The organism is Mucilaginibacter lutimaris (genome assembly GCF_042676625.1).
Taxonomy (GTDB): Bacteria; Bacteroidota; Bacteroidia; order Sphingobacteriales; family Sphingobacteriaceae; genus Mucilaginibacter; species Mucilaginibacter lutimaris.
Window position 1 is genome coordinate 1 of record NZ_JBHTIA010000007.1, and the last position, 55,307, is coordinate 55,307.

The 55,307-nt window shown below is 43.7% G+C and carries 62 protein-coding genes and 1 pseudogene (1 of these 63 running past the window's edge); 29 read left to right on the forward strand and 34 right to left on the reverse strand.

The window, feature by feature from the left end; all coding sequences use genetic code 11:
• Positions 1–227: 227 nt before the first annotated feature.
• On the forward strand, positions 228–824 hold the full coding sequence (locus tag ACFQZI_RS10450; protein ID WP_377142215.1) for a short chain dehydrogenase: 597 nt from the start codon (positions 228–230) through the stop codon (positions 822–824).
• 101 nt (positions 825–925) lie between these two features.
• Here the strand turns inward: ACFQZI_RS10450 and ACFQZI_RS10455 are convergent, their stop codons facing one another.
• From ACFQZI_RS10455 to ACFQZI_RS10465, 3 genes are all read right to left on the reverse strand, one after another.
• Positions 926–1,252: a HesB/IscA family protein gene (locus tag ACFQZI_RS10455; RefSeq protein WP_377142218.1), complete on the reverse strand. Its 327-nt coding sequence runs from the start codon at positions 1,250–1,252 to the stop codon at positions 926–928.
• 139 nt (positions 1,253–1,391) lie between these two features.
• Positions 1,392–1,805: a Fe-S cluster assembly scaffold IscU gene (iscU, locus tag ACFQZI_RS10460; RefSeq protein WP_067059246.1), complete on the reverse strand. Its 414-nt coding sequence runs from the start codon at positions 1,803–1,805 to the stop codon at positions 1,392–1,394.
• Between the two features lie 105 nt (positions 1,806–1,910).
• Entirely contained in the window at positions 1,911–3,122 is a 1,212-nt protein-coding gene (locus ACFQZI_RS10465) for an IscS subfamily cysteine desulfurase (protein ID WP_377142222.1), read from the reverse strand.
• Positions 3,123–3,347: 225 nt separating this feature from the next.
• Between ACFQZI_RS10465 and mce the strand changes: the two genes are divergently transcribed.
• From mce to prmA, 6 genes are all read left to right on the forward strand, one after another.
• Entirely contained in the window at positions 3,348–3,749 is a 402-nt protein-coding gene (gene mce / locus ACFQZI_RS10470) for a methylmalonyl-CoA epimerase (RefSeq protein WP_377142225.1), read from the forward strand.
• 271 nt (positions 3,750–4,020) lie between these two features.
• Positions 4,021–5,391 carry a choice-of-anchor Q domain-containing protein gene (locus ACFQZI_RS10475; RefSeq protein ID WP_377142228.1) on the forward strand — a complete coding sequence of 457 codons (1,371 nt, stop codon included), beginning with the start codon at positions 4,021–4,023 and terminating at the stop codon, positions 5,389–5,391.
• Positions 5,392–5,532: 141 nt separating this feature from the next.
• Positions 5,533–5,781, forward strand: coding sequence for a type B 50S ribosomal protein L31 (locus ACFQZI_RS10480; RefSeq protein ID WP_345209586.1), 249 nt, complete (start codon positions 5,533–5,535; stop codon positions 5,779–5,781).
• Between the two features lie 66 nt (positions 5,782–5,847).
• Entirely contained in the window at positions 5,848–7,032 is a 1,185-nt protein-coding gene (locus tag ACFQZI_RS10485; RefSeq protein ID WP_377142231.1) for a putative sugar nucleotidyl transferase, read from the forward strand.
• 58 nt (positions 7,033–7,090) lie between these two features.
• On the forward strand, positions 7,091–7,855 hold the full coding sequence (tpiA, locus tag ACFQZI_RS10490; protein WP_377142234.1) for a triose-phosphate isomerase: 765 nt from the start codon (positions 7,091–7,093) through the stop codon (positions 7,853–7,855).
• A gap of 103 nt (positions 7,856–7,958) precedes the next feature.
• Complete coding sequence (gene prmA / locus ACFQZI_RS10495; RefSeq protein WP_377142237.1) at positions 7,959–8,795, forward strand: 50S ribosomal protein L11 methyltransferase; 837 nt, start codon at positions 7,959–7,961, stop codon at positions 8,793–8,795.
• Positions 8,796–8,873: 78 nt separating this feature from the next.
• On the opposite strand, the gene ACFQZI_RS10500 is transcribed toward prmA, so the two are convergent.
• Entirely contained in the window at positions 8,874–9,512 is a 639-nt protein-coding gene (locus ACFQZI_RS10500) for an NAD(P)-dependent oxidoreductase (protein WP_377142240.1), read from the reverse strand.
• Positions 9,513–9,558: 46 nt separating this feature from the next.
• Complete coding sequence (locus ACFQZI_RS10505; protein WP_377142243.1) at positions 9,559–9,963, reverse strand: Rrf2 family transcriptional regulator; 405 nt, start codon at positions 9,961–9,963, stop codon at positions 9,559–9,561.
• Between the two features lie 175 nt (positions 9,964–10,138).
• On the opposite strand from ACFQZI_RS10505, the gene ACFQZI_RS10510 reads away from it, so the two are divergent.
• The 3 genes from ACFQZI_RS10510 (at position 10,139) to ACFQZI_RS10520 (ending at position 12,851) form a co-directional block, all read left to right on the forward strand.
• A complete protein-coding gene (locus tag ACFQZI_RS10510; RefSeq protein WP_377142246.1) occupies positions 10,139–10,993 on the forward strand; it encodes a universal stress protein in 855 nt (284 codons plus the stop codon).
• A gap of 78 nt (positions 10,994–11,071) precedes the next feature.
• Positions 11,072–12,427, forward strand: coding sequence for a UDP-N-acetylmuramate--L-alanine ligase (locus tag ACFQZI_RS10515; RefSeq protein ID WP_377142249.1), 1,356 nt, complete (start codon positions 11,072–11,074; stop codon positions 12,425–12,427).
• Positions 12,428–12,506: 79 nt separating this feature from the next.
• Positions 12,507–12,851: a helix-turn-helix domain-containing protein gene (locus ACFQZI_RS10520; RefSeq protein ID WP_377142252.1), complete on the forward strand. Its 345-nt coding sequence runs from the start codon at positions 12,507–12,509 to the stop codon at positions 12,849–12,851.
• 29 nt (positions 12,852–12,880) lie between these two features.
• On the opposite strand, the gene ACFQZI_RS10525 is transcribed toward ACFQZI_RS10520, so the two are convergent.
• The 4 genes from ACFQZI_RS10525 to mqnC form a co-directional block, all read right to left on the reverse strand.
• Positions 12,881–14,011, reverse strand: coding sequence for a GNAT family N-acetyltransferase (locus ACFQZI_RS10525; protein WP_377142254.1), 1,131 nt, complete (start codon positions 14,009–14,011; stop codon positions 12,881–12,883).
• Positions 14,012–14,097: 86 nt separating this feature from the next.
• Entirely contained in the window at positions 14,098–14,301 is a 204-nt protein-coding gene (locus tag ACFQZI_RS10530; protein ID WP_377142257.1) for a hypothetical protein, read from the reverse strand.
• Between the two features lie 133 nt (positions 14,302–14,434).
• Positions 14,435–14,995: an SMC-Scp complex subunit ScpB gene (gene scpB, locus ACFQZI_RS10535; protein WP_377142260.1), complete on the reverse strand. Its 561-nt coding sequence runs from the start codon at positions 14,993–14,995 to the stop codon at positions 14,435–14,437.
• 108 nt (positions 14,996–15,103) lie between these two features.
• Positions 15,104–16,228 carry a cyclic dehypoxanthinyl futalosine synthase gene (gene mqnC / locus ACFQZI_RS10540; RefSeq protein WP_377142263.1) on the reverse strand — a complete coding sequence of 375 codons (1,125 nt, stop codon included), beginning with the start codon at positions 16,226–16,228 and terminating at the stop codon, positions 15,104–15,106.
• 96 nt (positions 16,229–16,324) lie between these two features.
• Here mqnC and ACFQZI_RS10545 point away from each other — a divergent pair, with 96 nt between their 5' ends.
• Positions 16,325–16,963 (forward strand): hypothetical protein, encoded by a 639-nt coding sequence (locus tag ACFQZI_RS10545; protein WP_377142266.1) that lies wholly within the window; start codon positions 16,325–16,327, stop codon positions 16,961–16,963.
• Here ACFQZI_RS10545 and ACFQZI_RS10550 read toward each other — a convergent pair.
• Entirely contained in the window at positions 16,960–18,462 is a 1,503-nt protein-coding gene (locus ACFQZI_RS10550; RefSeq protein WP_377142269.1) for an ATP-binding cassette domain-containing protein, read from the reverse strand. The two genes, ACFQZI_RS10545 and ACFQZI_RS10550, sit on opposite strands and share 4 nt — an antisense overlap.
• 240 nt (positions 18,463–18,702) lie before the next feature.
• On the opposite strand from ACFQZI_RS10550, the gene ACFQZI_RS10555 reads away from it, so the two are divergent.
• Both ACFQZI_RS10555 and ACFQZI_RS10560 read left to right on the forward strand, forming a co-directional pair.
• The gene (locus ACFQZI_RS10555; protein WP_377142272.1) at positions 18,703–18,825 is read left to right on the forward strand and encodes a hypothetical protein; all 123 of its coding nucleotides are present in this window, start codon (positions 18,703–18,705) and stop codon (positions 18,823–18,825) included.
• A 69-nt stretch (positions 18,826–18,894) separates the two neighbouring features.
• The gene (locus ACFQZI_RS10560) at positions 18,895–19,062 is read left to right on the forward strand and encodes a hypothetical protein (RefSeq protein ID WP_377142275.1); all 168 of its coding nucleotides are present in this window, start codon (positions 18,895–18,897) and stop codon (positions 19,060–19,062) included.
• 75 nt (positions 19,063–19,137) lie between these two features.
• Here ACFQZI_RS10560 and ACFQZI_RS10565 read toward each other — a convergent pair whose 3' ends face one another.
• The 5 genes from ACFQZI_RS10565 to ACFQZI_RS10585 form a co-directional block, all read right to left on the reverse strand.
• Entirely contained in the window at positions 19,138–19,578 is a 441-nt protein-coding gene (locus ACFQZI_RS10565; RefSeq protein ID WP_377142278.1) for a hypothetical protein, read from the reverse strand.
• A 119-nt stretch (positions 19,579–19,697) separates the two neighbouring features.
• A complete protein-coding gene (locus ACFQZI_RS10570) occupies positions 19,698–19,907 on the reverse strand; it encodes a hypothetical protein (RefSeq protein WP_377142281.1) in 210 nt (69 codons plus the stop codon).
• Between the two features lie 161 nt (positions 19,908–20,068).
• Positions 20,069–20,263 (reverse strand): hypothetical protein, encoded by a 195-nt coding sequence (locus ACFQZI_RS10575; protein WP_377142284.1) that lies wholly within the window; start codon positions 20,261–20,263, stop codon positions 20,069–20,071.
• An 83-nt stretch (positions 20,264–20,346) separates the two neighbouring features.
• Positions 20,347–20,544 (reverse strand): hypothetical protein, encoded by a 198-nt coding sequence (locus ACFQZI_RS10580; protein ID WP_377142287.1) that lies wholly within the window; start codon positions 20,542–20,544, stop codon positions 20,347–20,349.
• Between the two features lie 106 nt (positions 20,545–20,650).
• On the reverse strand, positions 20,651–20,875 hold the full coding sequence (locus tag ACFQZI_RS10585) for a hypothetical protein (protein ID WP_377142290.1): 225 nt from the start codon (positions 20,873–20,875) through the stop codon (positions 20,651–20,653).
• A 173-nt stretch (positions 20,876–21,048) separates the two neighbouring features.
• Here ACFQZI_RS10585 and ACFQZI_RS10590 point away from each other — a divergent pair, with 173 nt between their 5' ends.
• On the forward strand, positions 21,049–21,615 hold the full coding sequence (locus tag ACFQZI_RS10590) for an RNA polymerase sigma factor (RefSeq protein ID WP_377142293.1): 567 nt from the start codon (positions 21,049–21,051) through the stop codon (positions 21,613–21,615).
• A 25-nt stretch (positions 21,616–21,640) separates the two neighbouring features.
• Complete coding sequence (locus ACFQZI_RS10595) at positions 21,641–22,744, forward strand: S1C family serine protease (protein WP_377142296.1); 1,104 nt, start codon at positions 21,641–21,643, stop codon at positions 22,742–22,744.
• A 178-nt stretch (positions 22,745–22,922) separates the two neighbouring features.
• Here the strand turns inward: ACFQZI_RS10595 and ACFQZI_RS10600 are convergent, their stop codons facing one another.
• The 3 genes and pseudogenes from ACFQZI_RS10600 to pdxH form a co-directional block, all read right to left on the reverse strand.
• Entirely contained in the window at positions 22,923–24,050 is a 1,128-nt protein-coding gene (locus ACFQZI_RS10600; RefSeq protein WP_377142652.1) for an NADH-quinone oxidoreductase subunit D, read from the reverse strand.
• 162 nt (positions 24,051–24,212) lie between these two features.
• Positions 24,213–24,671, reverse strand: a pseudogene (locus ACFQZI_RS10605) (NADH-quinone oxidoreductase subunit C); the annotation flags it as partial.
• A complete protein-coding gene (pdxH, locus tag ACFQZI_RS10610; protein WP_377142299.1) occupies positions 24,668–25,315 on the reverse strand; it encodes a pyridoxamine 5'-phosphate oxidase in 648 nt (215 codons plus the stop codon). The gene pdxH and the pseudogene ACFQZI_RS10605, both read right to left, overlap by 4 nt.
• A gap of 110 nt (positions 25,316–25,425) precedes the next feature.
• Between pdxH and ACFQZI_RS10615 the strand changes: the two genes are divergently transcribed.
• Positions 25,426–25,989, forward strand: coding sequence for a YqgE/AlgH family protein (locus ACFQZI_RS10615; RefSeq protein ID WP_377142301.1), 564 nt, complete (start codon positions 25,426–25,428; stop codon positions 25,987–25,989).
• 75 nt (positions 25,990–26,064) lie between these two features.
• Here ACFQZI_RS10615 and tatA read toward each other — a convergent pair whose 3' ends face one another.
• From tatA to ACFQZI_RS10630, 3 genes are all read right to left on the reverse strand, one after another.
• Entirely contained in the window at positions 26,065–26,220 is a 156-nt protein-coding gene (gene tatA / locus ACFQZI_RS10620; protein WP_377142303.1) for a twin-arginine translocase TatA/TatE family subunit, read from the reverse strand.
• 77 nt (positions 26,221–26,297) lie between these two features.
• The gene (purE, locus tag ACFQZI_RS10625; RefSeq protein WP_377142306.1) at positions 26,298–26,792 is read right to left on the reverse strand and encodes a 5-(carboxyamino)imidazole ribonucleotide mutase; all 495 of its coding nucleotides are present in this window, start codon (positions 26,790–26,792) and stop codon (positions 26,298–26,300) included.
• A gap of 141 nt (positions 26,793–26,933) precedes the next feature.
• Positions 26,934–28,073 (reverse strand): 5-(carboxyamino)imidazole ribonucleotide synthase, encoded by a 1,140-nt coding sequence (locus tag ACFQZI_RS10630; RefSeq protein WP_377142309.1) that lies wholly within the window; start codon positions 28,071–28,073, stop codon positions 26,934–26,936.
• Between the two features lie 247 nt (positions 28,074–28,320).
• On the opposite strand from ACFQZI_RS10630, the gene ACFQZI_RS10635 reads away from it, so the two are divergent.
• Positions 28,321–29,778 (forward strand): NADP-dependent isocitrate dehydrogenase, encoded by a 1,458-nt coding sequence (locus tag ACFQZI_RS10635; RefSeq protein ID WP_377142312.1) that lies wholly within the window; start codon positions 28,321–28,323, stop codon positions 29,776–29,778.
• 97 nt (positions 29,779–29,875) lie between these two features.
• On the opposite strand, the gene ACFQZI_RS10640 is transcribed toward ACFQZI_RS10635, so the two are convergent.
• The 4 genes from ACFQZI_RS10640 to ACFQZI_RS10655 all read right to left on the reverse strand — a co-directional run bounded on the left by ACFQZI_RS10640 (position 29,876) and on the right by ACFQZI_RS10655 (position 33,079).
• Positions 29,876–30,967 (reverse strand): AI-2E family transporter, encoded by a 1,092-nt coding sequence (locus tag ACFQZI_RS10640; RefSeq protein ID WP_377142315.1) that lies wholly within the window; start codon positions 30,965–30,967, stop codon positions 29,876–29,878.
• Positions 30,968–31,073: 106 nt separating this feature from the next.
• On the reverse strand, positions 31,074–31,784 hold the full coding sequence (locus ACFQZI_RS10645; RefSeq protein ID WP_377142318.1) for a hypothetical protein: 711 nt from the start codon (positions 31,782–31,784) through the stop codon (positions 31,074–31,076).
• Complete coding sequence (locus ACFQZI_RS10650) at positions 31,774–32,421, reverse strand: hypothetical protein (RefSeq protein ID WP_377142321.1); 648 nt, start codon at positions 32,419–32,421, stop codon at positions 31,774–31,776. The genes ACFQZI_RS10645 and ACFQZI_RS10650 overlap by 11 nt, the downstream gene beginning before the upstream one ends.
• A gap of 1 nt (position 32,422) precedes the next feature.
• On the reverse strand, positions 32,423–33,079 hold the full coding sequence (locus ACFQZI_RS10655) for a hypothetical protein (RefSeq protein ID WP_377142324.1): 657 nt from the start codon (positions 33,077–33,079) through the stop codon (positions 32,423–32,425).
• Positions 33,080–33,122: 43 nt separating this feature from the next.
• Between ACFQZI_RS10655 and ACFQZI_RS10660 the strand changes: the two genes are divergently transcribed.
• Complete coding sequence (locus tag ACFQZI_RS10660) at positions 33,123–34,136, forward strand: threonine aldolase family protein (RefSeq protein ID WP_377142327.1); 1,014 nt, start codon at positions 33,123–33,125, stop codon at positions 34,134–34,136.
• 112 nt (positions 34,137–34,248) lie between these two features.
• Positions 34,249–35,334, forward strand: coding sequence for a DNA topoisomerase IB (locus ACFQZI_RS10665; protein WP_377142330.1), 1,086 nt, complete (start codon positions 34,249–34,251; stop codon positions 35,332–35,334).
• Between the two features lie 183 nt (positions 35,335–35,517).
• Here the strand turns inward: ACFQZI_RS10665 and ACFQZI_RS10670 are convergent, their stop codons facing one another.
• Entirely contained in the window at positions 35,518–37,536 is a 2,019-nt protein-coding gene (locus ACFQZI_RS10670) for a M56 family metallopeptidase (protein WP_377142332.1), read from the reverse strand.
• A gap of 5 nt (positions 37,537–37,541) precedes the next feature.
• Entirely contained in the window at positions 37,542–37,904 is a 363-nt protein-coding gene (locus ACFQZI_RS10675; protein WP_377142335.1) for a BlaI/MecI/CopY family transcriptional regulator, read from the reverse strand.
• A gap of 223 nt (positions 37,905–38,127) precedes the next feature.
• On the opposite strand from ACFQZI_RS10675, the gene ACFQZI_RS10680 reads away from it, so the two are divergent.
• Both ACFQZI_RS10680 and ACFQZI_RS10685 read left to right on the forward strand, forming a co-directional pair.
• Positions 38,128–38,973, forward strand: coding sequence for an SDR family oxidoreductase (locus ACFQZI_RS10680; RefSeq protein ID WP_377142338.1), 846 nt, complete (start codon positions 38,128–38,130; stop codon positions 38,971–38,973).
• An 81-nt stretch (positions 38,974–39,054) separates the two neighbouring features.
• Positions 39,055–39,606, forward strand: a complete 552-nt coding sequence (locus tag ACFQZI_RS10685; RefSeq protein ID WP_377142340.1) for a c-type cytochrome — start codon at positions 39,055–39,057, stop codon at positions 39,604–39,606.
• Positions 39,607–40,292: 686 nt separating this feature from the next.
• Here ACFQZI_RS10685 and ACFQZI_RS10690 read toward each other — a convergent pair.
• On the reverse strand, positions 40,293–41,507 hold the full coding sequence (locus ACFQZI_RS10690; RefSeq protein ID WP_377142343.1) for a BaiN/RdsA family NAD(P)/FAD-dependent oxidoreductase: 1,215 nt from the start codon (positions 41,505–41,507) through the stop codon (positions 40,293–40,295).
• On the opposite strand from ACFQZI_RS10690, the gene ACFQZI_RS10695 reads away from it, so the two are divergent.
• The 3 genes from ACFQZI_RS10695 to accC all read left to right on the forward strand — a co-directional run bounded on the left by ACFQZI_RS10695 (position 41,506) and on the right by accC (position 44,432).
• On the forward strand, positions 41,506–42,126 hold the full coding sequence (locus tag ACFQZI_RS10695) for an NADH-quinone oxidoreductase subunit A (RefSeq protein WP_377142345.1): 621 nt from the start codon (positions 41,506–41,508) through the stop codon (positions 42,124–42,126). The two genes, ACFQZI_RS10690 and ACFQZI_RS10695, sit on opposite strands and share 2 nt — an antisense overlap.
• Positions 42,116–42,610, forward strand: a complete 495-nt coding sequence (locus ACFQZI_RS10700) for an NADH-quinone oxidoreductase subunit B (protein WP_377142348.1) — start codon at positions 42,116–42,118, stop codon at positions 42,608–42,610. The genes ACFQZI_RS10695 and ACFQZI_RS10700 overlap by 11 nt, the downstream gene beginning before the upstream one ends.
• A 346-nt stretch (positions 42,611–42,956) precedes the next feature.
• Positions 42,957–44,432, forward strand: coding sequence for an acetyl-CoA carboxylase biotin carboxylase subunit (gene accC, locus ACFQZI_RS10705; protein WP_377142350.1), 1,476 nt, complete (start codon positions 42,957–42,959; stop codon positions 44,430–44,432).
• A 76-nt stretch (positions 44,433–44,508) separates the two neighbouring features.
• On the opposite strand, the gene ACFQZI_RS10710 is transcribed toward accC, so the two are convergent.
• A complete protein-coding gene (locus ACFQZI_RS10710) occupies positions 44,509–44,964 on the reverse strand; it encodes an NUDIX domain-containing protein (RefSeq protein WP_377142352.1) in 456 nt (151 codons plus the stop codon).
• A gap of 90 nt (positions 44,965–45,054) precedes the next feature.
• Here ACFQZI_RS10710 and ACFQZI_RS10715 point away from each other — a divergent pair, with 90 nt between their 5' ends.
• The 3 genes from ACFQZI_RS10715 (at position 45,055) to ACFQZI_RS10725 (ending at position 47,147) form a co-directional block, all read left to right on the forward strand.
• Positions 45,055–45,552 (forward strand): SRPBCC family protein, encoded by a 498-nt coding sequence (locus ACFQZI_RS10715; RefSeq protein ID WP_377142354.1) that lies wholly within the window; start codon positions 45,055–45,057, stop codon positions 45,550–45,552.
• 153 nt (positions 45,553–45,705) lie between these two features.
• Complete coding sequence (locus ACFQZI_RS10720; protein WP_377142356.1) at positions 45,706–46,452, forward strand: hypothetical protein; 747 nt, start codon at positions 45,706–45,708, stop codon at positions 46,450–46,452.
• A 110-nt stretch (positions 46,453–46,562) separates the two neighbouring features.
• Positions 46,563–47,147 carry a riboflavin synthase gene (locus ACFQZI_RS10725; RefSeq protein ID WP_377142358.1) on the forward strand — a complete coding sequence of 195 codons (585 nt, stop codon included), beginning with the start codon at positions 46,563–46,565 and terminating at the stop codon, positions 47,145–47,147.
• Between the two features lie 119 nt (positions 47,148–47,266).
• On the opposite strand, the gene ACFQZI_RS10730 is transcribed toward ACFQZI_RS10725, so the two are convergent.
• Complete coding sequence (locus tag ACFQZI_RS10730; RefSeq protein WP_377142360.1) at positions 47,267–48,415, reverse strand: tetratricopeptide repeat protein; 1,149 nt, start codon at positions 48,413–48,415, stop codon at positions 47,267–47,269.
• A gap of 93 nt (positions 48,416–48,508) precedes the next feature.
• On the opposite strand from ACFQZI_RS10730, the gene ACFQZI_RS10735 reads away from it, so the two are divergent.
• Positions 48,509–48,799, forward strand: a complete 291-nt coding sequence (locus tag ACFQZI_RS10735) for a hypothetical protein (protein ID WP_377142361.1) — start codon at positions 48,509–48,511, stop codon at positions 48,797–48,799.
• A 59-nt stretch (positions 48,800–48,858) separates the two neighbouring features.
• Here ACFQZI_RS10735 and ACFQZI_RS10740 read toward each other — a convergent pair whose 3' ends face one another.
• The 4 genes from ACFQZI_RS10740 to hscA form a co-directional block, all read right to left on the reverse strand.
• On the reverse strand, positions 48,859–49,881 hold the full coding sequence (locus ACFQZI_RS10740; RefSeq protein WP_377142363.1) for an alpha/beta hydrolase family protein: 1,023 nt from the start codon (positions 49,879–49,881) through the stop codon (positions 48,859–48,861).
• A gap of 65 nt (positions 49,882–49,946) precedes the next feature.
• A complete protein-coding gene (locus ACFQZI_RS10745; protein ID WP_377142365.1) occupies positions 49,947–50,534 on the reverse strand; it encodes a Crp/Fnr family transcriptional regulator in 588 nt (195 codons plus the stop codon).
• 17 nt (positions 50,535–50,551) lie between these two features.
• The gene (locus ACFQZI_RS10750; protein WP_377142367.1) at positions 50,552–51,538 is read right to left on the reverse strand and encodes a hypothetical protein; all 987 of its coding nucleotides are present in this window, start codon (positions 51,536–51,538) and stop codon (positions 50,552–50,554) included.
• A 614-nt stretch (positions 51,539–52,152) separates the two neighbouring features.
• A complete protein-coding gene (gene hscA, locus ACFQZI_RS10755; protein WP_377142369.1) occupies positions 52,153–54,009 on the reverse strand; it encodes a Fe-S protein assembly chaperone HscA in 1,857 nt (618 codons plus the stop codon).
• A gap of 190 nt (positions 54,010–54,199) precedes the next feature.
• On the opposite strand from hscA, the gene ACFQZI_RS10760 reads away from it, so the two are divergent.
• On the forward strand, positions 54,200–55,307 hold the 5' end (the start) of the coding sequence (locus ACFQZI_RS10760; protein WP_377142371.1) for a TolB family protein. Its footprint extends 1,709 nt past the window's final position; the window shows 1,108 of its 2,817 coding nt (coding positions 1–1,108); it begins with the start codon at positions 54,200–54,202; the stop codon falls past the right edge of the window.

Genomic DNA, 55,307 nt, shown 5'->3' on the forward strand with positions numbered 1-55,307 from the left:
GCCATACTTTAACGCTAAGCTACGAAAACTTATCCCCTGGATAAGATGGTCATTGATGATCTTTTCTTCTTTTAGCTTGTTCATCTTTTACACTATTTAAGTGTAAACTTATTTTAGGACAAGTCAATTAGTGTAAATATATACCAGGATTATTGGAAGAAAACGTAAATGCCTGCCATCAATTCGCCTCTTTTGTTGTTATCTTGGATATCTAAATATCTGCAACCATGAAAATTATTATTATAGGTGCCAGTGGTACACTTGGCCAAAAAGTAACTGCCGCTTTAAAGGAAAAGCACGAAATTATAACCGCGGGTTCTAAAAGCGGCGACTTGCAGGTAGATATTACTTCTACAGAATCTATCTTAGCTTTTTACAAAAAGGCAGGCGGTTTTGACGCCCTGGTAAGTGTTACCGGCAGCGGCCACTTCGGCCCTCTAAGTACCATGACACCCACCGATTTTAAAAAAGGCATCGACAGCAAACTAATGGGGCAGGTGAATTTGGTGTTGATTGGCCAGCATTACATCAACCCCAAAGGTTCGTTTACGCTTACTTCGGGCATATTATCGTCCGATCCGGTACTCTATGGCGCTAACCTTAGCACAGTGAACGGCGCTATCAATTCATTCGTTATTGCGGCAGCCATAGGGCTTGAAAATGGGGTTAGGATAAACGCGGTTAGCCCGGGAGTGGTAGAAGATTCGCCGGAGTACTTTGATGCTTTCCCGGGGCATATACCTGTTGCTATGGCTAGGGTGGTGGCAGGTTATGAGCGTAGCGTTTTAGGGAGTGGTACCGGGCAGGTTATTGAGATCTTTTAAGTTGCTCAATAGTAAATGGTGTTACCATTTTTATAGCCTAAAAACAAAAAAGGTTGATTACTTAATTGTAATTAACCTTTTAAATATCCTTTAAAAATATTTTATACCGAGAAGCTTTCGCCGCAACCGCATGTGCGTGTGGCATTTGGGTTATGGAAGTTAAAGCCTTTGCCGTTTAGTCCGTCGCTAAAATCAAGCTCGGTGCCGGCCAGGTATAAAAACGATTTCATATCCAGCGCGAAGCGTACGCCGCGGTCTTCAAAGAACTGGTCGCCTTTTTTTTCCTCATTATCAAAATCGAGGTTGTAAGATAAACCCGAGCAGCCGCCGCCTTGTACAGATACACGCAGAAAGTACGAGGCATCAAGCCCGCTGTCTTTCATCAGTGTGTCTATCTTCGCTTTTGCTTTATCAGTTACAGTTACCATTGTTATTAGTTGATTAGTTAACCGGAGATTAAAGATTAGTTAAATCAAAATTCCAATTATTTTTATCAATAGTCAGTTAATAAAGGTTAAAGCCTCAAGGCTAATCTCTAATTAACAAATCTCCAATCACTATCACCAATTAGTGATGTGATTTTTCAAGAGCTATTGGCTCCATACCGTTTTTAACACGGAAATCGTTGATGGCTGCTTTAATAGCGTCTTCTGCTAAAACCGAGCAGTGGATCTTAACGGGCGGAAGAGCAAGCTCTTCTACAATATCCATGTTGTCGATCTTCATGGCATCGTCAACGCTTTTGCCCTTTAACCACTCAGTAGCTAAAGATGAAGAAGCGATTGCCGAACCGCAACCAAAGGTTTTAAATTTAGCATCGGTAATGATGTTGTTATCATCTACCTGTATTTGCAAACGCATAACGTCGCCACACTCAGGGGCGCCTACAAGGCCGGTACCAACCTTGTGGCTGCTTTTATCTAACGTGCCCACATTGCGGGGGTTAGTATAATGGTCAATTACTTTATCTGAATAAGCCATGTTTTTAAGTATTAAGTCAAAAGTAAAAAGTCAAAAGCCTTTATACTTTTTTGGTTTTTAAATTTTTATAAATCCGAAATCGAAAATCGTAAATCCGAAATCAAATTAGTGTTCTGCCCACTCAATTGAGTCAAGGTCGATGCCTTCTTTAAACATTTCCCAAAGCGGCGATAGTTCGCGCAGGTGGGTAACCGCTTTTTTGGTTACCTCAATGGCGTAATCAACTTCCTCTTCGGTAGTAAAACGGCCAAGCCCAAAACGAATGGACGAGTGTGCAAGGTCATCAGATAATCCTAAGCTTTTTAACACGTAAGATGGCTCTAATGATGCCGATGTACATGCCGAACCTGATGATACCGCCAGGTCTTTCATAGCCATCATCAAACCTTCGCCCTCAACATATTTAAAAGAGATGTTGGCAACATGTGGAAGGCGGTAATTAACGTTTCCGTTAACATAGCTTTCTTCCAATACGGTTAAAGCGCCTTCCAGTTTGTTACGCAGGGTAGATAAACGGATAGCTTCGCTTTCCATTTCCGCACCTGCAATTTCGCAGGCTTTACCCAGGCCAACAATACCCGGTACGTTAAGGGTGCCAGAACGCATACCGCGCTCGTGGCCGCCACCATCCATTTGTGCTGTTACTTTAACACGCGGGCCTTTACGGCGTACATATAAAGCGCCAACACCTTTGGGGCCGTACATTTTATGTGCCGATAGGGCCAACAGGTCAATGCCGTCGCGGTTAACATCAACCGGTATTTTACCTACAGCTTGTGTAGCATCGGTCATAAACAATGCGCCGTATTTATGGGCTATAGCAGCAATTTCTTTAACGGGTTGTATCACACCAATTTCGTTGTTACCATACATGATAGATACCAGGATGGTTTCGTTGGTCATGGCTGATTCTAAAACGGCAAGGTCTACAAGGCCGTCTTCTTTAACAGGCAGGTAAGTTACCCTGCCGCCAAGTTTTTCAACGTGTTTGCAGGCGTCTAAAACTGCCTTATGCTCGGTAACCGCGGTAATAATGTGGTTGCCTTTTTCTTTATACATTTCAAACACACCCTTAATAGCAAGGTTGTCAGACTCGGTTGCGCCCGATGTAAAGATGATCTCTTTTTCAGTAGCACCAATAAGTTTTGCAACCTGCTCGCGTGCATAATCAACGCCTTCTTCAGCTACCCAGCCAAACGGATGGTTACGGCTTGCCGCGTTACCAAACTTTTCGTTAAAGTAGGGCAGCATAGCCTCAAGCACCCTTGGGTCCATAGGTGTTGTAGCGTTATTATCTAAATAAATTGGGATATTCATGTATTAAAAATTAACAAGACAAATATACGCAAAGTTTTACTTTTACATCTGTATCCCGCTATATATTGCATTTTGATGGTATTAATTTACAATATTTGGACACGGGAGTGGCAGGTAAAAGGGTAAAGCTAAAAGGCGAAAGGGATTCCATTACGGCGAGGGAGCTAAAATCCGGAAACCACTAATTCACTAAATCGATAATTCACTAATTGGTTACATCACTAAATGAATAAGATAGAGCATATAGGCATTGCGGTTAAGAGTGTTGCGCAAGCGGGAAATATTTATGAGAAGTTGCTGCACTCTAAAGTTTATAAAACCGAAGAGGTTGGCAGTGAAGGTGTTTTGACCGCGTTTTTACAAGCAGGCCCTAATAAAATAGAACTGCTTGAGGCTACCAATCGCGATAGCCCCATAGCTAAATTCATAGAAAAACGCGGGGAGGGTATGCACCACATCGCTTTTGATGTAACTGATATTGTTGCCGAGATGTCCCGACTGAAGGCTGAGGGGTTTGTGTTATTGAATGATGAACCTAAACAAGGTGCGGATAATAAACTGGTTTGCTTTGTGCACCCAAAGGGGACGAATGGGGTTTTGATTGAGTTGTGCCAGGAGAGAGGATAGTTGGCAGATTTTAGTTTGCAGTAAGCGGATAAAATTCGCATCTGCCTTTGTTGGTGTTGTCACCAACAAACGTCATGCAGGGCATTGTATGTATGGCGTAAAGTTATTGGTAACAATACCAACAACGGCGTGAAAAAAACACAACCAAAAGGCGTAACCACAGTTCCTTAAGTAACGTATAAATAATTGTTTTAACAAACAGGAAAGTTGGCTGCTATTATTGAGGCGGTTTATTAATCCGTAATAAAGTTTATCCCCTACTTAATTAATTATGAAAAATCCCACTTTAAATTGCTTTGCGGCTGTTATAGTCATGTCGGCCTTTACAATGTGCACCAAAAGCGAATTTAAAACACCGAAGAAAACTTCGAGCGTGGTACAAACAAATGACACCAACCTCAGTTCGCAAACCTTAGCTGTAAATTCTATTACTGTGCAGCCTTCTCAATGGTATGTTGATGGTACCAACCTACCCGCAGGTACAGTTATTTATATACCTGCTGGTACACGCAGTTCGTTATTGCTAAAAAATATTACAGGTACGGCTGCAAGCCCCATCATCATCATTAACAAAGGCGGTAAGGTTACGTTTTCTACCTCTGTAACCGCATCTTATGGCTTTAAAACACAAAATTGCCGTTACTTTAAAATTTTAGGCAATGGCGATCCTTCTGTGGAGTATGGGTTTAATGTAAATGGGGGCAACATAGGCATGACCATGGACGACCTGAGCTCAGATTTCGAGATCTCGAACGTAGAGGTGCGCAATAGCGGCTTTGCAGGCATTATGGCCAAAACCGATCCAACCTGTGATGTGGCCACTCAACGCGGCCATTTTACCATGCAAAATGTTATTCTTCATAATAATTACGTACATAAAACAGGTGGCGAAGGATTTTATGTAGGTAACTCATTTTATGCGGACGGGAGGTCGCTTTCGTGCGGTACAGTTTTGCCGCATGATGTGATCAATGTTAAGATCTATAATAACCGTATCGACTCGGCCGGTTGCGAGGGTATCCAGGTAGGGGCAGCGATTTTGGGTTGCGAGGTTTATAACAACACGGTTACCTCACCGGGCTTGTCGCCGTTTGCCAGCGGGCAAAATAATGGCATCCAGATAGGAGAGGGTACCGGTGGTAAATGCTATAATAACCTGGTTAAAAATGCGCCGGGCAATGGTATTATTGTGCTTGGCCTGGGCGATAATCAAGTGTACAACAACTTTATTCTTAACTCGGGCGCCAACGGCATTTTCGCCGATTCTCGTTATACTCCGGGACCAAACTTCCAGTTCGTTAATAACACAATTATTTCTTCGGCAGCTGATGGGATAAAAATGAATTCGACAACCATCCCCATGAATACGGTTATCAATAACATTATTGTGCAATCGGGCTCGGGCACAGCTATCCGTAAAATAAATAGTGGTGTTAAGCTTACTGCATCAAATAATTACATAGGTAATGATACTAACGCTTTAAATTTTGCCAATTATGCCGCGGATGATTTTCATTTGCTGTCAACATCGCCGCTTATAAACGCGGGGGCAAATACATCAGTATACGGTGTTACGCTTGATTATTACGGTAAAGCGCGCCCATCGGGCACCGCGTATGATATTGGCGCAACCGAATATTGAGATTGCCCTTGTGTGGATGCCAAATTACCAAACAGAAGCTCTCAACATCGTGTTAAAAACTTTTTATTTACCCATTTCTAATTTTAAAAAGTATTTGTATATTTGCACCTCTTTTATAAGAAAGAAAAGTATACAATAGCAATGAAAAAAGATCTGCATCCATCAAACTATAGGTTAGTTGTTTTCAAAGACATGTCAAACGACTACTCTTTCATAACCAAATCATGTATCGAAAGCCGCGAAACCGTTAAATGGGAAGATGGCAACGAGTATCCATTGATAAAATTAGAGATCTCTCACACTTCTCACCCGTTCTATACAGGTAAAATGAAGTTGGTAGATACAGCGGGCCGTATCGATAAATTCCGTACCCGTTACAACAAAAAATAATTGTTTTTTCAATAAAATATTGAAGGAGTTCCCCGCAAAACGGGGGACTTTTTTTATTTTTGGCCCATGGCAATCATCCTTTTCGACGACGACGCTCGCAATACCCTTCTGCCTTTAACATACACCCGCCCGGTTGCCGATCTGCGAATAGGTATCCTTACCATCGCCGAAAAATGGGCGAAATATTTAGATTCGGATTTTTCATTCCATACCCAACCGTACCTTCAGGCTAAGTTTCCGCTAAATATCCAGAGCGATAATATTTTTATTAACGGCGCTGTTTGCCCTGATGAAGATATTGTTGCAGCAATACAAAACCTGGGGAATGGCCGTGCATTAAGATATAAGGATACCCTAATAGCGGTGAGGCTAAGCGGCACTCATGCCGGGGAATTTAACCCAAATGGCGCTTATACCTTTGAGATGGTTTATGATAAGGAATTGGTTATCATTAAACATCCCGAAGATATTTTTAAGAAGAATGATACCGAACTTCGTAAAGACTTTAAGCTGCTTACCAACGGCCGCCAAAGCGCCAGCATAAGCAGTACCAATACCATCATAGGTAACGATTTTTTTGCCGAAGAAGGCGCGCAAGCCGAATGCTGTACATTCAGCACTATAAACGGCCCTATATATTTAGCTGCCGATACCGAGGTTTGGGAAGGTACAAATATTCGCGGCCCGTTTGCTTTATGCGACCACTCGCAGATAAAGATGGGCACTAAAATTTACGGTGCTACCACCATTGGCCCATATTGCCGTATAGGCGGCGAAGTAAATAACGCCGTTGTTTGGGGCTATGCCAACAAAGGCCACGAAGGCTACCTGGGTAATGCCGTAGTAGGCGAGTGGTGCAACCTGGGGGCCGATACTAATAACTCCAACCTTAAAAATAACTACAGCGATGTAAAGTTGTGGGATTACCCGACGCAAAGCATGCGCAAAACAGGCCTGCAATTTTGCGGCCTTATTATGGCCGACCATGCAAAATGTGGCATTAACACCATGTTTAATACCGGTACGGTGGTAGGTGTAGGCGCCAACGTTTTTGGCGGCGGATACCCGCCAAATTACATCCCCGATTTTTCGTGGGGCGGGGCGGATGGATTTGTGGAGTACGGTTTCGATAAAATGATGGAAACCACCGATCGGGTAATTGCACGCCGCCAACACCGCAAGTTTAATGATGCGGAGAAAAAGATCCTTACCGAGGTGTTCAAACTAACACAACCTTACAGAGAGAAATAATATAACGGATCAATACGATCTGTGTAATCTTATCAATCTAAAAATCAATAAACATAAAATGAGAAAAAAAATTGTAGCCGGAAACTGGAAAATGAACCTTGATTACAGCGAAGGTTTAGCGCTGTTCTCTGAAGTTACCAACATGGTTAAAGACGAAGCTACCGGCAACCAACAGGTAGTAGTTTGCAGTCCGTTTATTCACCTGCACAGTTTGGCACAGTTAACCAAGGGCTATACCAATGTAGCTGTTGGCGCGCAAAACGCGCACCAGGCCGAAAGCGGTGCTTACACAGGCGAGGTTTCTGCAAAGCAGGTAAAGTCTACCGGTGCCGAGTACGTTATTTTAGGCCACTCGGAGCGCCGCCAGTATTTTGGCGAAAGCAACGAACTTTTGGCTAAAAAAACCGATACTGCTTTAGCCAACGGTTTAAAACCTATCTTTTGTATCGGCGAAACCTTGCAGGAGCGCGAAGCAGGCCAACATTTTGATGTAATTAAAAGCCAGTTGGTTGAAGGTGTTTTTCATTTAGAAGCCGATAAATTTGGCCAAATAGTACTGGCTTACGAGCCGGTTTGGGCAATTGGTACGGGCGTTACCGCAACGTCGGACCAGGCGCAGGAGATCCACGCGTTCATCCGTGCCGAGTTAGCCGCGAAATACAGCCAGCAGGTTGCCGACGATACTACTATACTTTACGGCGGTAGCTGTAACCCTAAAAACGCTGCCGAGCTGTTTGCCTGCCCTGATATTGATGGCGGCCTTATAGGCGGTGCATCCCTAAAATCGCGCGACTTTACAGATATTGTTAAAGCGTTTAATTAAATAAGTTAATTAGAGATTTGTGATCAGAGATTAGTTTTTAGCGGCTATATCTGATCACTTTTTTTTACTAATCTCTAATCACAAGTCTCTAATCTCTAACCCCATGAACTACTACGAATTACTCTTCACTACTATCACCGACGAGGATTACCAGCAGGACCTGTTGATTGGCGCTTTGGGCGAGATAGGTTTTGATACGTTCGAGGAGGTCGACCTTGGCTTTAAGGCCTATATCCCGGTGGATGATTTTGACCAGGAGCTGCTGGATAATACGCTGGAGATTTACCGCGAGTCGTTCACCTTTAGTTACGAGATTACACTCATCCCGCAAAAAAACTGGAACGAGGTATGGGAAAGTAATTTCGAGCCGATACAGATAGGCGACCAGGTTTTTGTGCGTGCCACGTTTCACGAGCCTAAACCAGAGTTCCCTTACGAGATAGTTATAGATCCTAAAATGGCATTTGGCACGGGCCATCACCAAACCACCGCCATGATGATGGGCCTGATGCTGGAGAATGATTTTGCCGATAAAAAAGTTTTGGACATGGGATGCGGTACTGGTATACTGGCTATACTAGCCGCCAAACTTGGCGCAACAGATATCACCGCTATTGATTATGATGAGGTGTGTTACGAAAGCACCATCGAAAATTCAGCGCTAAACAATATCGACAACATTACGGCCCTTTGCGGTTCAAAAGAGGTTATCCCAAACGAGCAGTATGATATTATACTGGCCAATATAAACCGCAATATATTGCTCGATCAAATGGCAAGGTACGCGGAAGCTTTAAAGCCGGGTGGCGAGATCTATTTCAGCGGTTTCTATGAATCGCCCGATCTGGATATCATTACCGAAGAGGCCCGCAAATACAACCTCAAATACATTACCCATAAAAAAGATAAAGATTGGGTAGCAGCTAAATTTACTCTTTAGGATACCACCGATCATCGGATGATTACACCGATTGACTTTGATCGGTGTAATCATATTTATCGTTAAAATCACAAAGAGTTAGTAGCCTACCGTAAACCTCGCTTTTATGTGTTGGTTGTTCTCCAATTCATCAAATATAGCTACGGCCAGGTCCGCGGTAGAGATATCGCTTTTGCCTTCCGAGTCAAACACCGGGCTTTCGGTACCCAAGCGGAAATTGCCTGTGCGCTCGCCGGGGTGCAGGTTAATAGCAGGGCTCAGGAATGTCCAGTCCAGTTCGTCCTCTTTACGCAATTCGTTAAGGTAATCGCGCGCGGCAGATGCACCCGGGTAGTACTCTTTAGGGAACTGGGGCGAATCTACCAGTTGTTTCCCGTCAATAAATAAACTGCCGGCGCCACCAATGGTAATAAAGCGTTTTACCCCCGCCTTTTTAACTGCTTCCTGTATGTTTTTAGATCCTCTTAAAAAATCATTATAAAGATTAGGGTTAGTCCAGCCCGCGTTAAATGAATTAATAACCGCGTCGTGGCCGGATAATGCCGACGCCAGTACGTCTTCATCATAAACATCTGCTGCAACGGCTGTAACGCCTGCTGCTTTTTCTACCTTATCGGTATTACGGGCAATCGCGGTAATCTCGTACCCTCGCGATACACCTTCTTTTACTAATTCGGGCCCTACAAAGCCCGTTGCGCCAATAATTGCTATTTTCATAATGTTGATTGTTTTTGTAATTGATCTTGTTACAGTATATAAGTTTTTACGCGAACTTTTTGCAAAACTCAGCCAGTGTGGTATCGCCTAATTTGTTCAACATGGTTTGTTCTATCTGGGTATTCAGCTCTTTTAAATGCCTGTTAATCTGTCTGCCTATAGGGCAGGCGGGGTTTGGCTCGTTCCTGGCCTGGCCTAAAATAGCTTCGGGCTTTACAGCCTGGTAAATGCTTGCCAGGCTTATGTGCTTAGCATCTTTACCTAATTTATAGCCACCTTTTTTACCCTGTTGACTAATGATTAACCGGTGCCTGATAAGGTTACTAAGTTCTTTACGCACCAAAACCGGGTTTACGTTAATGCTGCCGGCCATATAGTCTGATGACATTACCTCGTCCGATGCGCAAAGCAGGGTCATGATGTGTATAGCGATGGGGAAGCGTCCGTTCATTTTAATTGTAATATTTATTATTGCATTACAAATGTATGCTTATATTTCAAAACAAGGTAACTATTAATATTATTGATATATTTATGAAACGATGGTGACAAAGCGCCAACGTTTGCCAGCTAAATTTGCTTCATACACTTTACACCATCCGGTTAAGGAATTTAAATTCGTCAATATGAAAACCTATCTCGTACCTGTCGATTTTTCTGACACTGCTTTTAACGCCGCTGATCTTGCCGCCCGGGTATCTCATCAAAGTGATGTAAATACCATTATACTAATGAACGCCTATTATATATCGCCTTACGAAACTATGCTGCCCAACCCAGATATGGTAATGCTGCGCCAGGAAGAGATAGAGGAAGAAGCCAAAGACCGTTTACAGCAGTTAAATACGCTAAAGGAAAAGCTAACCCATATGGTACGCCAAGGCGTTAAAATTGTAACCCGTTTAAACAGGTCGCACTTATTACGCGCGGTGGTAGATGTGGTAGAAGAATACAATGTTGACCTGGTTATATTAGGCAGCATTGGTAATAGCACCGTACGTAAGGATAGTACAGGTATTGGCGACCATGTTATAAAAATATCTAAACTAAGCCCGGTGCCTGTAATGGTTGTACCGCCAGGCTTTAGCAGGGAAACAATACATGAAGCGGTTATTGCCTGCGATTTTAAGAAGGTTAAAGAGAATATACCAATGGCATTTTTGCACAAGCTGTTGGGTAACCAAAATATTAAACTGCGTGTGTTAAATGTTGATACAGAAGGTAAACATATTGGTAAAGACCCCGAACAACTTGCCGAAGAAAGCGCCCTGCACGATATGCTGGAAAGCTTTAACCCTAAGTACTATTATGAAAACCACGCCGATATACTAACCGGCATACTCGATTTTACCAAAGAACATAAGGCGCAACTGCTTATAGCCCTGCCGCATAAGTATAGTTTTTTACAGTCGTTACTGCATAATAGCATATCACAACGGTTAGCTAAAAATTCAACCGTGCCCGTATTATTGTTGAAATGACACAATGAGCAAATTTATTTGCTGCAACAGGTGTTTTTATGTTAATTTGTCCTATAATTGCCGCACTAACATTTACTAATGAAAGTACATTTTATAGCGATAGGTGGTAGCGCCATGCACAACCTTGCCATCGCTTTACATAAAAAAGGTTTTAACGTTACCGGTTCTGATGATGTACTGTTCGAACCATCGGCTTCACGCCTCGGCAAGTATGGCATTTTGCCTGCCCGGGAGGGTTGGTTTCCCGAAAAGATCACTCAAGATACTGATGCCGTTATACTTGGCATGCATGCCCGTATCGATAACCCCGAGCTGTTAAAAGCGCAGGAACTTGGCATCAAAATTTATTCGTACCCCGATTATATTTACGAACAATCTAAGGATAAAACCCGCGTAGTTATTGGCGGCAGCCACGGCAAAACCACTATAACCAGCATGATACTGCACGTGTTGCAGCAGGCCGGTAAAAAGTTCGACTACCTGGTAGGCGCGCAGTTAGAGGGCTTTGAAACCATGGTTGGCCTTACAAACGATGCGCCGGTTATGATCATTGAAGGCGACGAGTATTTAGCATCGCCTATAGATAGGAGGCCCAAGTTTCATATTTATAAAGCAGATATTGGTGTAATAAGCGGTATAGCGTGGGACCATATCAACGTGTTCCCAACGTTTGATAACTACATCGATCAGTTCAGGATCTTTGCCGAAACCATACAGCCCAACGGTAAGCTTATTTACAGCGAAACCGATGAGGTTTTGAATAAGATGGTTAAAAGCCTTGATGTAGCTGTAGATAAAATACCGTATAACCTACCACAGTACACTATAGATAACGGTGTAACCAGCATAGTTGACAATGGCGAAACTTACCCGCTTGAAGTTTTTGGCCAGCACAATTTGTTAAACATGCAAGCCGCTCGTTTGGTATGCAATGCATTGGGCATTAACAGCGCCGATTTTTACCGGCACATAACCACCTTTAAAGGCGCCGCACGCAGGCTGGAGGTTGTTGGCAAGAATGATAACGCTACCATCTTTAAAGATTTTGCCCATTCACCATCTAAATTAACCGCTACAATTGATGCTGTTAAGGCGCAATTCCCGGGCAGGCAGCTGATAGCATGTATAGAACTGCATACTTTTAGCAGTTTAAATAAAGATTTTTTGAACGAATATGCCGGCACTATGGACAAGGCCGATAAGGCGATTGTTTTTATAGACCGCAAAACATTCGAACAAAAAAAAATTGAACCATACCCTGCAGAGGCTGTAAAAAGTGCTTTTGCAAACGATAGGCTGCTGTTCTTTAACCAACCGGCAGCATTGTTAGAGTATCTTGAAAGCCTCGATATTGCCAACAGTAACTTGCTAATGATGAGTTCTGGCAATTTTGGAGGTATTAATTTAATGGATATTAAAAATAGTTTACTATAAATTTGTTGATTGTTAGTTTGTTATTGATTTTTTTTATAACTTTATTAACTATTGAGAAACCTTACCTAATTGACCCCATATGAAGACACTTGGAAAAAAGATCCGGTTATTACGCCACCAAAAAGGGTGGAGCCAGGAAGAAGTTGCTAAACGTTTAGACATCTCTATCCCTGCATTCTCTAAAATTGAAACCGGTATCACCGACATTAATCTTTCTCGCCTTGAGCAGATCGCTGTTTTGTTCGAAATGTCTGTAGTACAGTTGCTTACCTATAACGAGGTAGAGCAAGATCAAAAAATTGCCAGCGAGCTTGAAAATGTAAACAAGAAGTTAATGGACCGCGAAACTGAGGTGATAGACCTGCAGAAAAAGGTTATTGAGCTTTTTGAAGAGTTGCGCCATAAAAAGGTGGCAACAGCCTAATATAATTTATTTGATAAGCCTGGATGTTGCTATTCGGGCTTATTAAATATGTAGCGCATTGTTAAATGTTTTTTGCCAAATGTAGCACCCACAGCGGTGTGTATGGCAATCATTTTATCATTAAAATCGCCCACCCACGATAACTCCAGCTCGTCATACTGTTTAAGGGGCAATACATATTCCTTAAGTTTAATGAACAGGCACGACTCCAGGCCATGTTTCTGGTACTTTTGTTTGGTGCCCATTACTATCGCGCGCATCCGCGATACACCTTTCCATTTTCGGTATAAGAATGTAAGTTTTCCCCATAAATTAAGTTTACCGTTAAGCGGTTTTATCATTTGGTTGGCATCGGGCAATATAATGATGAAAGATGCCGGTTCGCCGTTCACGTAGGCAAACCAAATCAGTTTTTCATCCATTATCGCTTTCATCTTTGCAAAACTTTCCAGGATGGTGGCATGTGTTATCGGCACAAAATTCTCAAAATCGCGCCAGGCATCGTTATAGATCTCTATAAAATCCGCCGCGAATTTTTCTATTTGCCTAACGCGGAAATGCTCAAATGTATATCCCGGTTTACTTATAACCCAATTAGCGATCTTAGTGAAACGTTCTGAAAAGGGCTTGTGCACATCTAAATGATTGGTAATTTGCTCGTACTGGGTTTTAAATCCATAATCATCAAAAAAACCTTTGTAGTATGGCGGGTTATAGTTCATGCCGTATGAGGGGGGAGTAAACCCTTCTACCAACAGACCCCAAAAGTTATCGTTCTCGCCAAAGTTTATCGGGCCATCCATAGCCTGCATGCCGTTTTTCTGCAGCCAGTTTTTGGCCGTATCAAAAAGTAAAAAGGCCGCCTGTTTATCATCTACGCATTCAAAAAAGCCGCAGCCGCCGGTGGGTATATCATATTGATAAGCTTTTTGGTTGTTTATAAACGCTGCTATGCGGCCAATAAGCTGTCCGTTATTATCGCGCAAAACCCAGCGGGTAGCCTTACCGTGGCTATGAAAATTGTTCTTGGCCGGGTTAAACACCGCCTCAATATCATTATCAAGCGGGCAAACCCAGTTAGGGTCATCTTTGTAGATACTGCGCGCAACGTCAAGGAACGCCATTTTATCGGCCCTTGTTTTCACTTCCGTTAGCTTCATCCGGTTAAGGTGGGTTTAGCAATTACAAAAAAAGCATCCAGCGCTTGCTGAATGCTTTGGATAATATTTATTTAAGCGACAATTAATTAGTCGTCGTCTTCATCATCGTAAGGGTCGTAACCGGTATCAAAACCGCCCAGGTCGTCATCAAGAGGGATGTCCTCGTCAAAGTCGTCATCGTCGTCGTCTGCTACCTTTTTACCCGGCGTAGGATCATCATCGTCAAGATCGTCATCCTCGTCATCGTTGATCTTTTTAGTAGAGTTATAAGGTTTTTTTGGAGCTGCCATTTTAATAAATGTTATTCGTTAAAATTGATATCTGTTAACCTGGTTGTTTTTAGCGTTTTTAGCTGCGCTATATCCAGCATTATTTATGAGTAAAAATAACTAAAATCATTTTTAATTAAAATCATTTTTCAATTTATTCCGTTTGTTCGCCAATGGTAGAGCTGTTGTCGGTAATTTCCTTAAGCTGTGGCAGTTCGCTAATATCATTTATGCCAAAATAATCCATAAAAAGGCTGCTTGTGCCGTAAAGAATGGGTTTGCCCACACTTTCGGACTTGCCGGTGATGGCAATAAGCTCTTTTTCCAACAGTTTTTGAATAGAATAGTCGCAATTTACGCCGCGAATTTGCTCTACGTCGGTTTTGGTCACCGGCTGTTTGTAGGCAATAATGGCAAGTGTTTCCAGGGCGGCCTGGCTTAGTTTCTTTTTAGAACGCTGCATTTGCAGGAGGCTGATGACGGCGTGAAATTTCTTTTTAGTAAGAAACTGGTAGCCGTTATTTATCCTCATCACCTCAATGGCAAAGGCATCGTCCTGATATTTTTGGCTAATGGCACCGATGTGTTTAGTCACCTCTTCGGCTGTAAAATCGTGCTCAAAAGAAGCTTGCAGGCAATAAATGATCTCCTCGGTACGGATACCCTGTTCCGACGCGAAGATCAGCGCCTCAATATATTGCTCAACGTTGTCCATATTAGTCCGAAAGACGGAAAGTCTGTATGTCCGAAAGTAATAAAAATGTCCGAAAGACAAATTGAAAATACTTCACCTCGGACTTCCCGACCAAATACTTCCGACTCCTTAATAATCTATCACCTGCTCTTCAATCTCGGCAGGGATGTCGCGCCAATCGTATTTTTGAGTACGTAATTGCGGTTCAAAGCCTGCCTCTTTAATGGAATCTTGTATACCTTTCGCTGTAAAGCGGTGTGGCGCCCCCGCGGCAGATACCACGTTCTCCTCTATCATGATCGAGCCAAAATCGTTAGCGCCGGCATGCAGGCAAAGCTGTGCCACCTGTTTACCAACAGTTAGCCATGATGCCTGGATGTTTTTGATATTAGGCAGCATGATACGGCTTAAGGCTATCATACGGATATATTCATCGCCGGTAACATTGTTGGTAATACCGCGAACTTTTCTTAGTAAAGTACCGTCGTCCTGGAATGGCCATGGTATAAAGGCCACAAACCCGTAGTGGCCTTCGGGCTTTTCTGCCTGTACCTCGCGGATCCAAACCAAATGCTCAAAGCGCTCTTCGATGGTTTCGATATGGCCAAACATCATGGTAGCAGATGTTGGCAGGTTTAATTGATGCGCCGCGCGCATTACATCCAGCCATTCCTGCCCGCCGCATTTGCCTTTTGAGATCAGGCGGCGTACACGGTCGTTCAGGATCTCGGCACCTGCGCCCGGCAGCGAATCTAAACCCGATTCTTTCATGGCCTTTAGTACGTCGTAATGGCTCATGTTCTCCAATTTGGATACGTGGGCAATTTCCGGCGGGCCTAATGAGTGCAATTTAAGCTTAGGATAAAGTTGTTTAAGCTCGCGGAACAGATCGGTATAAAACTGCAGGCCAAGATCAGGGTGGTGGCCGCCCTGTAATAAGAGCTGGTCGCCGCCATATTTAAAGGTTTCTTCTATCTTCTTTTTGTAGGTTTCAATGTCCGTTATATAAGCATCCTCGTGCCCCGGCCTGCGGAAAAAGTTACAGAACTTACAGTTGGCTATACAAACGTTGGTAGTGTTAACGTTACGGTCTATCTGCCAGGTAACTTTGCCGTGCGGCACCTGTATCTTGCGCAGCTCGTTGGCTACGTACATAAGGTCGGCCGTAGAGGCATTGTTGTAAAGGTAAACCCCTTCATCAATACTCAAAAAATCAAAAGCTAAAGCACGCTGTAACAGTTCTGCTGTATTCATATACAAATATACATAGCGGGAGGGTAAAGGCGAAAGGTTAAAGATGAAAGGTGTTGTTGGGTTGACAAACTGAAGATTATTAAATACTTTTAATAGATGCAAAAAACTGTAACCTCTTTGTTTCAGCGATTATATTTTCCGGGTATGATAAGTTTGATATGCTTGCCGTTATTTTGTATTGGGTATTTTGCTTATAAAACGGGGTTTAAGCAATTGGCGGCTATGGATATAGCATATGCAGATAAGGACTATTTAAAAAAAATTAAGTTTGATGCCGCGTCTTTTGAAAAGAATACACCAAATCTTATTTTTACCAACAACGAAGTCTCAAATAAGAGTCGTTTGAAAGATCTGTATAAACGTTGTAATCTCCTCTTAAAGCACCCCCGTACATCACAGGGAGTTACAGTTGTTTTTGAAAATAGCTCAAGATATTCCGATTTGGTAGATGTATTTGATATGGGATACAGATTTAAATATAGAATCTCTTTCATGCCTTATAATAACAAAGTTTACTTCTTACTACCAAAATCGTTTTTACAAAAAGACGGAAAAGCGTCATCCGCGCCCAAGTTTTGGTTTTGTGGTACTGGTGATTTTATAAACGATTACCACCCCGAGCAGACATTTTATAGTAGGTCTGTTGCCTTCTTAGTGCGTTTTTGGCCACCAATGATTGCTTTTATATTAATGATTTTCTTTGCTTCAAGAAAAAATAGAAGTCTCGCAGTTTAACTTAAAACTTCCCCCTTATCCAGCCTCAAAACCTTATCAACGCTGTCCGGTATTTCGTGCTGGTAATGGGTAACATATATAAGCGTTACGTTACTGATGCTGCAAATGGCATCAACCACGCTTTTAAAATGTTGCTGCTGGTGGTCGTCAAGTCCCTGGCAGGGTTCGTCGAAGATTAATAACGCAGGGTTCTTTATAAGCGCGCGGGCAAGCAGGCAAAGCCGTTGCGTGCTGGCGGGAATATTTTTGAGTAGTTGCGTTGCGTATTTATCTATCTCCAAAGCTTTCATCCAGGCAAGGGCCAGCTCTGCGCGTGATTTTACGCTTGGGCGGAAAAGGCCGAGCGTATCATAAAAACCGCTCTCGATTACTTGCAGGCAGGAATTATCGGTAGGGAAGTATTGGTAGAGCTCGGGAGACACAAAACCTATTTTGCTTTTAATATCCCAGATGCTTTCGCCCGTGCCGCGCTTTTTATCAAACAGTACAATGTTGTTGGCATAAGCCTGTGGGTTATCGCCATTTATTAAACTTAACAAGGTAGACTTACCCGCGCCGTTTGGCCCAAGCAAAGCCCAGCGCTCGCCAGGGTTTATTTGCCAGTTTATTTTATTAAGAATGATCTTTTGGCCATATTGTATCCGCACATCGCTCATGCTCACAATTTGACTGTAGTTATGAATATTAGCAGATGTATTTAACAATACTTTCAACGTATCTAAGTCAATAATCACTTTTTCTGCTACGCGATGTTCGCTTGCTTCAAACTGCTGTTTGCTGAGGCTTTGACTGATGTCACCATTATCTAAAACCGCTACGTTGGTTATACAATCGGGTACCTCGAATGCAGAGGTTGCCATCACAATGCTGATGCCCGATGCGGCTATTTCGTTCAGTAAGTTGTTGAATGATTTGCGGGTATTAACATCCAAACCCGTCATGGGGTTGTCTAACAATAATATGATAGGGTTTTTGATCAGTGCCGCGGCTATCATCAGGCGCTTGGTTTCGCCGTTAGATAGTTTAATGGTTTGTTTGTCGCAAAGCTCTGTTAAGTTAAGCGCGGCTATGGTTTTATCAAACGTCCAATAAGGGGGCTTATGCCGGTTTACCTTTACAGCTTGCAGGTATTGCCGTACGGTTAGCGAGTCCTCCGAATCCGACGAGTTGTAACGTTGCTGATAATAAAGCTCTGATGTGTTGGATAGCGTTTTAAAATGGTGCTTTGCGCCTGCAAAAGCTATAAAACGGTGAAAGGTGGCTAAGGCATCATCCGGCACTTGCATATTTGCACCATCCATAAAATGGTAGGTAATTTGGCCGCCATTGAGGCTCATGTTACCTGCTATAATTTGCAGCAACACACTCTTGCCCGATCCACTTTTGCCAACAAACGCCCAGTTTTTGCCCTGGTTAAGCGTAAAGTTTAAACTGTTGAACAATTGCCGGCCTGTAAACTTCACAAACGCGTTTTTGAGGGTAATGAGCGTGTTTATCATGAGGCTGTGAATTTACACTTCCACGCGAAACTATTTCTGCTAAAGTTAAATTAGTATCCCATCCAACGAAAATTGACCCCAAGGCAATTATTTTTATTAACTTATCAACATTCGTTATATTTTATTTGGATAATATATTAAACTATTTTTAGATTAGGGAACCCCTATGAAAAATTGCGAATTTGAGCAGGCAAAAAATTAAATTTTAGTTTTAATTATTAATCCCCCAAATAATTTGCTATGGAACTATTGATAGTTGCTGTTGAAGCCCTTGTACCGATGAGCCTTTTGGCTGTTTCAATTGTATTGATTGCAGTACAATTTTTACCCAAAAAAATCAATGAGGTAGAGGAAACGGAATAAAAACAATTGTAAAAAAAACGGTTTGATTATTGTATTGGATTTCACCATAAATCTTTACATAAATCTACCATGAAAAAAATTAACTTATTATTACTCTCATTTGCAGTAGCAACGCTAAGCGGGTGTTCAGTTGTCGGCGGCATTTTTAAGGCCGGTGCCTATACTGCGATCATCGGGATAGTTATTGTTGTACTGCTTATAGTTTGGCTAATATCGGCCTTTAGGGGCAGGTCTTAATCTTGATGTATCTTTATTATAAGATCGTATCCGGATAAAATAGATAAAAAGGCGCTCAATTATTGAGCGCCTTTGCTATTGTTTAACTATTTTAACATCCTCAAGTCTCCAGCTTTTACGGTCGGCCCAGTCGCCGCCGGTATAAGATAGGTTTACCTGCCATGCCGACTTAATGGTGTGGCCCGTGCTATCCTGCGCATCCACCGTTGATAATATGTGGTAGTGGTTATTTGCCGTATCAATATCCGAGTGGAAATCATTTTTAGGGAAATTTGCCGTGCCGGACTGTTTAATCCTGTCGTTCACAAAAACTTTGGCTATCGCGAATGCTTCTTTGGCATTGGGCTTACGGTTAACGTGTACCCTGCGGTTTTGTAACACCCGCAGCATAAAAGCTACAAATACCAGGGCAAATAAAATACTAAAAATGGTGGCTATGCGGATGCGGGGATGGTGCCTCCAGTGGGTATTTTTCTTTTCGTCGTCGCTCAGGTTATTCCATTCAGAGTATTTCATGTAACAGGGTGTTTCAGCATTAAACAATTATACCCGCGAATGTTTTGGCAGCTAATTTATAAGGCATAAAAAAACGCCCCTGGTGTAAACCGGGGGCGTCTTTTTTAACAAAAAAGAGATTACATTTTTTTTGCAGTGTCTTTTTTCATGGTATCCATTTTAGTTGAATCCATTTTGGTTGAATCTGCAGCAGGCATAGCAGCTGAATCCATTTTAGCTGAGTCCATTTTAGCTGAATCTGCAGCAGCAGAAGAACCAGAACCTTTACAAGCAGCAGCAGAAACTGCGATAGCTAATGCTAAGAAAGCGATTTTGAAAGAATTTTTCATCGTTTTGTTTTTTAAGTGATTTAATAGTTTTTCGCTTATTAATACCTAAAACAAAAAAAGGTAACCCACTTTTTTATAAAAAAAGCAGATTACCTTTTAAAAAATTAAAAAACTTAAAAAATTACGTTGTAACTCTTTAGTATTTAACCGGTGAGGTTAAATTATTTTTTAGTTGTGTCAACTTTAACTGTAGTATCTTTAGCAGCAGAATCAACTTTAACGGTTGAGTCAACTTTAACTGTAGAATCAACTTTAACAGTTGTATCAGCAGAAGATGAAGAGCCAGAACCTTTACAAGCAGCAGCAGAAACAGCGATAGCTAAAGATAAGAATGCGATTTTGAATGAATTTTTCATGTTTTGTGTTTTATTAGTGTAAGTATTTTATTCTTGTTGGTTGTTAATACCGCGTTTTAAAAAAGGTAACCCAAAAAAATAATTTATTTTTTCGTGGTATCAACTTTAACGGTGTCGGCCCCTTTAACAACGGTATCTTTCTTAACGGTAGAGTCAACTTTAACAACACTGTCGGTTTTGGTGCTGTCAACACCATCGGCAGGTTTTTTTGCAGGGTCGCAGGCAACAGCGGTAACAGCAATGGCTAATGTCAGTAAAGCGGTTTTGATTGAATTTTTCATGTTTTGAGTTTTAATTGTTTTGTGATAATTAATGCCTCAAACTCAAAAAAGGTAACCCATTAAACAAAACCCGCTTACGTTGAGTAGCGGGTTTTATTTTAAGCCATCAATTAGTACTATCTTTTTTTACGGCACCGGTACCACCCGATCCAGATTTATCGATCCCCGTATCGACCCCCGCCGCCGAGCCATTTTTGCCGGCGTTGGTATCTACCTTTGCAGAATCTACCCTTGTACTATCGGGCACGTGGGTAGAGTTACCACTTTTGCATGATGCAAGGCTGCCGGCTACCACTAATAACCCAAAGCCAAACTTTATTACGTTTTTCATACTTGTATAGTTTTTGTTTGTTTACTTATCAAACTCAAAATTAATGCCGCGTTATACTATCATTTAATTACCGATATTGCGGTTTGGGTAAAACTTGCAGTGCACCATCAGCAGGGCATCAAAAAAATAAATCAAATTATTGGGTTACAATTCAATATAAAACGTATTAAGGAGTGAATAATAATTTAAATGTGGAAATGCCGACGGATAGTGAAGTGATCATTGGGATCTTGAACAACTCCGACAGTGTTTTAAAAAAGTTATACCTGGCTTATTTTCCCATGGTTTTGCAGTTGGTTATTAATAACAACGGCGACGAGGACGAGGCCAAGGATATTTACCAGGAAGCTATAATAGTTCTTTATAATAAGGTTAAGCGGGGCGATTTTGAGCTGAGCAGTAAACTTAAAACCTACATATATTCCATATGCAGGCGGTTATGGCTAAAGCGGCTTAAACAACTTAACAAGTACGGCGGGGATATTAAAGATTTTCAGGAGTACCTGGTGGTTGAGGATGAAGTTGAAAAACACGAGGAACGAGACATACAGCTTAATAAAATGGGCGACGCGTTGAAGTTACTTGGCGAGCCCTGCAAAACCATTATGGAAGATTTTTATATGCACAACCGCAGTATGCAGGATATATGCGAACGGTTTGGCTATACAAATGCCGATAACGCTAAAACGCAGAAATACAAATGCCTGCAAAGGCTGAAGAAGTTATTTTTTCAGCAATAATTAGAAGAGAGAAGAGGTGATGAATATGAAAGATAACCAACTTTTAGAAACAATTGAACGCTACTTAAGCGGTGAAATGCCCGCCGAAGAACGCGCGCAATTTGAAGCATTACGTAAAAAAGACGCAACTATAGATGCTAAAATTGCCGAACATAAAGAATTTACTTCTTTACTTAAGCAGTATAACGAACGTATAAGCCTGCAAAGCCGCTTAGATGAGATACACGATGAGATTGATGTACATACGCTGAAAGAAGACCTGATGGCGCATCCGTCATGGGTGGTACAAATGTGGCGCAATCACCATTCCAAGATCTCGGTTGCGGCTTCTATCGCGATATTTTCGGTGCTTATCATCCTGTATTTTACAGGCGACCTGAGCAACCGCGACCCTCGTTTCCAGCAATTGAAACAAGAGGTAGATCGTGTTAAAAATGAGCAACGTAAACTTGGCTATAAAACCGATAATATCATTAAATCGGGTAAAACAACCGGCCCCGCTATTTCTGCCAAATTCAGGGGTACAGGCTTTGCCATTACGGGTAATGGTTATATAGTTACAAATAGCCATGTTATTAACGGTGCCGATTCTGTTTACGTACAAAACGGCGAGGGCGAGTCATTCCACACCAAAGTGGTTTATACCGATCCTGTTTACGACGTAGCTATCCTGCAAATAAATGACCCTGCCTTTAAAAACCTGGGCACTGTTCCATATAGCTTCAAAAAAACCAAAAGCGATTTAGGTGAAGCCGTGTACACTTTGGGCTACCCCGGCGATGATCTTAAATTTGGCCCCGGCGCATTAACCGCGGGTACCGGTTTCCATGGCGATACTACCGAGTACGAATTATTTATCCCGGTTTACCAGGGTAACAGCGGCGGCCCGCTAATGGATGAGAAAGGTAACATTATTGGTGTTATTAACGGTAAGCAAACACAAACACAAGGTGTAGCGTTCGCGGTAAAATCTAACTACCTGCTTAAGGCCATCCAAAGTATCCCTGCCGATTCTTTAAATAAATCGCTAACGCTTAATACCAAAAATACCTTAGCCAGCCTAAGCCGTACACAGCAAATTAAAAAGTTGCGTAACTATGTGTTTATGGTAAAGGTTTATAACCAGTAAAAAATCAACAATTAATATAAGCGGAAGGGAGGCGAGAAATTGCTTCCCTTTTTTTGTGATCGGGATTTCACCGATTGAGGAGGATTGCACCGATTTTATTTGATTAAAACCATCGTCATCCTATGCAAACATAGGATGACGATGGTTTAATCTCTAATCTTCAACCTCTGATCTCTAACTACCTATCAACCTCGCCCAAAACAAAATCCAGTGAGCCGATAACAGCTATGAGATCGGCAATCATTACGTTTTTGCCCAATTCGGGCAGTACAGACAGGTTATTAAAACTTGGGCCGCGCGCCTTTGCCCTAAAGGGTATTTCAGAGCGTTCGTTATTATGGATAAAATAGAAGCCGAGTTCGCCTTTAGCGCCTTCGGCACGGGCGTAGTAGTCCTGTATCTTTGGGGTAAGCTTGCGAGGTAATTTGGCGCGAGGGTCAAATTCCGGCGTGCGTTTTAGCTCTTTTTGCAGGCGGTTAAGGCACTGCTCAATAATTTTAAGCGATTCCTGTATCTCATCTACACGCACCTTGTAGCGGTCCCAACAATCGCCGGTGGTGCCCATTAGCCCTTTACCTACCGGGATGTCAAAATCAAGCTCCGGGTAAACCGAATATCCATCAATGCGCCTCAGATCATATTTTAAACCCGAGCCGCGCAATACCGGGCCGCTGCAGCCATACTGAATGGCCACATCCATAGGCAATACGCCAACATTTGCGGTTCTGCTAATAAAGATCTGGTTATCGGTAAGCAGTTGGTTAAGCTCCACCATTTTGGGCTTAAAGTAATCTACAAATTCGCGGCAGCGTTCTTCAAACCCAACCGGCAGGTCGTAAAACAAGCCGCCTACCCAAATGTAATTGTACAACATACGCGAACCAGATGCCCATTCCAGCATTCCCATGATATGCTCACGGTCGCGGAAACACCACAGGAAAGGGGTAAAGGCCCCAATATCTATACCGTAGGTACCAATAGCTATCAGGTGCGATGCAATGCGGTTAAGTTCGCAAACCAGCACACGGATGTATTCGATGCGTTTAGGGATATCTTTATCAATGCCCAGCATTTTCTCAACCCCCATCACCCAGGCATGGCTGTTGTTCATTGATGCCAGGTAATCCATTCTGTCGGTAAAAGGAATGGTTTGCTGGTAAGTGAGCGACTCGGCATGTTTTTCGAAACAGCGGTGCAGGTAACCCAGGTGGGGGATAACTTCTTTAACTATCTCGCCGTCGGTGATCAGTTCCAGCCGCAAAACCCCATGGGTAGACGGATGCTGTGGCCCCATATTAAGCACCATGTCCTCAACGGCGGCGGAAGCTATCTTTTTATTGTAACGGTCAAGCGCTTCGGCATACTTAGGGTTTTTAGGCCCCGGCTGCCGGTATTCAAATTGTAAAGCCTTATCGTTAGGCTGTACCGGGTAATCTATTTTAATGCCTTTGTAATATTCAACGGCGGTATAATCTTTCCGTACAGGGAAACCTTCCCAGTCATCCGGCAAAAGTATCCTGCGCAGATCGGGGTGGCCTTCAAAAAATATTCCTACCAGGTCATACGCCTCGCGCTCGTGCCAGTCGGCGGTTGCATAAACCGATGTTACGCTGGGAAACGATGGCAGGTTGTCCTCGCGGCGGTCGTTCTCTTTAGTTATTTTTAAGGTAAGCTGTAGCTGATAGGGGATAGACGTAAGGTGATAAACCACACCAAAACGCCCGGCCTCTGCGCCATAATCCACACCGCTAAGGCAGCTCAGGAAGTCGAAATAGGTTTTGGGATTATTACGCAGTTCCAGGCAAACCTCAACAATACGGTCGGGGTTTATAAGCAGGGCTGGTTGCAGGCCGGTGCGTTCTTCGCCGGTAATTACATCGTCGCCAAACTTTTGGGTAAGCAATAATTTAATATCGTCAAAACTCATGGCGCAAGACGAACGATCTTCCAGTTCTTATTGTCAATTTTCTTGTAAACGATCCTGTCGTGCAGGCGGCTGCGGCGGCCCTGCCAAAACTCTATATAACGTGGCTTTAAAATATAGCCGCCCCAGTAAGATGGTTTAGGCACTTCGCTATCGGCATACTGTGCCTCAAGCTCCGCCATTTTTTGTTCAAGTTGTTCGCGGCCTTCAATTTCCTGGCTTTGCGGCGATGATGCCGCGCCTATCTGGCTCATTTTAGGGCGCGAGTGAAAATATTTTTCAGAATAATTTTTATCAAGCTTTTCTATAGTGCCCTCAATACGGATCTGGCGTTCCATATCGCCCCAAAAAAACACAAGCGTGCCCAGCGGGTTTTTAGCAATCTCTTTGCCTTTACGGCTCAGGTAGTTGGTGTAAAATTTAAAACCATCATCACTAAAGCCTTTTAATAAAACTATCCGGGCACTCGGTCGGCCGTCTGTGGTGGCTGTAGCCAGCGTCATGGCGTTTGGCTCTTGCACTTTAGCATTTATGGCTTCATTAAACCACTTGTCAAACTGGCGGATGGGGTCGGCATTAACGTCGGTTTCGCTTAACGATGCCGCGGCATAGTCTTGCCTTAAATTTTCTATATCTTTCTGCTCCATTTATCGCAAACTTACAAATTAATTACACCGTACATATAGGTGCACTGTCCATTTTATTTGCCAACGAACATATTTTTACATTTAGTGTTATTTATATAAATTTATAACCTATGCTAAGTCCCATTGCGGCGGCTGCCGGCCGTTTACTCATATCTGAACCGTTTATGCCCGACCCTAATTTTAAGCGGTCGGTTATCTTGCTTACCGAATACTCTGAGGCTGGTGCCATGGGTTTTATCCTTAACCACCAAACCGAAATGATGCTGGGCGATATTTTACCGGATGTTTCTTATTCAGAGATTCCCGTGTATATGGGCGGCCCTGTTGCCGAAAATACCCTGCATTATATTCACCGCTGCCCCGAAAAGATAGACGGCGGTATTGAAATATGGGATGGCATTTATTGGGGAGGCGATTTTGAGCAGATAAAACAACTGATCACCAACTACCAGTTAACCGAAGATGAGATCAAATTTTTTACCGGGTATTCCGGCTGGACGCCGGGCCAGTTAGACGATGAGCTACGCGAAGATGCCTGGATAGTAGCCAACAAGTTTGAGGCGGATGCTATTTTCAGCAATAACGAACACAACCTGTGGAAAGAGGTAGTCATAAGCCTCGGCCAGCGTTATGCACATATCGCCAACTTTCCCGAAAACCCTATGCTGAATTAAAACTGCGACAAATATTAAAACAAAAAGCCTGTAACTGATACCAGCTACAGGCTTTTTTATAAAGTCGTTTTTTAATTATTCTTTAGTTGCTGTTGACGTTTCGGCATCGCCTTTTGCATCTTTAAAAGATTTCATGCCTTCGCCTAAGCCGCGCATTAACTGAGGTATTTTTTTGCCGCCAAACAATAGCAGTATAGCTATAATGATGAGGATGATTTCTGGTGCTCCCATGATTTTTTAATTTAATATGTTGGTTCTTATTATAAAGATACGATGTATTTTTTGAAATAGTTTCTGTTTAGGAAAGTTTATTTCCCTTCCATCTCTGCTGCCGAAGCTTCTACCACCTGTTTTAGCTTCTCTTTAAAGGCGATTAGATTGGTAATAAGGTACTCATCGGCGGTAGATAAGATCTGCGCTGCCAATATGCCCGCATTTTTGGCTGCGTTTAAAGCCACTGTTGCTACCGGTATACCATTTGGCATTTGCAGGATGCTCAGGATAGAATCCCAGCCGTCTATAGAGTTGCTTGATTTCACAGGGACACCAATAACCGGTAAATGGGTTAACGATGCTACCATGCCCGGTAAATGGGCTGCACCACCTGCACCGGCTATAATAACCTTTATACCACGGTCGGCGGCGGCACGGGCGTAACTGAACATCCTGTCGGGCGTGCGGTGTGCCGATACAACGGTTATTTCGTATTCAACACCCAGTTCTTTTAAAACGTCCGCAGCATCCTGCATAATATTCAGATCGGATTTGCTGCCCATGATGATGGCGATTTTTGGTTGGCTCATATTTTTGTTGATATCCTGTATTAAATTATGTCATTGCGAGCGATAGCGCGGCAAACTTGTAGTATGCAAAGCGGTTATGCACTGGCGACGAGATTGCCGCGTCGCTACGCTCCTCGCAATGACATACGCTATTTAAGTATACTACGCAATCACTTTCAATGTCTGCTGCACAAATCTCGCCTTCTCTATCGCTTTCTCCCGGTCGCTATCAATTATAGTAACATGCCCCATCTTGCGGAAGGGCTTTGTTAGGGCCTTGCCGTACAGGTGTACGTAAACGCCCTGGCATTTTAAGATCTTTTCTATTCCCTGGTAAACGGCGGGGCCTTCATAACCGGCTTCCCCTAAAACGTTTACCATAATAGCGTTGCTCAGGCAGGCGGTATCGCCCAGGGGCTGATTAAAAATAGCGCGCAGGTGCTGTTCAAATTGCGATACCACGTTGCCCTCAATGCTTTGATGGCCGCTGTTATGCGGGCGCGGGGCAAGTTCGTTCACCAATATCTGCCCGTCTTTGGTCAGGAACATTTCTACAGCCAGTATACCTACAATATTAAGCGTTTCGGCAATGCGTTTGGCAATGTTCTCGGCCTCCATTTGCACCTCAAAGGGCAGGGTAGAAGGAGAGATCAGAAATTCCACCAGGTTAGCTTCGGGGTTAAACTCCATCTCTACCAGCGGGAAGGTTTTAACCTCTCCGCTCTCATTACGGGCTACAATAACACCTATTTCCTTTTCAAAATCAATAAGGCGCTCAATAAGGCTTGGTTCGGTAAATGCATTTGGCAGATAGGTTTCATCAACCACTTTATAAACGCCTTTGCCGTCATAACCGTCACGGCGCAGCTTTTGAATATATGGGAAAGGGATATGGCTTGCCCTTAATTGCTCGGGCGATGATATTACCTGGAACTCGGCAGTAGGTATGTCGTTCTCTTTAAAGAACTGTTTTTGCAAGCCTTTATCCTGTATCAGCCTTATAATGCGCGACTGCGGGTAAATCACAACGCCTTCTTTTTCCAGCTGCTCCAGCGCGTCAACATTTACTTTTTCAATTTCGATGGTAAGCAGGTCAACCTTTTTACCAAAGTTGTAAACAGTTTCATAATCGCTAAGCGAACCTACAACAAACTCGTTGCAAAGCCGGCGGCAGGGTGCCTCGCGGTCGGGGTCCAGTACCTTAACGGTAACGTTATAATTTATTGCCTGCTGTATCAGCATGCGCCCAAGCTGGCCGCCGCCTAATATCCCTAATCGTAAATCGCCGTAAAATGCTTTCATGTATAGGCCGCAAATTTACCTAAATCTTTTTAACCTGCATAAAGCAATTTTCATGGTTATCCATTCGTGAGATGTGTTAATAACGTTTAAATATTAGAAACTAATTAGAGTTTTTGATGTGAAAACATAATTACTTGAATTTAATACATTCAATCTCACAAATACACCCAAAAACTGTTAAAACCTTTACAGATAGGCCTAAAAAGCCTACCTTTGCAGCGTTTTTATACACCACATCATATCATCCATGAAAACCAAAATAGCAGTAGCAAAAGGTGACGGTATAGGCCCTGAAATTATGGCCGCCGTGCTCCGCATATTTGAAGCCGCAAACGTACAGCTCGATTACGAGTTTGTAGAAATGGGCAAGTCTTATTTTGATGCAGGCCACTCCACCGGGATGACCGCGGCGGCAAAAGAAACCATTGAGCGTTTAGGCCTGCTGTTTAAAGGCCCTATGGAAACCCCCAAGGGTAAGGGCGTAAAAAGCATTAACGTTACCGCCCGCAAGGTGTGGAACACGTATGCCAACCAGCGTGATTTTCGCTCACTCAATGGGGTTGATACCGTTTTCTCTAAAGCAGGTATCCCTATCAATTTAACTATCGTTCGCGAAAATATTGAAGATACTTACGGAGGCATCGAGCACTTGCTGACTAACGATGTTGCCGTTGGCCGCCGTATCATTACCCGCCCGGGCTCAGCACAGGTAATCCGTTACGCGTTTGAAATGGCCCGCCGTAAAGGTTATACCAAACTGGCTTGCGGCCACAAGGCCAATATTATGAAACTGACCGATGGATTGTTCCTGGAAACCTTTTACGAGATAGCACGCGAGTACCCGGATATCGAATCATCAGACATTATTGTGGATGACCTTTGTATGAAGCTGGTTTCGCGCCCGGAAATGTTCCAGGCAATTGTGTTAACCAACCTACAGGGCGATATCGTATCCGACCTTTGTGCGGGTTTAGTAGGCGGACTGGGCTTTGCGCCATCTGCAAACATTGGCGATAACATATCTATCTTCGAAGCTGTACATGGTACCGCGCCGGATATTGCAGGCCGTGGTATTGCTAACCCAACCGCGTTATTGCTATCGGGTATTTTAATGCTGCGTTATTTGGGCTTTACAACCGCTGCCGCTAATGTCGAAAACTCGTTATTATACACGCTTGAGCAAGGTGTACACACCGGCGACTTTGGCGATAAATCTGTTGCGTCAGTTAATACTGATACTTTTGCTGATGCCGTAATTGCCAATTTGGGCAAAGTGCCTGCAAAAGGCGAAGTTATTGGCCAGCCTGATGTGCAAGTAAAAGCCAATCATGATCATCCGTTAAAAAATAAATTAACCGTTACCAAAGCCGCCACTACCGAAGAAATGGTAGGGGTTGACGTCTTCGTAGAGTCGAGCAAGCAACCAAACGAACTTGCCGAGATAGCTCAGCGCAAACAAACCGATAATTTCAAGTTGGTAATGATCTCTAACCGTGGTACACAGGTATGGCCTACCGGCTCTATCTTTACCGAACTGGTGAACGAATACCGCATCCGTTTCGAAAAGAAGGACGGTACCGAGATAACCCAAAAGGAGATCTTGCATATTGCAGCCGACCTTTCCGAAGATTTTAAAGTGTGCTCTGTAGAGTTCCTGATGAAGTTTGACGGTAAACTGGGTTACACCTTGGCACAGGGACAATAGTTTAAAGTAAAAAGTAAAAAGTAAAAAGTAAAAAGTAAAAAAAGGCCGTTCACGTTTGTGAGCGGCCTTTGTATTTTATTAGTCGAGGGTAGTATTATCAATCGCTGTTTGCTGTTTTTGCACCCACTTCATTGTCATCGGGCTCTTCGGGGTTTATTTTTTTCACGTAGATCTCATCAACCAAAATAATAACGATAGATAGCAGCGGTACTGCCAGTATAATACCCAATACGCCCGATAATACGCCCATAAGCACCTGACTTATGATGGTTAAGGCAGGCGGGATATTGATCATTTTCTTTTGAATAAGCGGCGTAACAATATTGCTTACAATGGTTTGTGATACCATGTAAAGCAACGCCACAATAATAGCGGTATTAAGGTCTTTAGTAAGGGCAAGCAGCACACCGGGTATCATGGCAGCCAGCGAGCCAAAGTTGGGTATAAGCTTTAACAGTCCTGTTAGTAATGCAAGTACTAAAGCTACCGGTATGCCAATAATGCTAAGGCCGGTACCTATCATAATAAATATTAGTACCATAGATAGCATCATGCCCTTAAGCCATCCTTTTAGCGCTTGGCTGGTACGGTCAATAACCTTTTTGGCCATAGGCTTATTTTGCTGGGGGAAAAGCTTAATAATGCCATCCTTATAAAGCGAGGGATGGGTAGAGAAAAAGATCCCTAAAAACATGATGATGTAAATATTACCTAATACACCAAAGCTGGTGTTAAAAAAGCTGCGGGCCGTTGTAAACATCTTATCGCTGTTGCCATCTTCATCAAAGTACTCTAACACCTTTGCGCCCAGTGGGCTGGTGCCCAGTTTTGCCTTAAAGTTGGCAATGGTTTCGGGCAGGCTTTCGCTTAGTATCGCTATCTGGCCTTGAATGGTTGTACCCATAAACCAAAGCAGTGTGCCCAATATAAGGAACGAACCACCAACAGAAATTGTCATACATACCTTGCGATTCCAATGCGTTTTGCGCTCTATCATATCGCCAAGCCCATGGAAGTAAACAGATATTAACGCGCCGGCAAGTACCATAAGCAGCACATTAAAGGCTACACGGGCAATTAATATGGCTACAACAAGCAGCGCTACTATGGCAACGGTATGCCACACTTTTTCAATATAGGTGAGTTCTTTACCGGTAGCTTTTTCAGGAGTTGGCTTAGTATCGGGCATTATATGTTATTAGTTTATTTACTAAGGACGTATAACACTCTTAAAAGTTTTAGGAAATGTAGATAGCGGTGGACTTGACAGCTTTTAGGAAGTTGTCTAATCTAAATTACCTGTGCGATGCCTTAACCTTGTTAAAGTAAGCTATCAGTTTTTCGATGTTACGTATGTTGTATTGGTTGGCTTTTATTTGCTCTACAACCTCGGGTTCGTCGGCCATTACCTCGCTCATGATGTCGACAAAATTTTCGTTGGTAAGGTGTTGCATGGTGGCTGTGTTTTCGCCGTAGAAATAATACAGTTTGTTGTTATTACTGTTGCCGCCATTACCGCCAATGCTAATGCCCACACCACCGCCATATGAGGTGCCATAAGTACCTGTTCCGAAGCCAACGGCAGGGGCAACCTGCACTTTTTTACCGCCGCCACCGCCACTGCCCGCGCCGCGTGTTGCATAAATTTTTATAGGTTCGTTTACGGCTACGCGCACAAAATCAAATTCTTTTTTCGCCCAGGTTTCGTTACCGGGGGCGTGGGCCACCACAAAGCTGTCGCGACCGGCCACAAACGATTGCAGATCGCTGGTGCTGAGGTAATAGGGTGTGGAATGCTCCTCATCCTTAAATTCAATAAAGCCTTCATCGCGTATAGGGCCGCGGCCACCCGGGTTGGGGTGTATGTAGCCGTTGGTTTTTACGCCTTTAATATCAATAAAATAGCCGGGAAGCCATTTTTGCGCGCTGGCTTTATAGCCTGTTAACAATATAAACAGCGCCATAACCGCTGCCGAAAATAAATGCTTGTTATGCTTAGTTCTCATACGATCTTTTTGGCATCTGGCCTGTAAAATAGTAAGTCAGCAAGTCGTCCATATCACCATAACGAAAAGTTTTGTCTTTAATTTTAGCTACAACCTCGGGTTTATCGGCCATCAGGCTGCTCATTACTTCAATAAATTGCTTCTTCTCTAACTTTGTTACATTATCGGCGGTTTTGCCATAGTAGTAAGTAGTTTTTACACCGCCTCCTATAGCTGTACCTACGCCAACACCCATACCAAAGCCACCGCTAAAACCACCCGAGTTGATCATTAACGGTATGCCGTTCTTCATCACTTTGTTGGTGTATAATTTGGTAGGGTTATCAAGCACCACTGTCATAAACGGGCTGTTTTTAAACAGCACATTATGCGATACCACAATACTATCGTTACCCATAATAAAGGCATTTACTTTGTAATACGGCACAGGCACGGTTTCGGCCATTTCGTCCCTTTTATACAGTACCATATCCCCATCTTCATACTCACCTTTACGGGGCGGTGTCCAGGATACCAGCCCGTCAAAGATCTCGCCATTGGTATGGTACAGGCGGCCTTCGTACCATTTGCGCTGCGGTTGCGCATCGGCGGTGAAAAAACCGGCAAGGATGAGGATTATAAATAATGTTTTACGCATTTTAATAATTGTTACGGGGTTGCATCGATTCGGGATAGTTATCCGTACGGTAAAAATACAGCAGTTCGTTAAGCTTGCTCAATTTAAAAGTTTTATCCTGCACCCTTTTTACCACGTATGGCTTGCTTGCAAGGGCCTTGCTCATCACTTCAATAAAGTTCTTTTTATCGAGGCGGGTGGTATGGTCGGTATCTTCGCCATAATAATATTTAGTGTCGTTGCTGGAAAATCCCGGCATAAATACCATGTTACCACCTGCGCCGGGCATCATGCCGCCACCGCTTGATGAGATCATGGTAAAACCATAGATCTTAACGTCGTTATCAAGTAAAACGTGTAAGAATGGCGCTTTTATAAAATCTTTATTTTTTGCTACAACAAAACTATCCATCCGGGCGCTGTCATTTTTGATGGCAAACGAACTGATCTGGTTTTCTTTTAATTTTATTTGCTCAGCTTTTTTATCTGTTTTAAAGTAGATGTGGTCGCCTTTATTACCGAATATAGATTTTGCCGGCGGCGACCATGAGATAAGCCCCGTATGCTTAATGCCAACAGAGTCGTAGTAATAGCCCTCGTCATAATGTTTTCCAAATAACTGCGCCTTAGCACCAATTGTAATACTTAAAATACAAACAAGCAGTAAAATTTTCTTCATAAAATGGTTTAGATTTGAAACCAAATATAAAAGAATTTTTGACATGATAACAGTTGATCTGCGCAGCGATACCGTAACAAAACCAACCCCCGGAATGCTTGAGGCCATGTGGAGCGCCAAAGTGGGCGACGATGTTTTTGGCGAGGACGAAACCGTTAACGCGCTGGAGCAAAAAGCCGCTGAAATGTTCGGGATGGAAGCCGCCATCTACTGCCCATCAGGCACCATGACCAACCAGATAGCCATTAAATGCTTTACCCAGCCGCTCGACGAATTGATTGCCGATCAAACCGCACACGTTTACCGTTACGAGGGTGGAGGGATAGCTTTCAACTCGGGCGTATCCACCAGGTTGTTGAATGGCTACCGAGGGCTTATTACTGCCGAAATGATAGCGTCGGAGATAAACGACGAAAATATCCATTATCCGCGTACCAGTTTGGTTGTGCTGGAAAATACGGTTAATAAAGGCGGCGGTAGCTGTTACACGCTCGATCATATAAAACCTATTGCTGAATTATGTGAGCAGCGCGATTTAAAATTACACCTTGATGGTGCCCGTATCTTCAACGCCCTTGCCCATACAGGGGATAAGGCGGTAGATTACGGCACTTATTTCGATGGTATTTCGGTATGTCTTTCTAAAGGTTTGGGTGCGCCTGTAGGCTCAGTTTTACTGGCCGATAAAGCAACTATTAAATATGCCCGCAGGATCAGAAAAGTGTTGGGTGGAGGTATGCGCCAGGCAGGTTTTCTTGCGGCAGCAGGCATTTACGCGTTAGACCATCATGTGGAGCGTTTAAAGATAGACCATGCACATGCCAGCATTTTGGGCGAGGAACTTGCACAATGCGCTTGGGTAACAAATGTAATCCCGGTAGAAACCAACATCGTATTGTTTGATACGCTTGAACCGGCTGCTGCGGTACTTGCCAAACTTGCCGAAAAGGGCATTAAAGCAAGCAGCACCGATACCCACCGCATCCGCTTTGTAACACACCTGGATGTACATGCCGAAGGGGTGGAGTATGTGGTTGAGGTGGTGAAAAGTTTGTAAGCCCCACCCAACCCTCCCCGAGAGGGAGGGCTTTTTTTAAAGTCTCCCCTAACGGGGGAGATTTAGAGGGGGCTTTAAAACTTTCGACCTAAACTCATGTTGTATCATACACATGACCCGCCTCGAAAAAAAACTCGCCAAAATTGGCCGCGATCCTAAAATAACCGCTAAGGCGGTAGGGCTTCGCTATGTTTCAGATTCTACCCCCGGCTATACCCGCAAAAAAAGCGGTAAAGGGTGGAATTATTTAGATGCCGAAGGCAATGTGGTGAAAGATAAGGAATTGATAGCCCGTTTCAATGCCCTGGTTATTCCGCCGGCCTATACCAATGTCTGGATCTCGCCGTATGAAAACGGGCACCTGCAATTTACCGGAACAGATGCCGCTGGGCGTAAGCAATATCGCTACCACAGTTACTGGAACAAAATTCGCAACCAATCTAAATACCACAGGCTGCAAACCTTCGCGGCCCATTTGCCTGCTATACGCCAGCAGGTTGATCAGGACCTTGCCCGCCCAAGGCTGGATCACGAAAAGGTGGTAGCACTTGTAGTGCGTTTAATGGAACTTACAAGCATTCGCGTAGGTAACGAATCATATAAAAAACTTTACGGGTCATTTGGTTTAACAACGCTTATGGATAAGCATGTTAAGATAGATGGCAGTATGCTTAAATTTGAGTTTAAAGGCAAAAAAGGGGTGATGCATAAAATAGCCCTGCAAAGTAAAAAGCTTGCCAAACTGGTTAAGCAATGCCGAGATATTCCCGGAAAGGAACTGTTCCAATATTACAACGACGATAATACCCGCTGCACTATTGGCTCGGGAGACATTAACACTTATTTAAAAGGAATCACCGGAGAGGATTTCACTGCTAAGGATTTCCGTACCTGGGCGGGCAGCGTTAGCGCGCTTTATGCTTTTAAGGAAGCCGGCGAGTTTGAAACCATATCTGAATGCAAAAAGAAAATTGTAAGCGTGTTGGATGAGGTTGCCATAAACCTGGGCAACACCCGCACCGTTTGTAAGAAATATTATGTACACCCAACCGTAATTAAAAGCTACGAAGAGGGTACCATTTTTAAATACATCAACAAACTTGACGGGGATAAGGATGTAAAATCTGCCGAGTTAAATTTAGCGGAGAAGGCTTTACTGGAGATTTTGGATAAAGAGAAATTAGCAGAAGCGAGTTAAAAAAAATAATTCCCTCCCCCCGGGAGGGGTTAACAGGCTTAAATATTACAGAAACCCCTCCCTGCCATCGCACTATCCCATCGCACCCCTCCCAAGGGAGGGAATTAAGAGGCATCATAAAAAAAGGCTGACCAGGCTTGCCCCGGTCAACCTTAAAATAGGGTTAACAGCTAACTGATCTTATTATTGTTTCCCTTTTTTGGTGTAGATATAAACCACACCATACTTGGCTTTATCGCCGTATTTCTTAACCGTGTCGGCACTATTGCTGGTGCTCATGCGGTCTATCTCAAATGCCGAAAGCTTTTTCAATTCTTTTTCGCTGGCAACCTTACCGTCAATCACAATAAGCTTGTCAGATATGCGGTCCATGCTGCCAAGCCTAACTGTAGTAGCCATAGGGTAATCAATAACATTTAACCCTGTAGCCTTGTATTTTTTTCCGTAACCGGTAACTACAACATCTTTATCCCGTATGGTTTCAGTATATGTTCCAGTAGCCTTGTATTTTTTTCCATAACCGGTAACTACAACATCTTTATCCGGTATGGTTTCAGTATATGTTCCTGTAGCGCTAAATGTTACCGGCTTACCATTAAATGTGGTCACATTACCGGCTCCATCACTGCGTAGCTTATACTCAACACCTGCAACGCTTTTGGCCGGGTAACTTACACGCACAATTCCCGAGTCTAAAACAATTTCCTTTATCTCGTTTGCCGGAATGGTTGACGCCTTGCCGTGGGCTATGATCTTAACATCTTTTACAGTCCCTTTTAAAGCCGGTAAGCTATTAAAAACAAGATGGTCGCTTCCCGGGCGGGTAATCTGGATGTTGGTTAACTGGCGCCTGCTGCCCAGTTTTTCTGCAAGTACTTTACCTTCCGGCGAATCTTTGGTAGTGACAAATATTACATGCCTGTCGTTTTTAAAAGTATAGGCATCGTTGTTTCCGGGTAATTTCTTTACATCATTAGCCGTCATGATGTTAATGCTTGCAATAGTACCCGGGTCAACTTTTGAGAATACAAGGTTATCTACCTTTTTGCCGTTCAGCACAACATTCATCGAGTCTATCGAGTGGTTCCTGTCGGTATTTATAAATATAGTTTGCTTTCTGCCTGTATCGCTTTTACTGTCCGAATCGGTATGAAAAGTGATGGCATAATTTTCTACGCGCTTAACGGTATCTGCCGGAACTGCTTTAAAAGCGGATTTGGGCTTCTTTGTGGTGTCGTTAAATGTTATGGCTTCTTGAGCGGCTTCTTTTATGGCTATGGTTACGGGCTTTATGGCCACAGCTATTTTATGGGTTATGGGTTTAGCTATCTCAGCTTTAGATAGCGTGAAAACCAACAGCAGTACAACTACAGCAGGTACAACAAAAGCATAGCGCGTAAGTGTAAACCTCGAAGATCTTTTTGCATTCATCATGATTATACGTTTTTTAATGGTTGAAATATTAAAGTGGTTTACAATACCCGGCGTAGTGTTGGCGAAACTTACATTCACCAGGCTGTATTGGTAGGTTTTACTGTCGAAGCCTTTGTTCAGGATCTTGCGGTCGGTTATAAACTCAATGTTTTCGCGAACGGCCTTTTTCATAAGCCAGATGCCGGGGTTAAACCAGTAGAAAATGCTGCTGAGCTCGGCCAGTAAAATATCCAGCGTATGCCAGCCGTTTACGTGCACCTGCTCGTGCAGCAATATGGCTTCGAGGTCGGCAGGGGTGTGGTTGGCGGGGTTTACGTAGATGCTCCTCCAGAAAGAGAATGGCGCGGCCTCGCCGTCTATAACCCTTACGTCGTGCTCGTGGATCTTTGCCGCCCGCGACCTGCGGTGCAACTGAAAAAGCGAGAACAGCTGCATGGCCAGCCTGAAGGCTAAAAAGATAGCGCCTGCCCAAAACACCACCGTTGCCCATTGCCAGTAGTTAGGGTGGCTAAGCGGTTTTACCAAACTTTCTGCCGGTGCCTGCCAGTTCAGCACAACAGTTTGTACGGGTTTGGCAAGTGTTTCGTGGCGCTGGGCAAAATCGCTCAGGTCAATTTTTGGGTACAGGGTGGCAAAAATAATGGCTACCATCAGGTAAACCCGGTTAAGCGTGTAAAAGGTCAGGTGCCTAAGCACCAGGTAGTAGCCCGCGCAAAATAGCAGTAAGGCTATGTTCACTTTAAAAAGAAATACGAATAAGGCAGGCATGATATTTAAGATTTAGGTTTTTCTATCAGGTTAAGGATCTCTTTTAACTCGCTGGCGCTAATCTTTTTTTCGTTGGCGAAGAAAGTAACCAGGTCCTTATACGAGTTTTTAAAGTAGTCGCTTACAAAGCCGCTCATAAAGCGTTTTTTGTATTCTTCCTCTAAAATGGCAGGAGTATAGCGAAACGAGTTGCCCAGCTTTTCGCCGGTTACAAAGCCCTTACGCTCCAGGTTTTTTATGGTTGATGCCAGTGTAGTGTAGGGTGGTTTAGGCTCGGCCATCTGGTCCAGAAAATCCTTTATGAACCCTGTGCCTGCCTGCCATACAGCCTGCATGGCTTCTTCTTCTTGTTGCGATAATTTCTCCATTGCTATCTACGATTATTTCGTAAATATACGACACTTTCGTAATTATCCAAATTGTTTAACAAATATTTAACAAAAATATATACCAGCTTATTTTTAGGTCACTCATACGCTTCATGTAAACCTTTCGTTTTAGTGTGATATACTACGTTGTTCACGTTTGTCTGTTGCGTAAAATGTATTAGTTTTGAATACCAATTAGTTAACAGCGTTATAAATTATTGATATGCCCGTTACCACCACTGTAATAACCGGGGCTACATCCGGTATCGGCAGGGAAACCGCTATTGCGCTTGCCAAAAAAGACCACTCGTTATACCTTTTGGTGCGCGACACCGCGAAAGGTGAGGCCTTAAAACATGAAATTATATTGGCCACAAAAAATAAAAATATATATGTAGTGCCATGCGACCTGGCCGACCTGGACAGTGTGCGCAACGCCGCAGATATTTTGAAAAGCAGCTTACTATCAATTAACGTACTTATAAATAACGCCGGCGGTATTTTTGCCGAACGCCAGGAAAGTAAGAATGGTTTTGAAATGACCTTTGCTGTAAACCACCTCGGGCATTTTTTATTGGTACAATGCCTGTTGCCATTGCTGGAGAAAGGACAGGCGCGTATCATCAATGTAAGTTCTGAAGCGCACCGCATGGCCAAACCCAACTTTAACGATTTGCAATGGACCAAGCGCCCATACTCGGCATGGAAGGCATACGGTACAGCCAAGTTATTTAATATATACTTTACCCGCTCGTTGGCTATTAAATATGGGCCAAAGGGTATAAATGCTTTTGCCCTGCACCCGGGTTTGGTAAATACCGGCTTTGGCACAGGGCTTACGGGTATAGGCAAACTGCTTATGGCGCTGGCCAGGCCGTTCATGATATCGGCAGAAACCGGCGCCCAAACTACCATTTACCTGGCTTTGGCCACCCGAATAGACGCCAAAAGCGGCAAGTATTTTAAAAACCGCGAGGTGGTTTCTGCCTCAACCGCTGCAACTAACCAAGTAGGCCGCGACAGGCTATGGGATTTGAGTTTAGGATTGGTAGAACCATACTTAAACTAACATTCGTAATATTTTTGTGGCGTGTTGCAGTATTAGTATAATTACTTTAGTTTAGAGGTTTAAACACAGGCTTACACAATTATGACAATTAGCAAAAAATTACTGGTAACTATAGGTCTTTTATCGGCTGTGGCATTTATGGCAATGGTACCGGCAGATAAAAAACCAGATGACGAGAAATTTAAGAACCTTAAGGTTTTACCAAAAAATATCTCTAAAGAAGAAATGCATAAAGTAATGGAGGAGTGGGAGCACGCTTTAGGCGCACGCTGTAGCTTTTGCCATGTACGTAACGAGGATACCAAAAAAATGGATTTTGCCGCCGATGGTAAACCCGAAAAAGATATGGCCCGCGAGATGTACAAAATGACGCAGGAAATCAACAAAAAATATTTCCACGCCGGTAAAGACAGTACCGGGGTTATTTTAGAGAGCAGTGTTAACTGTTACAGCTGCCACCGCGGCGTATCGCACCCCGAGGTTGTAAGGGCATCAGAATTGCCACGCCAGCCACGCCCTGCACCTGCACCGGGCCAGCCGGGTTGGGCACCAGGCGCGTCGCCTGCACCGGGTACAGCACCAGGCACGCCGCCTCCGCCGCCACCAGCTCCGCCTGTTGAAAAGAAACAATAGTTGGATTGAGCAAAAAGAGCTTTACAAAGGCTGCAAGGATTTATTCTTTGTGGCCTTTGTGTTTTAAAGATTTTACGCGTTTTTGCAAAGACAAAGCAGTTTCGCTATGTGTAGTAAACGATTAGTTCTTCGTTAGGCGCGGCAGTAGTTTTATTCAAAGTCTGCGGATGTCACTTTTCTTTGCCTTAGCCGCAAAGAAAAGTAACCAAAAGAAAAGGCCAAGTCAAAGCAAAGCTTCCGCCCGCCCTGCCGGTTCTTAACGCTTTCTCCCGCAATCGCGAGTTCGAAAGCTAAACCGTCATTCCCGCTAACTCCCGGCCCGCCCGCTTTGACGTTTGGGCCACCGCTCGTTAAAGTAACGATGGGTATAAACTCATTGCTGCGGTTGCATTCTGAAAATTCAGGTTAAAAATGAGTCTGACGAACCGAACATTAGCTCTCGGCTGCGGCCTTAGTGCGTTGCGGATAGCACAGGCAATGCTTTAGTACACCCTTTAACAGCAACGCAGTACAGCCGCGTGTTTTTTCTTTTGGTACTTTTCTTTTTTGCGACAAAAAAGAAAAGTACATCCACAGGCCTTACAACTTAAAGCGGCCGTTCCTAACGAGCAGTAATTAAATATGCTATAATGCACAAAAATAACCTTTATCGGCACTTCCGGCTTTGCTATTACAAATTTATATCCCTATAAATTTTGCGCGATTACAAAACCGCTGGCCCACGCCCATTGAAAATTGTAACCACCCAGCCAGCCGGTAACATCCACACATTCCCCTCCAAAGAACATGCCGGGTACCTTCTTACTTTCGAGGGTTTTAGATGATAGCTCGTTGGTGTCTACGCCGCCTGTCATTACCTCAGCTTTGTCGTAGCCTTTTGTGCCCGCGGGTTTCACTTTAAATTCGTGCAGTAATATGCTGATGTTTTCTAATTCGGTTTTAGTGAGCGATGCCAGGTTTTTGTCGGCAGGTATGTAATCTACCAACGCCTCGGCGAATTTGCGGGTAAACAAGCCCGACAGGTAGGCCAGCAGCATTTTCTTGCCGTTCTGCTCGCGTTCCTGCAGTATCAGTTCAATAATGTCTTTGCCGGGCAACAGGTCTATGTAGATATGTTCGCCGGGTTTCCAGTAGGAAGATATTTGTAATATGGCCGGGCCGCTTAGTCCCCAATGGGTAAAAAGGATATTTTCTTCAAAGCTTGCCCTGTCGTTCCATACCCGGCAAAATATGCTGTTACCGGATAATTGCTCGTACCATGCCTGATCCTTCCCGGTAATGGTTAACGGCACCAGGGCAGGGGAGGTTTCAGTAACATTCATCCCAAATTTGCGGGCCACGCGTAACCCGAAATCTGTAGCGCCCATTTTTTGGATAGGTAAGCCGCCGCTTGCAATAACAACCTTAGCTGCCAATAATATTTGCTCATTCCCGTTCCGCAAAATGGTTACCTTAAAACCACTATCTGTTTGCTCAACAGCTGTAACCTCGGTATCGCACCAAATTTCCTGTCCCAGATCATTACATAAATTTGTAAAAACATTCACTACATCCTTAGCCTTATCGCTCACCGGGAAGAGTTGTCCAAGCGTTTTTTCTTTCCCTTCAATACCGTACGTCTCAAAAAAGTTTATGGTGTCGTCCACCGTCCACTGCGCCAGTGCCGAGCGGCTAAAATGCTCGTTTTGAGATATGAATTGTTTATGGGTGGCGTAAAGATTAGTGTAATTGCACCTGCCGCCACCGCTTATTAAAATTTTGGCGCCTACTTTATCGTTCTTTTCTAAAACCAAAGTTTGCTTGCCTAAAAAGCCGGCCTGTACCGCGCACATAAGTCCGCAGGCGCCGCCGCCAATAATTATAGCATCAAAAGTTGATTGTTTTGTTAAATTTGCTGTCATGGATGATGTTGCGCAAATATCAGAATTTGGAAAGATACTTATCTTTTTAATTGTAGGCGTTGTGGCAATTGGCGGGTTATTTTTTGTGAACCGCCGGTTATCGCCCCGCAACCCTAATCCCGAAAAGCTGAGCACCTACGAATGTGGCGAGGAGCCAACAGGTAATGCGTGGCTGCCTTTTAATTCCCGCTTTTATGTTATAGCGTTGGTGTTCTTGCTGTTTGATGTGGAGATGGTCTTCGTTTTCCCATGGGCTACTGTTTTTGGCAACCGCGAAATTATTGCAACCGATGCCCGCTGGGGATGGTTCTCGCTGATAGAAATGTTTGTTTTTTTAGGGATATTGATATTGGGCCTGGCCTACGTTTGGATAAAAGGCGACCTTAACTGGATAAAACCAAACGCCACACTGCCGCAAACAGACGCCCGCATACCACAAAGTTTGTATGACGATCTGAATGCAAAACAAGGCCAATTTAAAGTGAAAGAATTTAGCCTGGAGATATCACCGGTTGCTGATACTGCACCTGCCACAGCAACTGCTACTCCTACATCTACTGCCGAAACACGGAAACCCATGTTTAAACCATCATTTAAAAAGCCCGCTAATGACGCCTGACCTGACCAACGAAGCCGGTGGCATTGTAGTCACCAAGATGGATGACCTGCTCAACTGGGCGAGGCTGTCATCGTTATGGCCGCTGAGCTTTGGTATTGCCTGCTGCGCTATAGAAATGATGGGGGCGATGGCATCTACATACGATTTGGATAGGTTTGGGGTGTTCCCGAGGCCGTCGGCAAGGCAATCGGATGTTATTATCATAGCCGGTACCGTTACCTTTAAAATGGCCGAGCGCATCAAGCGCCTGTACGAGCAAATGCCCGATCCTAAATATGTGATCTCTATGGGTTCATGCTCTAATTGCGGCGGGCCATACTGGCAACATGGTTACCATGTGGTTAAAGGTGTTGACAGGGTTATACCGGTGGATGTTTACGTGCAAGGCTGCCCCCCAAGGCCCGAAGCGCTTATTGGCGCTATATTAGAATTGCAGAAGAAGATAGAGAAAGAGCATATAGTTGCGGGCGAGCAACCGGTTTAAGCCGCGTGTTTTTTCTTTGATTCGTTTCTTTTTTGCGACAAAAAAGAAATGAACATCCACTGACGATTAATATACTTCACCCATTGCTAACGGAGAACTAATCAACCTAACCATGCGAGTATGGCTGGCTTGATTAATCGCATTGTCCATGCTTACATTCCTAACCTTTTAATTCAAATAAGTGGTGTCGCAAGTGTGTCAGGATTTTTAGGTTCAAATGTTTGATTATTAATATTTTGCAAATAAACGGCTGGTTGTGCAAACGTGAACGTGAACATTTGTGATCATTTTAAGCCTTTTGAAATGGCATTTCTTTTTTACAGTTAATCCGCTACATTTGTTACCTATGCAAAAAATCCTGGTAGCAAACCGCGGCGAGATCGCTTTACGAGTAATGCGTTCGGCCCGCGAAATGGGCATTAAAACAGTAGCCGTTTATTCTGAGGCCGACCGCAACGCGCTCCACGTGCGTTATGCCGACGAAGCCGTTTTTATCGGTGAGGCGCCATCCAGTCAATCATACCTTGTTAGCGATAAAATAATAGCCGCCTGTAAACAAACGGGGGCCGAGGGCATCCACCCCGGTTATGGTTTTTTGAGCGAAAATGCCGCTTTTGCACGGCAGGTGCGCGAGGCAGGGTTGATATTAATTGGCCCGTCTCCCGAAGCTATGGAAGTGATGGGTAACAAACTATCTGCCAAGGCTGCCGCATTAAAATATAATATCCCCATGGTGCCTGGTACCGAGGAAGCCATAACCGATGTGGCTGAAGCTAAACTTCGCGCTGTGGAAGTAGGTTTCCCTATTCTTATAAAGGCTGCCGCAGGCGGCGGTGGCAAAGGTATGCGCATTGTAGACGGGCCCGATGATTTTGAAGAGCAGATGGGCCTCGCCGTATCCGAAGCTATTTCGGCATTTGGCGATGGCGCTGTGTTTATAGAACGCTATGTATCGTCGCCACGCCATATAGAGATACAGGTTTTGGGCGATACGCATGGCAATATTGTACACTTGTTCGAGCGGGATTGCTCGGTTCAGCGCCGACACCAAAAGGTGGTGGAAGAAGCGCCATCATCTGTTCTTACGCCAGAGATCCGCGAAGCGATGGGTAAATGTGCCGTTAATGTGGCACGTTCTGTTAACTATACCGGTGCAGGCACCGTTGAATTTATTATGGATGAGAAGCTGGACTTCTTTTTCCTGGAAATGAATACCCGCCTGCAGGTTGAACACCCCGTTACCGAACTGATCACCGGCATAGACCTGGTGAAAGAGCAGATAAAAATAGCGCGTGGCGAAGCCATCAGCTTTAAACAAGAAGACTTGAAAATACAAGGCCATGCCATGGAGTTGCGCGTATATGCCGAAGACCCGGCGAATAATTTCCTGCCGGATATTGGCACATTGCAAACCTACGTTACCCCAAAAGGCCCCGGCGTTAGGGTTGATGATGGTTTTGAACAGGGTATGGAGATCCCGATCTACTATGACCCCATGATCGCCAAGCTCATCACCTATGGTAAAGACCGTACCGAGGCCATAGAACGTATGATACGAGCTATTGACGAGTATAGTATTACCGGTATTACTACAACATTGCCATTCGGTAAGTTTGTAATGCAGCACGAGGCATTTACTTCGGGCAACTTTGATACGCACTTTGTAAAAAAATATTTTACTCCCGAATCTTTAGAAACCGGTAATGATGATGAAGCGCTTATCGCGGCCCTGGTAATGGAAAAATTGCTGGCTGCCAAAAAAGTAGCCGTCGCGGAAACATCCGGTTCCGAAGGAAGTAATTGGGTTAGGAACAGGAGGTAGCACCCTCTAAATCTCCCCCGGTAGGGGAGACTTATTAATTTATTGGTCGACGGTTTAACTTCGACTCATTATGGGTTCATAAAAACTCAACTAATTCATCAATTAATCCAATCTGTCCGGGTATGATCTTTATCCTGGCCTCATCTATGGTAAACCAACCGGCCCGGTCAATTTCAGGGAAGCTGGCGCGTTTGCCCGATTTAGGAGGCCATTCTATCTCAAAATTGTTACTTACTATATGCGTGTGGTCTATGTCGCCCTCAACTGCCCAGGCCTGCACCACCTTACCGCTTTTTTGTTTAACAGGTTGCAGTTTAATAAAGTTGCCTGTAATAGGCTGACCAATTTCTTCCTCAAATTCGCGTCGGGCAGCAGCAAGCGGGTCTTCATCGTCCAGGTATTCGCCCTTAGGTACCGACCATGCGCCATCATCCTTTTTCCGGAAGAACGGCCCGCCGGGGTGTACCAGGAAAACCTTTAATATCCCGTCTGTGTGCTTGTATAGTAATATCCCGGCGCTTTGCTTTGGCATAAAATAGTTTTAATGGCAAATTAGCAAAAACACAAAGTATTATGGTTAGTTTTATATCATACATTCCCATGTACATAAACCTTTGTTACTATGGAAGATACCCGCTGGACCAAATTTAAGCTTTGTGGTGATTATAATGTGGATATGCGCAGCCTTTACATGGCCTGGAGCACACCGGCCGGGTTAGAAAAATGGTTTTTGCGCAAAGCCGATTTCTTTACCGTTCCGCAGCGCCTGCGTGGTAACGAAGAACAAATTTCAAAGGAAGATACCTACACCTGGTACTGGCACGGTTATCATAACGACGTAACACAAAAGGGCAGGATACTGGAAGCTAATGGGCACGACCGTATTAAATTCACTTTTACCGGCGATAGTATTGTAACTATTAATTTAAGCACACGGAACGGCTTAACCATAATAGAACTTGAGCAAAGCAACATTCCCCCGGAAGATGACCCGGAAAAAAATCTTTTTGTACAATGCAAGGCAGGATGGACATTTTACTTAACCAACCTAAAATCGGTTATAGAGGGTGGCAGGGACCTGCGTAATAAAAGGGTAGATCTGCCCAGTTGCTTTAAGTAAAGCGCAAATATTTAATTCTTGAGCTATATTTTAACCTTGAATATCTTTATCTGTTTTCGGATCGCCTTATACGCGAAAGTGAAAATAATGTTGCATAAATATTTATTAAACTGCTAATTTTGTGGCAATTAAATACCATTATCACAAAGTATTATGACCACAAAAATTAAATCGATAGCAGCATTATCGATATTAGCTTTAACCGCTTTTTTATACTCGGCCTGTACCAAAGAGACCAAAGTAAATACACCTGTTAATAATGATAAGGCTATAGCCACTTCTATTGCCGTTAACCTTTACAAATCAATAGGCAACACAATTGCAAGCCAAAACGACAAAACGGGCTTACCGGCTGCTTCTGGTGTTCGTAACGGTATAAAGGTTAATGACCTTACCTGCGGCGAACTTATAGAAGTGCCTTACAACAATATCTACACTAAAGGCGACAGCGTTAAAGATGTAATGATAGGCTCAAACAAATATGTAGTTAGCTGTAACGGCAACCAGCCTAATGGCTATACCTACAGCGGTACTTATAAAAACACCGGTTTTAGCCCTTACGCCGTGTATGATAACAGTGTTGACGAGTATTATACACTTAAAGCACTATTACCGGGCTTTGCAAAGATGCAGGTTGATGGTAACCAGGTATCTGTTTACAAGGTTACTACCAAAAAAGACGGCGAGTATATGGAGCAGCACAATAGCTATGTACTAAGCGGTTTAATTATTGACGCAAGCAACAGGCCATTTGACATTACCGCTGGTACTGCAAGCTTTACCTCAAACGGTAACAACGCAGGCAGAGCTTTTAGCTTTACAGGAACTATTCAGTTTTTGGGAAGCCACAAAGCCAAGGTTTCATTCGATGGTAAAACATTCGATATAACTATAGAATAATAATATAAATACACCCCTATACAAGGCGGATAACCCCTAAAGGTATCCGCTTTTTTTATGATGTTAGGATAACATACGGCCTATCTAAATTTATTTACTTTTGCAGCACTATGTTTACAGGAATTATAGAAACTTTAGGTAAAGTAACCGATCTGCGCCACGACCAGGGCAACCTTCACATTACGGTACAATCTGCCATTGTTAATGAATTGAAAATTGATCAGTCTGTTGCGCATAATGGCGTTTGTTTAACTGTTGTGGGATTGACCGATGATACACATACCGTTACCGCCATTGAAGAAACGCTTAACAAAACAAGCCTTGGGCACCTTAAGGTTGGCGAACCTGTAAACCTGGAGCGCTGCATGCAAATGAACGCCCGCTTAGATGGACATATTGTACAGGGCCATGTTGACCAAACCGCTACCTGTACCAAATTTACCGAGCTGGATGGGAGCTGGGAATATACTTTTGAGTATGATGCCTCGGTAGGGAATGTTACAGTTGAAAAAGGTTCTATCTGCGTGAATGGCATCAGCCTAACGGTAGTAAACTCGGGCCCTAATTACTTTTCGGTAGCTATTATACCCTATACTTATGAGCATACCAACCTGCATAATGTACGCGAAGGTTGTGTTGTGAACTTAGAGTTTGATATAATTGGCAAGTACGTTGCAAGATTGATGAACAGGTAAGCATTTGTCGATTCAAGCGTTCTAACGTTCGACGGGTTCACCATGACGCAGTTTGTCGGTCTGAGCTTGTCGAAGACTAATAAAGCGGTAAATGGTTCGATAGGGTCACCAGGACATTTCTATTTACTTAATACTGCTATCCTGCTCTTCGAATAATCTATAAAGCCCTTCTGTTTTTCTATGGGTGGTTTGCCAGCCAAATATTTCTTGTAATATTTAATGGCGCTTTTTTTGTCTTTTAGGTTTGTGTCGTAAACATTCGCCAGAGAATAATAGATCATGGGGGATTCATCAAACTCAAGGCTTTTTTGGTAGGCTGCTATCGCTTTTTTAAACTTATGCAGCTTCTCGTTACTATCAGCCACCTCGCCATAATAAGCGCCGGTGTTAGGTGAGATACCTTCTGTGATGGCCTTCTGCAAATAAAATATAGCCATATTTTGATCTTTGACAGCTTTGTAGGTTAAGCCGGTATAGTAATAGCTGTTTTCACTCTGAGATATTTCTTCAATTCTTAATAATGCATCCAAAGCGCACTCATACTTCTTTATATTGTAATAAGACACCCCAAGCCTGGAAAGAACCGAGCCTGAACGATCTCCGTTATCAACTAATTTTAAACAGGTAGTAATAGTTTCGGGCCATTTCTTTTGAGCATATTGTAACTTCATTAAGCTGTTAAGCAATACAATATTCTCAGGATCGGAGGTTATGGCGGCGGTTAATACCTTTTCGGCTTGCGTTGTAAACTTCATGCTGATGTATATACCGCTCAGGTCTGATGCAACATCCGGCTCGGTAGGGTTGAGGCGGTTGGCGCGTTGTAAATAGGCGATATACATGGTCATATCATTTTTATCGTGGCTGATTGTTGCCAGTTGCTTAAACACCATAAAGTTGGTGCTATCGCGGGCTATAATTCTTTTAAAATAAAGCTCGGCCCTGGCATTATTGCCACGGCGCAGGTTTAGGCTGCCCAAGCTATATAGTACTGGTGTATTGGTAGCATCGATATTATAGATGCGCTGATAATATGCTTCGGCATCTGCCAAACGCCCGGCCATGTTTGATGTATAGGCCAATTGTCCTAAAGTCTTTGTGCTGTTAACAGGTTCGGGATATGTTTTCTTCAGGTAATCGGCAGCCTCGGCAAAGCGCTGATTTTGGTAATAATCCAGCAATAAAGCATCGTCTGCTTTGGTTGTTTGCTGCGCATAGCATACCATTTGGGAAGTAAGCAGGAGGATTAAATAACAGAGAAATTTCATATAACTAAATTATTAGTTATAAATGATAAATGCAAATAATCTTCACTTTGGCACTGTTATGGCTATATGTGTTGTATATAAATTAAGATACCTATGGATAAGATCAGAAAATTTGAATTGATGGAGAAAATCGTCCATGAATTAGAAGACTTAAAGAACAGTAATCAGGCGTTGATACAAAAGATCGCTAAAATAGAGGTAGACAATATTGACCTTGGCAATAAAAGATTAGAAAAAGACCTGCCTGATATGCACCAGCGTGTAGCAGATAACCTTGATACCATTGCCAGCATACTGGAAGATTTTGCAAGCCAGACAGACGAGTACAGCAACAAAAACAATATCACTGCCCTAAAAGAGCAGGAAGAGATAGACAACTTGTAAGCTTAGCATACATATGATGAAGCCTCCGTTTATTCAACGGAGGCTTTTTTTGTTTATAATTACTTCAAACTTTCTTTAAAAAACTTTACCGCCATACCGCCAACCTGTTCGTGTATGGCATGCCTGTCCACTCCGGGGCCATCGTTAAATATGATACCGCCATTTTGCTTTAGATCGCCCAAAGCTTCATTTAGGAAAACGTAATGTGCAGCCTTACCTGGTATAATAAACAATTTAGATTTTGGCATTAACTTATGGTAATGTAGGGCGTTAGTTTTAACAGGCGCAATGCTATCACTTTGCGCACCAATGATATATAAAGGAATATCTACATCCTTAAACTGGCTTGCCTTGGTAAACCCCTGTCCAACAGCCGGGCTCATGCTAAATACCGCTTTAATGCGCTTATCTTTTAAAGGAGGGGCGCTATCAAACGAGGCTTGTATAGCTTTTTCATCCAAAGTATTTATAAGATTAGGGAACTCGGGTATGGCAATTTCCTTAGCGCCGGCGGGTGTGTTGGTGAAATCGTCCATAGCTTTTAGGTCTATCTTGCCGCCGGCGAGGGCAATAACGGTGTAGCCGCCTATAGAAAAACCTGCCGCGCCAATGCGTTTGTTATCAATAACCGCATTAAGTGCTTTGTCTTTTAAAAGCTGTGTTAGCACAAAGGAAACATCCTGCGCACGCTGCCACGGAGTTACAAAGTCGATAGGTATTTTATTATCGTGGGTATTGCCCCAATGGTCTACCGCGGCAACTATAAATCCTTGTTTAACCAACGCATCTGCCAGCCATTCCATGGTTAGGCGCCCGCCGCCTGTACCGTGTGAGATGAGGATGAGGGGTTGTTTACCATTCGGCAGTTTTGCATCCCTAACGGTGGGTTCATGCACAAAGGGAAAGCCTTCTTTTAGTTTTGGCGGCTTGCTTTCGTCAGTTGTAGGGTACCATATCTCGGTGGTTAGTGGCCGGTTGCGGGCGGTATCGTTATATTTAAAGGTTTGTTCGCCAATTAGGGTTTGAGCGAATGTTGTTATGGGCAGCAGTAGAATAGCGATAAGCAGATATCTTAATTTCATTGGTTTTAGATTAAAAACAAAACAAGATATTTTGGATAACAGTAAAATTGATAAATGTCAATAAGTTACTTTTTTGATTTAAGGCGACTAAGCGTTTCCTGGGATATGCCGAGGTAGTCGGCAATGATTTTGGATGGCAGTCTTTGAATTAGGGTAGGCTGGGTTTGTAAAAGCAACTGATAACGCTGTTTGGCATCCATGGTGATGAGGCTTTCGATACGCTTAATAGAGGCAATATAATCCTTTTCGAGGCCTAAGCGGTACTCGTGTTCCCACCCGGGGAAATTGTCTAAAAGATGGTTAAAATCCCGGTGGCTGATGTAAAGTATATCGCTGGGCTCAATACTTTGAATGGCGGCCAATGATGGCTCCTGCAATGTAAAACTTGGGAAAGCGGTACCAAACCTACCTTCGGTAACCAGGAAACGTGTCGATTCTTTGCCGTTAACATCCAGCATAAATATGCGCAGGCAACCCGAGTTTACATAATACAAGTAAGGGTTAACATCCCCGGCATGTAGCAATATCTCGTTCCTCGCAGTAGTTTTATGACGAAACTTGCTGCAAAATAAATCCAGCTGCTCATCACCAAGTTTCATAGTAGCAGTAAGCTGTTGCTTAAGCAAATGGTATGGCGATAACTTGGGCAGCATAACCAAATATAAAGAATCTACTGGTACTGGATATAAATAGGAGATGGCTTTAAGCTTAATACTTCTTTAGGCGTCATCATTCGCTTAGGCGCGTTCTTGATATCGTTTTTGTAGAATAATTTAAAGCCGGTGAACTGTACGGGTTCGTCCGCTACGAAATACTTGTATGTGCCTTTTTTAAGGTCGGGGCCGCCCCAGCCATCCATGTCCATTACAAACTGTACGTTCTTGTTCAGTTTAATATCCTGGTAGTTGGTTACCATACGTTTAGTAAAGCGGTGTACTACAAATATTTTTGGCGGCAGGTTATACTTTTCGCAAAGGCTGCTCAGGTAATTGCTTACATAATTAATGTCTTTAGCATCAAAGGTACCTATCCGTTTGCCGGGCACGCTGCCTTCTTTCATAGAAAATTCCGGGTCGATGCCGAAATGTACGTTGGGCATCTTCAGGTACTTTTCCAATAGCGGCAGCTCTGTTTGTACCGTGCTGAAACCAACCTGGATGTCTAAAAACACCAGCGCGTTAATAGGTTTTGCCATTTCAATAGCCTTATCTATCTGGCTGAATGGCATACGCAGGTTATGTAAGCCATTTCGGCCTGCATCTGCCTGGGCGGTAACGCAAATGTAGTGCAGGGCGGGTTTAACGGGCGTTTCGGGGTCGGCTGCTTCCCAGTTCTTAACCTCGGCTTTAAGTTTAGTGCGCATAACCGACGGCTCATATTCGCCAAGTACCCCCATGTTTTTAGAATACATGTTGCCATAATAAGCTACTACACGGTAAAATGGTAATATGGCCCCGGCTTTTGGGTAAGGCGCTTTTTTAACCGGCCATTTGCCCGTTTTATCGCCACTGGCTAAACGGTTTACCAGCGAGTCGTAACGTGCCGTATCAAGTGCGGCAGGTTTTATGGTGCTGTCTTGCTGAATGGTTTGCGCGGATGCAGTGAGAGATGACGCGGCAAAAGTAACTAATGCCGTAATGCGTAGGATGTTTTTCAAATGCTTATTGTTTGATTGCACAAATAACGCATTTTATGGGAATGGGTTTGGAAAAATAAAAACTTGCTATTGCAAGGTGTGGTAGAAATGTAGCAATCTTTGACAACAGTCAGAGCTTCGCATTTCATTAGGAATGGTTTTGCTTTATGAAGCGTTAGTGGAAGTTCATTTTCTCTGTCTTAGCCACAAAGAAAACGAACCAAAAGAAAAGGCCAAGTCAAAGCGACGCTTCCGCCCACCCTGCCGGTTCTTAACGCTTTCTCCCGCTATCGCGAGTTCGAAGCTAAACCGACATTCCCGCCATATACCCGGCCCGCCCGCTTTGACGTTTAGGCCGACGCTCGTTAGAGAAAAAATCATATCCAGAGAAAGAGCCTGACAAACCCGACGTTACGTTCCTAATGCGGCCTTGGCACATTCGGGTAGTAGTAGCAGAGCATCAGCACTGACTTTAACAGAAGGTGGCACAGCCGCGACTTTTCTTTGGTTCGTTTCTTTTGAGAGAAAAGAAATGAACTTACACTGGCGATTCATAATAACTACTGCCATTCCTAACGAAGAACTGATTGTATCGGGAGATTGCTTTGTTCCTCGCAATGACGGGTCGAAGAGTTTTATTCTATACTCTTACCCTTCATTGCCGTGGCAATGGCCACATCCATTACACGTTCGGCAAAGGGGCGGGTAAAGTTATTCAGTGCGTCTATCTTAGCGTGAATAAGGTCTTTATCGCCTGTACTTAAAGCGGCTTTAAGGGCTTCTAACTGGATGTTAGTTTCTGTGACTTCGTCAGCATTTAACAATTGCACGTTCTTTTTCAGGAAATTCTCCACGGTGTAAACCATTTGCTCCGCTTCGGTTTTAGCTTCTATCAGCATGCGGGCGCTAACATCGTCTTTAGCGTGGGTGATGCTATCCATTAGCATTTGCTCAACCAGGTCATCGGTAATGCCATAGGCTGGTTTTACTTCTACCTCCTGCTTAACGCCGCTGCGCAATTCAATAGCCTGTATTTTAAGAATGCCATCGGCATTCAGTATAAAGTTGATATCCACTTTTGGGAAACCCGCCGGCATGGCCGGTATGCCTTTTAATTCAAACTCGGCCAGTTTGCGGTTCTCGCTGATCAGGTCGCGCTCGCCCTGGTAAACGGCTATCTTCATGTTCACCTGCCCGTCTTTACTGGTGGTATATTGCCTGCCTGCTTTTGTGGGGATCTTGGAGTTACGGGGGATGATGGTATCCATTAAACCACCCATGGTTTCGATCCCTAAAGATAGAGGGGTAACATCAAGCAATAAAATATCGCTGCGGTTACCGGCCAAAACATCGGCCTGTATGGCAGCACCAAGGGCAACCACCTCATCGGGGTTAATGCCATCATGCACCGGGCGACCGAAAAATTCTGCCACCATCTTTTTAACCAGCGCCGTGCGGGTACTGCCGCCAACCATTACCACTTCATCAATATCTGCGGTGGTTAGTTTTGCATCCTTAAGCGCGTTTTGGCAGGCGGTTATGGTTTGCTGTACTTTAGGTAATATTAGTTCCTCAAAGGTATTGCGGTCTATGGTGCACCAAATGTCACCTATTTTTTCGTTGAACAGGCTTTGATGGGCAAACGCTTTTTTAGCTTCCTCAGCTTTTAGACGAAGTGCCTGTGTAAGCTCTCGATTATTGGCCAGTTCGGTTTTATCAATATTGTTTTTTTCTATCCAGTAATCGGCAATGGCGCGGTCAAAATCATCACCCCCTAAGAATGTATCGCCATTGGTTGATAGCACTTCAAATATGCCGTTCTGGATCTGCAGGATTGATACATCAAAGGTACCACCACCAAGGTCATACACGGCAATGGTTTTGGTTTCTTCGGGGTTTAAACCGATACCATAAGCAAGGCTCGCGGCGGTTGGCTCGTTCACAATACGCAAAACATCAAGCCCGGCCAGTTTACCTGCATCGCGTGTAGCCTGGCGCTGAGAATCGTTAAAATAAGCAGGCACGGTTATAACGGCGCGGGTAACAGGCGTTTTAAGGGCATGTTCGGCGCGGTCTTTAAGTTCTTTTAAGATAAGGCCCGATAGCTCGATAGGGTTGTAGAATTTATCGCCCACCTTAATTTTCACCAGGTTCTCGCTATCGTCGTCAATTATCTTGTAGGAGAAAAAGTTTTGGTAGTTTTTTACATCGGCATAAGAGCGGCCAAGCAAACGCTTAACCGAAAATACGGTGTTCTGCGGATCGGTGATCAAATATTCTTTGGCTTCGTTACCAACCGTGATATCGCCCGTAGGGCCAAAGTGCACAACAGAGGGCACCAGTACGCCTTTGCCGGCATCGTTTATCACACGCGGCTCTTTCTCCGGGTTAATAAAAGCCACCAGCGAATTGGTTGTACCCAGGTCGATGCCTACAATAATATCTTCTTTTTGTATTGAACCCGTTGCCAGGTTGATAGAAACTTTAGCCATAACAGTAAATCACAAAGCGCAAATGTACTTAGTTTTAAGGGATGGAGTGTCATTTGGATTTCGGATTTCGATTGTCTAAACCCGAATTTTTAGAATTAACGAATTTTGGGGACCAATAAACTTCAAATTCTCTTTATTCAACAAATTCGTTTAATTCGAGTTCAGACAATTTTATTACTTTCACCATCCAATGAAACGCCTGCTACTTGCCCTGCTTTTACTCCTTGCCGTAACCTCTAAAGCGCAGCAATTTGGTGGCAACCCGCCATCTGTTGAGTGGAAACAAGTGCAATCGCCGGTTGCACGGGTTATTTATCCGCAGGGATTGGATTCGGTAGCGCAGCGTGTGGCGCAAACCATAGCGCAAATGAACAGTAGCATACAGCCCACCATCGGTTTTAAGCAAAGGCGGGTAAGTATTGTGCTGCAAAACCAAACAACCATATCAAATGCCTATGTTGGCCTGGCCCCGTTTCGCAGCGAGTTTTACCTTACACCCGGCCAAAATAGTTTTGATGTAGGCAGCCTGCCATGGTCCGAACAGTTGGCCATACACGAGTTTAGGCACGTGCAGCAATACAATAATTTTAGAGTAGGCTTATCAAAGGTTATCAGCATTCCGTTTGGCGAGGGTGGGCAGGCCTTAGCCAACGCGCTTTCAGTGCCCGATTGGTTTTTTGAAGGCGATGCCGTATATAACGAAACCCTGGTAAGCCAACAGGGCAGGGGAAGATTGCCGTATTTTTTTAACGGTTTCCGCGCGTTATGGGCGGCAGGTAAAAATTATAGCTGGATGAAGCTGCGCAACGGTTCGTACCTTGATTATACCCCCAACCACTACCCCTTAGGTTATATGATGGTAGCCTACGGCCGCGAAAAATATGGCAACGATTTTTGGCGGGGCGTTACGCATGATGCCGCTGCCTTTAATACCGGCTTTTACCCATTACAAGGTGCTATAAAAAAGCATGCCGGCGTAAATTATACCGCTTTTAGGGATGCCGCTTTTGATCACTTTAAACAGGTTTATAAGGACGATGCCAGGGCTACCGATCTAAAATTAAAAAACCGGCACTTTGTTGCTGACGAAGAGTTCCCGGCGTACATTAATGATAGTACGCTGATTTATTTAAGAACCACCTACAACCATATCACGAAATTTGTTATCCGCACGGGAAATAAAGAGCGGACCATTGCCACTCAAAGCATCAACACCGATAATTTTTTTAGCTACCACAATGGAAAAATAATTTATGCCGCTTACCGCCCCGATCTGCGCTGGGGTTACCGCAACTATA

Coding starts and splice junctions, on each gene's coding strand:
- ACFQZI_RS10450 (WP_377142215.1), top strand. CDS start 228: ATGAAAATTATTATTATAGGTGCCAGTGGTACACTTGGCCAAAAAGTA.
- ACFQZI_RS10455 (WP_377142218.1), bottom strand. CDS start 1,252: ATGGTAACTGTAACTGATAAAGCAAAAGCGAAGATAGACACACTGATG.
- iscU (WP_067059246.1), bottom strand. CDS start 1,805: ATGGCTTATTCAGATAAAGTAATTGACCATTATACTAACCCCCGCAAT.
- ACFQZI_RS10465 (WP_377142222.1), bottom strand. CDS start 3,122: ATGAATATCCCAATTTATTTAGATAATAACGCTACAACACCTATGGAC.
- mce (WP_377142225.1), top strand. CDS start 3,348: ATGAATAAGATAGAGCATATAGGCATTGCGGTTAAGAGTGTTGCGCAA.
- ACFQZI_RS10475 (WP_377142228.1), top strand. CDS start 4,021: ATGAAAAATCCCACTTTAAATTGCTTTGCGGCTGTTATAGTCATGTCG.
- ACFQZI_RS10480 (WP_345209586.1), top strand. CDS start 5,533: ATGAAAAAAGATCTGCATCCATCAAACTATAGGTTAGTTGTTTTCAAA.
- ACFQZI_RS10485 (WP_377142231.1), top strand. CDS start 5,848: ATGGCAATCATCCTTTTCGACGACGACGCTCGCAATACCCTTCTGCCT.
- tpiA (WP_377142234.1), top strand. CDS start 7,091: ATGAGAAAAAAAATTGTAGCCGGAAACTGGAAAATGAACCTTGATTAC.
- prmA (WP_377142237.1), top strand. CDS start 7,959: ATGAACTACTACGAATTACTCTTCACTACTATCACCGACGAGGATTAC.
- ACFQZI_RS10500 (WP_377142240.1), bottom strand. CDS start 9,512: ATGAAAATAGCAATTATTGGCGCAACGGGCTTTGTAGGGCCCGAATTA.
- ACFQZI_RS10505 (WP_377142243.1), bottom strand. CDS start 9,963: ATGAACGGACGCTTCCCCATCGCTATACACATCATGACCCTGCTTTGC.
- ACFQZI_RS10510 (WP_377142246.1), top strand. CDS start 10,139: ATGAAAACCTATCTCGTACCTGTCGATTTTTCTGACACTGCTTTTAAC.
- ACFQZI_RS10515 (WP_377142249.1), top strand. CDS start 11,072: ATGAAAGTACATTTTATAGCGATAGGTGGTAGCGCCATGCACAACCTT.
- ACFQZI_RS10520 (WP_377142252.1), top strand. CDS start 12,507: ATGAAGACACTTGGAAAAAAGATCCGGTTATTACGCCACCAAAAAGGG.
- ACFQZI_RS10525 (WP_377142254.1), bottom strand. CDS start 14,011: ATGAAGCTAACGGAAGTGAAAACAAGGGCCGATAAAATGGCGTTCCTT.
- ACFQZI_RS10530 (WP_377142257.1), bottom strand. CDS start 14,301: ATGGCAGCTCCAAAAAAACCTTATAACTCTACTAAAAAGATCAACGAT.
- scpB (WP_377142260.1), bottom strand. CDS start 14,995: ATGGACAACGTTGAGCAATATATTGAGGCGCTGATCTTCGCGTCGGAA.
- mqnC (WP_377142263.1), bottom strand. CDS start 16,228: ATGAATACAGCAGAACTGTTACAGCGTGCTTTAGCTTTTGATTTTTTG.
- ACFQZI_RS10545 (WP_377142266.1), top strand. CDS start 16,325: ATGCAAAAAACTGTAACCTCTTTGTTTCAGCGATTATATTTTCCGGGT.
- ACFQZI_RS10550 (WP_377142269.1), bottom strand. CDS start 18,462: ATGATAAACACGCTCATTACCCTCAAAAACGCGTTTGTGAAGTTTACA.
- ACFQZI_RS10555 (WP_377142272.1), top strand. CDS start 18,703: ATGGAACTATTGATAGTTGCTGTTGAAGCCCTTGTACCGATGAGCCTT.
- ACFQZI_RS10560 (WP_377142275.1), top strand. CDS start 18,895: ATGAAAAAAATTAACTTATTATTACTCTCATTTGCAGTAGCAACGCTA.
- ACFQZI_RS10565 (WP_377142278.1), bottom strand. CDS start 19,578: ATGAAATACTCTGAATGGAATAACCTGAGCGACGACGAAAAGAAAAAT.
- ACFQZI_RS10570 (WP_377142281.1), bottom strand. CDS start 19,907: ATGAAAAATTCTTTCAAAATCGCTTTCTTAGCATTAGCTATCGCAGTT.
- ACFQZI_RS10575 (WP_377142284.1), bottom strand. CDS start 20,263: ATGAAAAATTCATTCAAAATCGCATTCTTATCTTTAGCTATCGCTGTT.
- ACFQZI_RS10580 (WP_377142287.1), bottom strand. CDS start 20,544: ATGAAAAATTCAATCAAAACCGCTTTACTGACATTAGCCATTGCTGTT.
- ACFQZI_RS10585 (WP_377142290.1), bottom strand. CDS start 20,875: ATGAAAAACGTAATAAAGTTTGGCTTTGGGTTATTAGTGGTAGCCGGC.
- ACFQZI_RS10595 (WP_377142296.1), top strand. CDS start 21,641: ATGAAAGATAACCAACTTTTAGAAACAATTGAACGCTACTTAAGCGGT.
- ACFQZI_RS10600 (WP_377142652.1), bottom strand. CDS start 24,050: ATGGTGCTTAATATGGGGCCACAGCATCCGTCTACCCATGGGGTTTTG.
- pdxH (WP_377142299.1), bottom strand. CDS start 25,315: ATGGAGCAGAAAGATATAGAAAATTTAAGGCAAGACTATGCCGCGGCA.
- ACFQZI_RS10615 (WP_377142301.1), top strand. CDS start 25,426: ATGCTAAGTCCCATTGCGGCGGCTGCCGGCCGTTTACTCATATCTGAA.
- tatA (WP_377142303.1), bottom strand. CDS start 26,220: ATGGGAGCACCAGAAATCATCCTCATCATTATAGCTATACTGCTATTG.
- purE (WP_377142306.1), bottom strand. CDS start 26,792: ATGAGCCAACCAAAAATCGCCATCATCATGGGCAGCAAATCCGATCTG.
- ACFQZI_RS10630 (WP_377142309.1), bottom strand. CDS start 28,073: ATGAAAGCATTTTACGGCGATTTACGATTAGGGATATTAGGCGGCGGC.
- ACFQZI_RS10635 (WP_377142312.1), top strand. CDS start 28,321: ATGAAAACCAAAATAGCAGTAGCAAAAGGTGACGGTATAGGCCCTGAA.
- ACFQZI_RS10640 (WP_377142315.1), bottom strand. CDS start 30,967: ATGCCCGATACTAAGCCAACTCCTGAAAAAGCTACCGGTAAAGAACTC.
- ACFQZI_RS10645 (WP_377142318.1), bottom strand. CDS start 31,784: ATGAGAACTAAGCATAACAAGCATTTATTTTCGGCAGCGGTTATGGCG.
- ACFQZI_RS10650 (WP_377142321.1), bottom strand. CDS start 32,421: ATGCGTAAAACATTATTTATAATCCTCATCCTTGCCGGTTTTTTCACC.
- ACFQZI_RS10655 (WP_377142324.1), bottom strand. CDS start 33,079: ATGAAGAAAATTTTACTGCTTGTTTGTATTTTAAGTATTACAATTGGT.
- ACFQZI_RS10660 (WP_377142327.1), top strand. CDS start 33,123: ATGATAACAGTTGATCTGCGCAGCGATACCGTAACAAAACCAACCCCC.
- ACFQZI_RS10665 (WP_377142330.1), top strand. CDS start 34,249: ATGACCCGCCTCGAAAAAAAACTCGCCAAAATTGGCCGCGATCCTAAA.
- ACFQZI_RS10670 (WP_377142332.1), bottom strand. CDS start 37,536: ATGCCTGCCTTATTCGTATTTCTTTTTAAAGTGAACATAGCCTTACTG.
- ACFQZI_RS10675 (WP_377142335.1), bottom strand. CDS start 37,904: ATGGAGAAATTATCGCAACAAGAAGAAGAAGCCATGCAGGCTGTATGG.
- ACFQZI_RS10680 (WP_377142338.1), top strand. CDS start 38,128: ATGCCCGTTACCACCACTGTAATAACCGGGGCTACATCCGGTATCGGC.
- ACFQZI_RS10685 (WP_377142340.1), top strand. CDS start 39,055: ATGACAATTAGCAAAAAATTACTGGTAACTATAGGTCTTTTATCGGCT.
- ACFQZI_RS10695 (WP_377142345.1), top strand. CDS start 41,506: ATGGATGATGTTGCGCAAATATCAGAATTTGGAAAGATACTTATCTTT.
- ACFQZI_RS10690 (WP_377142343.1), bottom strand. CDS start 41,507: ATGACAGCAAATTTAACAAAACAATCAACTTTTGATGCTATAATTATT.
- ACFQZI_RS10700 (WP_377142348.1), top strand. CDS start 42,116: ATGACGCCTGACCTGACCAACGAAGCCGGTGGCATTGTAGTCACCAAG.
- accC (WP_377142350.1), top strand. CDS start 42,957: ATGCAAAAAATCCTGGTAGCAAACCGCGGCGAGATCGCTTTACGAGTA.
- ACFQZI_RS10710 (WP_377142352.1), bottom strand. CDS start 44,964: ATGCCAAAGCAAAGCGCCGGGATATTACTATACAAGCACACAGACGGG.
- ACFQZI_RS10715 (WP_377142354.1), top strand. CDS start 45,055: ATGGAAGATACCCGCTGGACCAAATTTAAGCTTTGTGGTGATTATAAT.
- ACFQZI_RS10720 (WP_377142356.1), top strand. CDS start 45,706: ATGACCACAAAAATTAAATCGATAGCAGCATTATCGATATTAGCTTTA.
- ACFQZI_RS10725 (WP_377142358.1), top strand. CDS start 46,563: ATGTTTACAGGAATTATAGAAACTTTAGGTAAAGTAACCGATCTGCGC.
- ACFQZI_RS10730 (WP_377142360.1), bottom strand. CDS start 48,415: ATGAAATTTCTCTGTTATTTAATCCTCCTGCTTACTTCCCAAATGGTA.
- ACFQZI_RS10735 (WP_377142361.1), top strand. CDS start 48,509: ATGGATAAGATCAGAAAATTTGAATTGATGGAGAAAATCGTCCATGAA.
- ACFQZI_RS10740 (WP_377142363.1), bottom strand. CDS start 49,881: ATGAAATTAAGATATCTGCTTATCGCTATTCTACTGCTGCCCATAACA.
- ACFQZI_RS10745 (WP_377142365.1), bottom strand. CDS start 50,534: ATGCTGCCCAAGTTATCGCCATACCATTTGCTTAAGCAACAGCTTACT.
- hscA (WP_377142369.1), bottom strand. CDS start 54,009: ATGGCTAAAGTTTCTATCAACCTGGCAACGGGTTCAATACAAAAAGAA.